This window comes from Streptomyces sp. NPDC104367, assembly GCF_055583825.1.
Genome location: NZ_JBVJND010000022.1, coordinates 115,343 through 171,847 on the forward strand (window position 1 = coordinate 115,343; position 56,505 = coordinate 171,847).

The 56,505-nt window shown below is 72.3% G+C and carries 52 protein-coding genes and 1 riboswitch (1 of these 53 running past the window's edge); of the genes, 34 read left to right on the forward strand and 18 right to left on the reverse strand.

Going from position 1 to position 56,505, the window contains the following annotated elements; translation table 11 throughout:
• The 6 genes from ACZ619_RS29665 to ACZ619_RS29690 all read left to right on the forward strand — a co-directional run.
• Positions 1-430, forward strand: partial view of a DNA gyrase/topoisomerase IV subunit B gene (locus tag ACZ619_RS29665; RefSeq protein WP_469605214.1) — the 3' end only. The gene continues 1,694 nt to the left of window position 1, outside the view; 430 of the gene's 2,124 nt are visible here — the last part of the coding sequence; its start codon lies off the left edge, out of view; the stop codon is at positions 428-430.
• A 284-nt stretch (positions 431-714) separates the two neighbouring features.
• Positions 715-1,251, forward strand: a complete 537-nt coding sequence (locus ACZ619_RS29670) for a DUF1453 domain-containing protein (protein WP_469605216.1) — start codon at positions 715-717, stop codon at positions 1,249-1,251.
• Positions 1,248-2,399 carry a sensor histidine kinase gene (locus tag ACZ619_RS29675; protein ID WP_469605218.1) on the forward strand — a complete coding sequence of 384 codons (1,152 nt, stop codon included), beginning with the start codon at positions 1,248-1,250 and terminating at the stop codon, positions 2,397-2,399. Before ACZ619_RS29670 ends, ACZ619_RS29675 begins: the two co-directional genes overlap by 4 nt.
• Positions 2,396-3,079 (forward strand): response regulator transcription factor, encoded by a 684-nt coding sequence (locus ACZ619_RS29680; protein ID WP_469605221.1) that lies wholly within the window; start codon positions 2,396-2,398, stop codon positions 3,077-3,079. The genes ACZ619_RS29675 and ACZ619_RS29680 overlap by 4 nt, the downstream gene beginning before the upstream one ends.
• A 69-nt stretch (positions 3,080-3,148) precedes the next feature.
• Positions 3,149-3,715 carry a DUF485 domain-containing protein gene (locus ACZ619_RS29685; protein WP_469605223.1) on the forward strand — a complete coding sequence of 189 codons (567 nt, stop codon included), beginning with the start codon at positions 3,149-3,151 and terminating at the stop codon, positions 3,713-3,715.
• Positions 3,712-5,298 (forward strand): solute symporter family protein, encoded by a 1,587-nt coding sequence (locus ACZ619_RS29690; protein WP_469605226.1) that lies wholly within the window; start codon positions 3,712-3,714, stop codon positions 5,296-5,298. The genes ACZ619_RS29685 and ACZ619_RS29690 overlap by 4 nt, the downstream gene beginning before the upstream one ends.
• A 13-nt stretch (positions 5,299-5,311) precedes the next feature.
• Here ACZ619_RS29690 and ACZ619_RS29695 read toward each other — a convergent pair whose 3' ends face one another.
• On the reverse strand, positions 5,312-6,004 hold the full coding sequence (locus tag ACZ619_RS29695; protein WP_469605229.1) for a response regulator: 693 nt from the start codon (positions 6,002-6,004) through the stop codon (positions 5,312-5,314).
• A gap of 158 nt (positions 6,005-6,162) precedes the next feature.
• Between ACZ619_RS29695 and ACZ619_RS29700 the strand changes: the two genes are divergently transcribed.
• From ACZ619_RS29700 to ACZ619_RS29710, 3 genes are read left to right on the forward strand one after another with little or no spacing between them, the layout of a single operon-like run.
• Positions 6,163-6,978 carry an ABC transporter ATP-binding protein gene (locus tag ACZ619_RS29700; protein WP_469605232.1) on the forward strand — a complete coding sequence of 272 codons (816 nt, stop codon included), beginning with the start codon at positions 6,163-6,165 and terminating at the stop codon, positions 6,976-6,978.
• On the forward strand, positions 6,968-7,831 hold the full coding sequence (locus tag ACZ619_RS29705) for an ABC transporter permease (RefSeq protein ID WP_469605233.1): 864 nt from the start codon (positions 6,968-6,970) through the stop codon (positions 7,829-7,831). Before ACZ619_RS29700 ends, ACZ619_RS29705 begins: the two co-directional genes overlap by 11 nt.
• A gap of 55 nt (positions 7,832-7,886) precedes the next feature.
• A complete protein-coding gene (locus ACZ619_RS29710; protein ID WP_469605235.1) occupies positions 7,887-8,945 on the forward strand; it encodes an ABC transporter substrate-binding protein in 1,059 nt (352 codons plus the stop codon).
• Positions 8,946-8,951: 6 nt separating this feature from the next.
• Here ACZ619_RS29710 and ACZ619_RS29715 read toward each other — a convergent pair whose 3' ends face one another.
• The 6 genes from ACZ619_RS29715 to ACZ619_RS29740 all read right to left on the reverse strand — a co-directional run bounded on the left by ACZ619_RS29715 (position 8,952) and on the right by ACZ619_RS29740 (position 15,220).
• The gene (locus ACZ619_RS29715; protein WP_469605237.1) at positions 8,952-9,632 is read right to left on the reverse strand and encodes a response regulator; all 681 of its coding nucleotides are present in this window, start codon (positions 9,630-9,632) and stop codon (positions 8,952-8,954) included.
• The gene (locus ACZ619_RS29720; RefSeq protein WP_469605239.1) at positions 9,629-11,368 is read right to left on the reverse strand and encodes an ATP-binding protein; all 1,740 of its coding nucleotides are present in this window, start codon (positions 11,366-11,368) and stop codon (positions 9,629-9,631) included. The genes ACZ619_RS29715 and ACZ619_RS29720 overlap by 4 nt, the downstream gene beginning before the upstream one ends.
• 81 nt (positions 11,369-11,449) lie before the next feature.
• Positions 11,450-12,394, reverse strand: coding sequence for a sucrase ferredoxin (locus tag ACZ619_RS29725; RefSeq protein WP_469605241.1), 945 nt, complete (start codon positions 12,392-12,394; stop codon positions 11,450-11,452).
• Positions 12,395-12,573: 179 nt separating this feature from the next.
• The gene (locus tag ACZ619_RS29730) at positions 12,574-13,830 is read right to left on the reverse strand and encodes a citrate/2-methylcitrate synthase (protein ID WP_469605244.1); all 1,257 of its coding nucleotides are present in this window, start codon (positions 13,828-13,830) and stop codon (positions 12,574-12,576) included.
• Between the two features lie 527 nt (positions 13,831-14,357).
• Positions 14,358-14,594, reverse strand: a complete 237-nt coding sequence (locus ACZ619_RS29735) for a hypothetical protein (RefSeq protein WP_469605246.1) — start codon at positions 14,592-14,594, stop codon at positions 14,358-14,360.
• 98 nt (positions 14,595-14,692) lie between these two features.
• A complete protein-coding gene (locus ACZ619_RS29740; RefSeq protein WP_469605249.1) occupies positions 14,693-15,220 on the reverse strand; it encodes a DUF6082 family protein in 528 nt (175 codons plus the stop codon).
• Positions 15,221-15,697: 477 nt separating this feature from the next.
• Here ACZ619_RS29740 and ACZ619_RS29745 point away from each other — a divergent pair, with 477 nt between their 5' ends.
• The gene (locus tag ACZ619_RS29745) at positions 15,698-16,777 is read left to right on the forward strand and encodes a CobW family GTP-binding protein (RefSeq protein WP_469605250.1); all 1,080 of its coding nucleotides are present in this window, start codon (positions 15,698-15,700) and stop codon (positions 16,775-16,777) included.
• Here the strand turns inward: ACZ619_RS29745 and ACZ619_RS29750 are convergent.
• Positions 16,774-19,230, reverse strand: a complete 2,457-nt coding sequence (locus ACZ619_RS29750) for a DNA gyrase/topoisomerase IV subunit A (RefSeq protein ID WP_469605253.1) — start codon at positions 19,228-19,230, stop codon at positions 16,774-16,776. The two genes, ACZ619_RS29745 and ACZ619_RS29750, sit on opposite strands and share 4 nt — an antisense overlap.
• Positions 19,231-19,496: 266 nt before the next feature.
• On the opposite strand from ACZ619_RS29750, the gene ACZ619_RS29755 reads away from it, so the two are divergent.
• From ACZ619_RS29755 to ACZ619_RS29770, 4 genes are all read left to right on the forward strand, one after another.
• Positions 19,497-20,891: a M16 family metallopeptidase gene (locus ACZ619_RS29755; RefSeq protein WP_469605256.1), complete on the forward strand. Its 1,395-nt coding sequence runs from the start codon at positions 19,497-19,499 to the stop codon at positions 20,889-20,891.
• Positions 20,888-22,276 (forward strand): M16 family metallopeptidase, encoded by a 1,389-nt coding sequence (locus tag ACZ619_RS29760; RefSeq protein ID WP_469605258.1) that lies wholly within the window; start codon positions 20,888-20,890, stop codon positions 22,274-22,276. The genes ACZ619_RS29755 and ACZ619_RS29760 overlap by 4 nt, the downstream gene beginning before the upstream one ends.
• A 202-nt stretch (positions 22,277-22,478) precedes the next feature.
• Positions 22,479-22,641: riboswitch (cyclic di-AMP (ydaO/yuaA leader) on the forward strand.
• 12 nt (positions 22,642-22,653) lie between these two features.
• Positions 22,654-23,409 carry a M23 family metallopeptidase gene (locus tag ACZ619_RS29765; RefSeq protein WP_469605261.1) on the forward strand — a complete coding sequence of 252 codons (756 nt, stop codon included), beginning with the start codon at positions 22,654-22,656 and terminating at the stop codon, positions 23,407-23,409.
• Positions 23,410-23,596: 187 nt separating this feature from the next.
• Complete coding sequence (locus ACZ619_RS29770) at positions 23,597-24,292, forward strand: GntR family transcriptional regulator (protein ID WP_469605263.1); 696 nt, start codon at positions 23,597-23,599, stop codon at positions 24,290-24,292.
• A gap of 254 nt (positions 24,293-24,546) precedes the next feature.
• Here ACZ619_RS29770 and ACZ619_RS29775 read toward each other — a convergent pair whose 3' ends face one another.
• A complete protein-coding gene (locus tag ACZ619_RS29775; RefSeq protein ID WP_469605266.1) occupies positions 24,547-24,828 on the reverse strand; it encodes an HPr family phosphocarrier protein in 282 nt (93 codons plus the stop codon).
• Positions 24,829-25,005: 177 nt separating this feature from the next.
• Here ACZ619_RS29775 and ACZ619_RS29780 point away from each other — a divergent pair, with 177 nt between their 5' ends.
• The 4 genes from ACZ619_RS29780 (at position 25,006) to ACZ619_RS29795 (ending at position 30,471) form a co-directional block, all read left to right on the forward strand.
• Positions 25,006-27,912 carry a bifunctional acetate--CoA ligase family protein/GNAT family N-acetyltransferase gene (locus ACZ619_RS29780; RefSeq protein WP_469605269.1) on the forward strand — a complete coding sequence of 969 codons (2,907 nt, stop codon included), beginning with the start codon at positions 25,006-25,008 and terminating at the stop codon, positions 27,910-27,912.
• 87 nt (positions 27,913-27,999) lie between these two features.
• A complete protein-coding gene (locus tag ACZ619_RS29785; RefSeq protein ID WP_469605271.1) occupies positions 28,000-28,587 on the forward strand; it encodes a DUF5998 family protein in 588 nt (195 codons plus the stop codon).
• Positions 28,587-29,780 carry an alkaline phosphatase family protein gene (locus ACZ619_RS29790; protein WP_469605274.1) on the forward strand — a complete coding sequence of 398 codons (1,194 nt, stop codon included), beginning with the start codon at positions 28,587-28,589 and terminating at the stop codon, positions 29,778-29,780. The genes ACZ619_RS29785 and ACZ619_RS29790 overlap by 1 nt, the downstream gene beginning before the upstream one ends.
• A 40-nt stretch (positions 29,781-29,820) precedes the next feature.
• Positions 29,821-30,471: a thymidine kinase gene (locus ACZ619_RS29795; RefSeq protein ID WP_469605276.1), complete on the forward strand. Its 651-nt coding sequence runs from the start codon at positions 29,821-29,823 to the stop codon at positions 30,469-30,471.
• Between the two features lie 4 nt (positions 30,472-30,475).
• Here the strand turns inward: ACZ619_RS29795 and ACZ619_RS29800 are convergent, their stop codons facing one another.
• Together ACZ619_RS29800 and ACZ619_RS29805 are read right to left on the reverse strand one after the other, a co-directional pair.
• Positions 30,476-33,304, reverse strand: coding sequence for a SpoIIE family protein phosphatase (locus tag ACZ619_RS29800; protein ID WP_469605279.1), 2,829 nt, complete (start codon positions 33,302-33,304; stop codon positions 30,476-30,478).
• A 63-nt stretch (positions 33,305-33,367) separates the two neighbouring features.
• Complete coding sequence (locus ACZ619_RS29805; protein WP_469605281.1) at positions 33,368-34,171, reverse strand: VOC family protein; 804 nt, start codon at positions 34,169-34,171, stop codon at positions 33,368-33,370.
• Between the two features lie 313 nt (positions 34,172-34,484).
• On the opposite strand from ACZ619_RS29805, the gene ACZ619_RS29810 reads away from it, so the two are divergent.
• Complete coding sequence (locus ACZ619_RS29810) at positions 34,485-35,327, forward strand: sulfurtransferase (protein WP_469605284.1); 843 nt, start codon at positions 34,485-34,487, stop codon at positions 35,325-35,327.
• A 101-nt stretch (positions 35,328-35,428) separates the two neighbouring features.
• Here the strand turns inward: ACZ619_RS29810 and sepH are convergent, their stop codons facing one another.
• Positions 35,429-36,463 (reverse strand): septation protein SepH, encoded by a 1,035-nt coding sequence (sepH, locus tag ACZ619_RS29815; protein WP_469605286.1) that lies wholly within the window; start codon positions 36,461-36,463, stop codon positions 35,429-35,431.
• 470 nt (positions 36,464-36,933) lie between these two features.
• On the opposite strand from sepH, the gene ACZ619_RS29820 reads away from it, so the two are divergent.
• The gene (locus ACZ619_RS29820; protein WP_469605289.1) at positions 36,934-37,737 is read left to right on the forward strand and encodes a hypothetical protein; all 804 of its coding nucleotides are present in this window, start codon (positions 36,934-36,936) and stop codon (positions 37,735-37,737) included.
• Here ACZ619_RS29820 and ACZ619_RS29825 read toward each other — a convergent pair.
• On the reverse strand, positions 37,661-38,989 hold the full coding sequence (locus tag ACZ619_RS29825; protein ID WP_469605292.1) for a D-arabinono-1,4-lactone oxidase: 1,329 nt from the start codon (positions 38,987-38,989) through the stop codon (positions 37,661-37,663). The genes ACZ619_RS29820 and ACZ619_RS29825 overlap by 77 nt on opposite strands.
• Entirely contained in the window at positions 38,949-40,187 is a 1,239-nt protein-coding gene (locus ACZ619_RS29830; RefSeq protein WP_469605295.1) for an MFS transporter, read from the reverse strand. The genes ACZ619_RS29825 and ACZ619_RS29830 overlap by 41 nt, the downstream gene beginning before the upstream one ends.
• 165 nt (positions 40,188-40,352) lie before the next feature.
• Here ACZ619_RS29830 and ACZ619_RS29835 point away from each other — a divergent pair, with 165 nt between their 5' ends.
• Together ACZ619_RS29835 and ACZ619_RS29840 are read left to right on the forward strand one after the other, a co-directional pair.
• A complete protein-coding gene (locus tag ACZ619_RS29835; protein WP_469605298.1) occupies positions 40,353-41,480 on the forward strand; it encodes a ferrochelatase in 1,128 nt (375 codons plus the stop codon).
• 8 nt (positions 41,481-41,488) lie between these two features.
• Positions 41,489-42,304 (forward strand): inositol monophosphatase family protein, encoded by an 816-nt coding sequence (locus ACZ619_RS29840; RefSeq protein ID WP_469605301.1) that lies wholly within the window; start codon positions 41,489-41,491, stop codon positions 42,302-42,304.
• A 131-nt stretch (positions 42,305-42,435) separates the two neighbouring features.
• On the opposite strand, the gene ACZ619_RS29845 is transcribed toward ACZ619_RS29840, so the two are convergent.
• The gene (locus ACZ619_RS29845) at positions 42,436-42,609 is read right to left on the reverse strand and encodes a hypothetical protein (RefSeq protein WP_165939545.1); all 174 of its coding nucleotides are present in this window, start codon (positions 42,607-42,609) and stop codon (positions 42,436-42,438) included.
• Positions 42,610-43,027: 418 nt separating this feature from the next.
• Here ACZ619_RS29845 and ACZ619_RS29850 point away from each other — a divergent pair, with 418 nt between their 5' ends.
• From ACZ619_RS29850 to ACZ619_RS29865, 4 genes are all read left to right on the forward strand, one after another.
• A complete protein-coding gene (locus tag ACZ619_RS29850) occupies positions 43,028-43,681 on the forward strand; it encodes a response regulator transcription factor (RefSeq protein WP_007387794.1) in 654 nt (217 codons plus the stop codon).
• A 5-nt stretch (positions 43,682-43,686) separates the two neighbouring features.
• Positions 43,687-44,937 (forward strand): sensor histidine kinase, encoded by a 1,251-nt coding sequence (locus tag ACZ619_RS29855; RefSeq protein WP_469605304.1) that lies wholly within the window; start codon positions 43,687-43,689, stop codon positions 44,935-44,937.
• A gap of 400 nt (positions 44,938-45,337) precedes the next feature.
• Positions 45,338-45,634 (forward strand): DUF4193 domain-containing protein, encoded by a 297-nt coding sequence (locus ACZ619_RS29860; RefSeq protein WP_005481602.1) that lies wholly within the window; start codon positions 45,338-45,340, stop codon positions 45,632-45,634.
• Between the two features lie 13 nt (positions 45,635-45,647).
• The gene (locus ACZ619_RS29865) at positions 45,648-46,565 is read left to right on the forward strand and encodes a hypothetical protein (protein ID WP_469605307.1); all 918 of its coding nucleotides are present in this window, start codon (positions 45,648-45,650) and stop codon (positions 46,563-46,565) included.
• An 8-nt stretch (positions 46,566-46,573) separates the two neighbouring features.
• Here ACZ619_RS29865 and ACZ619_RS29870 read toward each other — a convergent pair whose 3' ends face one another.
• Positions 46,574-47,035, reverse strand: a complete 462-nt coding sequence (locus ACZ619_RS29870; protein WP_469605309.1) for a DUF3093 domain-containing protein — start codon at positions 47,033-47,035, stop codon at positions 46,574-46,576.
• A gap of 58 nt (positions 47,036-47,093) precedes the next feature.
• Between ACZ619_RS29870 and ACZ619_RS29875 the strand changes: the two genes are divergently transcribed.
• The 8 genes from ACZ619_RS29875 (at position 47,094) to ACZ619_RS29910 (ending at position 55,032) form a co-directional block, all read left to right on the forward strand.
• On the forward strand, positions 47,094-47,678 hold the full coding sequence (locus tag ACZ619_RS29875) for a PaaI family thioesterase (RefSeq protein ID WP_469605311.1): 585 nt from the start codon (positions 47,094-47,096) through the stop codon (positions 47,676-47,678).
• Complete coding sequence (gene dut / locus ACZ619_RS29880; protein ID WP_469605314.1) at positions 47,675-48,226, forward strand: dUTP diphosphatase; 552 nt, start codon at positions 47,675-47,677, stop codon at positions 48,224-48,226. The genes ACZ619_RS29875 and dut overlap by 4 nt, the downstream gene beginning before the upstream one ends.
• Position 48,227: 1 nt before the next feature.
• Positions 48,228-48,989 carry a DUF3710 domain-containing protein gene (locus ACZ619_RS29885; protein ID WP_469605316.1) on the forward strand — a complete coding sequence of 254 codons (762 nt, stop codon included), beginning with the start codon at positions 48,228-48,230 and terminating at the stop codon, positions 48,987-48,989.
• Between the two features lie 162 nt (positions 48,990-49,151).
• Complete coding sequence (locus ACZ619_RS29890) at positions 49,152-50,318, forward strand: alginate lyase family protein (RefSeq protein WP_469605319.1); 1,167 nt, start codon at positions 49,152-49,154, stop codon at positions 50,316-50,318.
• A gap of 186 nt (positions 50,319-50,504) precedes the next feature.
• Positions 50,505-53,063 (forward strand): ATP-binding protein, encoded by a 2,559-nt coding sequence (locus ACZ619_RS29895; RefSeq protein WP_469605322.1) that lies wholly within the window; start codon positions 50,505-50,507, stop codon positions 53,061-53,063.
• On the forward strand, positions 53,060-53,746 hold the full coding sequence (locus ACZ619_RS29900; protein WP_360488783.1) for a response regulator: 687 nt from the start codon (positions 53,060-53,062) through the stop codon (positions 53,744-53,746). The genes ACZ619_RS29895 and ACZ619_RS29900 overlap by 4 nt, the downstream gene beginning before the upstream one ends.
• Positions 53,747-53,877: 131 nt before the next feature.
• Positions 53,878-54,276 carry an OB-fold nucleic acid binding domain-containing protein gene (locus ACZ619_RS29905; protein WP_132850601.1) on the forward strand — a complete coding sequence of 133 codons (399 nt, stop codon included), beginning with the start codon at positions 53,878-53,880 and terminating at the stop codon, positions 54,274-54,276.
• A gap of 3 nt (positions 54,277-54,279) precedes the next feature.
• Entirely contained in the window at positions 54,280-55,032 is a 753-nt protein-coding gene (locus ACZ619_RS29910; protein ID WP_469605325.1) for a DUF3159 domain-containing protein, read from the forward strand.
• 63 nt (positions 55,033-55,095) lie between these two features.
• Here ACZ619_RS29910 and ACZ619_RS29915 read toward each other — a convergent pair whose 3' ends face one another.
• Together ACZ619_RS29915 and ACZ619_RS29920 are read right to left on the reverse strand one after the other, a co-directional pair.
• Positions 55,096-55,767, reverse strand: a complete 672-nt coding sequence (locus ACZ619_RS29915) for a potassium channel family protein (RefSeq protein ID WP_469605327.1) — start codon at positions 55,765-55,767, stop codon at positions 55,096-55,098.
• Complete coding sequence (locus tag ACZ619_RS29920; RefSeq protein WP_469605330.1) at positions 55,767-56,438, reverse strand: potassium channel family protein; 672 nt, start codon at positions 56,436-56,438, stop codon at positions 55,767-55,769. The genes ACZ619_RS29915 and ACZ619_RS29920 overlap by 1 nt, the downstream gene beginning before the upstream one ends.
• Positions 56,439-56,505: the final 67 nt, after the last annotated feature.

The following is a 56,505-nucleotide window of genomic DNA, read 5'->3' on the forward strand; positions in this document are numbered from 1 at the left end:
CCACATCCGCTGCCTGCTGCTGACGCTGTTCCAGCGCTACATGCGGCCCATGGTCGAGGCGGGCCGGGTCTTCGCCGCGGTGCCGCCGCTGCACCGGATCGAGATCGTCCAGCCCAAGAAGGGCCAGGACAAGTACGTGTACACGTACTCGGACCGGGAGCTGCGCGACAAGCTCATGGAGTTCCAGAGCAAGGGCGTCCGGTACAAGGACTCCATCCAGCGCTACAAGGGCCTCGGCGAGATGGACGCGGACCAGCTGGCCGAGACCACGATGGACCCGCGCCACCGCACCCTGCGGCGGATCAACCTCTCCGACCTGGACGCGGCCGAACAGGTCTTCGACCTCCTGATGGGCAACGACGTGGCCCCCCGCAAGGAGTTCATCTCCAGCTCGGCGGCGACGCTGGACCGGTCCCGTATCGACGCGTGACGCTGCGCTGAGCTCCGGCCGGGTACTCGGGTGGGCCGAGGCCCCGGCCGGGCTCGGGCCCCGCAGCCCCTCCCGGCCGCTGCCCACCCCGGCGCTTCCGGCCCGCGGCCGCCCTGTAGTGAGCCCACAGCCCCCTTCTCCACCCTTGGGTGGAGAAGGGGGCTTCCTGGGATCCACCCGTGATCCACCCCTGCTCCGATCTGTTGACCTGTGCGTTTCCGTAGCGTCTGAGGTGTCGGGAGCTCCCGCTTCCGGCCCCGCTCCTTCCGCTCACGGAGGCACCGATGTCCGGGCTCGTCAACGCGTTGCTGATCGTGGCCGTAGTCGTCGTGGTGATCGTGCGCCAGTTCCGGGCCCGCCCGGTCGACACCGGCCGGCGCTGGTGGCTGCTGCCCGTGATCCTCGCGGTCGTCGCGCTGCGCGAACCCGGCATACTCGACGCTCATCACCGCACCGAAGCCGCCCTGCTGCTCGCCGTCGAGATCGTGGTCGGACTGGGGACGGGCGCCGGCTGGGCCTGGACCACCCGGGTCTGGACCGAGCCCGACGGAGTCGTGTGGACCAAGAGCACCAAGGCGAGCGGAATGGTCTGGCTCGGCGGCATAGCCGTACGCGTCGGCCTCTTCGCCCTGGCGGCCCTGATCGGCGTCCACCAGGACAGCTCGGCCCTGATGCTCGGCCTGGCGGTCACCCTCCTGGTCCGCTCCGGGATCCTGGTCTGGCGTGCCCAGTCGCTGCACCCCGTTCCGTCCGCCGCCGGCGGCCCCGCCCGGGCGTACGGTGACGACATGGCCCGGGCCTTCAGGAGGGAGGGCGTGTGACGGACAACGCGTGGACGCGCTGGCCCTCCCGCGAAGCACTGGGCCGGGCCGGGACCACCCCGGCCCGGCGCGGGCTCGCCTGGTTCGTGCGGCTGCTCGTCCTGGTCATGCTGCTGTGGGGCGCGTTCCACCAACGGCATGTGCACGGCTGGGGCGCGGTCGCGGCGGTCGCCGGTGTGGTCGTGACCGCCGTCGTCGCCCGGGGCTTCTTCCGGACCACCTACGCCCACCGGCTGGTGCCCTCCCTGGTGCTCGTGAGCGTCCTCCTGGTGATCGCGGTCGCCGCGCAGGCCGCGGGGTTCCAGGGGCCGGCCCTGGTGATCTGGTGCGGCTGCGGGATCTGCGCCCTGGAGAGACTGCCGCTCGGCGCCGCGGTCCCCGTGGCGGCCGTGGGTCTCGCCTCGTACTCCGCGTTCAACAACGACGTCTGGCTGACCACAGCGGCCACCGTGGTCGGTATGGCGCTGGCGGGCTATGTCCTGCGGCTCGACGCGGAGGCCCGGGGCAGTGCCCAGCGGCTGCTCGTCCAGGAGCGGGCCGCGAGGGAGGCCGAGGCCGAGTCGGCGGCGCTGGCGGAGCGGGCCAGGATCGCGCGGGAGATCCACGACGTGCTGGCCCACAGCCTCTCGGCCCAGATGGTGCATCTGGAGGCGGCGCGGCTGCTGATCGAGCGCGGAGCAGGCCGCGAGCAGATCCTCGAACGGGTCGTGGCGGCCCGGGGAATGGCGCGGGACGGACTCGCCGAGACCCGCCAGGCGCTGTCCGCCCTGCGCGGTGAACTGACCCCGCTGGAGGACTTCCTCACCGAACTGGTGGGTGCCACCGACGGGGCCGAGGTCACCGTCGCGGGTGACCGCAGAGCACTGCCGGCCGAGGCCTCGCAGACGGTTCGGCGCGTGGCCCAGGAAGCGCTGACGAACGTCCGCAAGCACGCCTACGGCGCCAGGGTCCGTGTGCGGCTGGAGTACCAGGAGCACGAAGTGACGCTGAACGTGCGGGACTCGGGTGGCCGTCCGGGCGAACTCAGCGGCGCCGGCGGCGGGTACGGTCTGCTGGGGATGCGGGAGCGGGCCGAGCTGCTGGGCGGGTCGCTGGAGGCGGGGCGTGACGACGAGGGGTTCGAGGTGATGTTGAGGGTGCCCGTATGACGGAGGCCGAGAAGAAGTCCGCGCGGGTGGTGGTCGCGGACGACCAGACGGTGGTCAGGGAGGGCATCGTGATGCTCCTCGGGCTGCTGCCCGGTGTGGAGGTCGTCGGTGCCGCGGGGGACGGCGAGGAGGCGGTGCGGCTGGTCGGTGAACTCTCCCCGGACGTGGTGCTGATGGACCTGCGGATGCCGCGCTGCGACGGGGTGGAGGCGACGCGCCGGATCCGGTCGCGGTACCCCGGGACCCAGGTCGTGGTGCTCACGACGTTCGCGGACGACGAGTCGCTGTTCCCGGCACTGAGCGCCGGTGCGCGTGGTTACCTCACCAAGGACGCGGGCGGCGACGAGATCGTCCGGGCCGTGCACAGCGTGCTCTCCGGGGACGCGGGGCTGTCCCCGAGCATCCAACGGCGGCTGCTGGAAAGGCTGTCCGAGCCCACGCCGGCGCCGGTGTCCGCGCCCACCGAGCCGCCCGACGGGCTGACCGCCCGGGAGACCGAGGTCCTGGTGCTGATCGCCGAGGGGCTGAGCAACCAGGAGATCGCCCGCAAGCTGCATGTGTCCACCGCGACCGTGAAGACGCACATCAACAACCTGTTCGCGAAGACCGGCCTCAAGGACCGTGCGCAGGCGGTGCGTTATGCGTACGGGAAGGGACTGGTACGGCCACCAGGTGATTGAGTCACCTGATGGGGTGAAGAGGACGGGGAAGAAGTGTCGGGGATCTTCCCGATCTGTCCATCCTTGAGCATGCAGTCAAGCAATGGTCGTCCCCGCGACGGCGGGGACGGTCCCGAGAGTTCGGCCGAACGGCACGAGGACCAGGGTGCGTACGGCACGGTCTCCCGGGAAGTCAGGTACGAGGACCCCTGGTACGACGCGCTGGCCTCAGGCTGGGGCGAGTTGGACGGCACCGGTGCACCGGCCGCCGTACCGGCGGTCGTACCGGCCGCGCGAACGGAGTCGGAGGAGAAGGCCGTTCGGGCCAGGGACGTGTATCTGGAGGTGCAGCGCAGTGCGGCCTTCCAGGAGGTGCGCAGCCGCTACCGGCGATTCGTGGTGCCGGGGGTGGCGGTCTTCCTCACCTGGTACGTGGGGTACGTGGTGACCGCGACGACCGCGCCCGGTCTGATGGCACGGCCCGTCGCCGGGGCGGTGAACGTGGGCATGCTGGCGGGGCTGGGGCAGTTCCTCAGCACGTTCCTGCTCACCTGGGCCTACGCCCGGCACGCGCGCCTGCGCAGGGACCGGGCCGCGCTGGAGCTGCGCTGGGACACCCAGGAGCTGACCCGCGGCCTTCGTGGCGGTGGGGCATGACGGGGAACCACGAGACGCTGGCGCTGCTGCTGTTCAGCGTGTTCGTCGCCGTGACGCTGGGGATCACGACCTGGGTGAGCCGGAAGCGGCACGGCTCGGCGGAGGAGTTCTACGCCGGGGGGCGGTTGTTCTCCCCGATGGAGAACGGGTTCGCCGTCGCGGGCGACTACATGTCGGCGGCTTCGTTCCTCGGCGTGGCCGGGCTCATCGCGCTCTTCGGGTACGACGGGCTGCTGTACGTGGTGGGGTTCCTGGTCGCGTGGCTGGTCGTGCTGTTCCTGGTGGCGGAACTGGTGCGCAACTGCGGGCGGTTCACGCTCGCCGATGTGATCGCGGCGCGGATGCGGGAGCGGCCCGTCAGGATCGCGGCGGGAACTTCCTCGATCACCGTGTCCGTTCTCTATTTGGTGGCGCAAATGGTGGGGGCCGGCAGTCTGGTCGCGCTGCTGCTGGGGCGCACCAGCCAGGCCGCGCAGGCGTGGGCGGTCATCGGGGTCGGCGCGCTGATGGTGATCTACGTGTCGTTGGGAGGGATGCGGGCCACCACCTGGATCCAGATCGTGAAGGCGGTGCTGCTGATGAGCGGCACGGTGGCGCTGACCGTGCTCGTGCTGATGCGGTTCCACGGGGACGTCGACCAGCTGCTGCTGACGGCCGCCGAGCGCAGTGGGCACGGGAAGGCGTTCCTGGCGCCGGGGCTCAAGTACGGCGGGGGCTGGAGCGCGCGGCTGGACTTCATCAGCCTGGGACTGGCACTGGTGCTGGGGACGGCCGGCCTGCCGCACATCCTGTCCCGCTTCTACACGGTGCCGACCGCGCGGGCGGCCCGGCGTTCCGTGGTCTGGTCGATCGGGCTGATCGGCGGCTTCTACCTGATGACGATCGTGCTCGGCTTCGGCGCCGCGGCCGTCGTCGGGCCGGACGCGGTGCGCGCGTCGTCGGGGAACACGGCGGTGCCGCTGCTGGCCCTGGACCTGGGCGGCGGCGAGGGCTCCACGGGTGGGACGGTCCTGTTCGCGATCGTCGCCGCCGTTGCCTTCGCGACCATTCTCGCCGTGGTCGCCGGGATCACCCTCGCCTCCTCGGCATCGGTCGCGCACGACCTGTACGCCTCGCTGCACCGGGCGCGCACCAAGCCGCGCAGCGAGGTGGCGGTGGCGCGGACGGCGGCGGTCGGCATCGGGGTGGTGGCCATCGCCCTCGGCCTGCTGGCGCGTGACCTGAACGTCGCGTTCCTGGTGGGCCTGGCCTTCGCGGTGGCGGCCTCGGCCAATCTGCCGGTGCTGCTGTACTCGCTGTTCTGGCGGAACTTCACGACGCGGGGAGCGGTGTGGGCCGTATACGGCGGGCTGGTTCCGGCGCTGGTGCTGGTCGTGCTCTCCCCGGTGGTCTCGGGGAGCCCGGGGGCGCTGTTCCCGGGGGTGGACTTCCAGTACTTCCCGTTGCAGAACCCGGGGATCGTCTCGATCCCGCTCGGCTTCCTCGCGGGCTGGCTCGGCACGGTCACCTCGGACGAGGTGCCGGACGAGGCCGGGCACGCCGAGACCGAGGTGCGGTCGCTGACCGGAGCGGGGGCCGTCTGAAAGAGCGCCGGGGCTAGGGCGCGACCCACGCGTACCGGTGCTCGGGGCGGCCCGTGTCACCGTACTTCAGGGAGAGGCGGAGGCGGCCGGCCTGTTCCAGGTGGCGTAGGTAGCGCTGGGCGGTGGACCGGCTCAGGCCGGTCTCGGCGGCCACCTCGTGGGCGGAGAGCGGGTGGTCCGCGCGGTGCAGGACCCCGCAGATGAGGTCCGTCGTGGGTTCGGAGTGGCCGCTGGGCAGGCCGGGCGCGGACGGGGCCGGTGAGGTACGCAGGGCGCCGAAGATCCGGTCGACCTGCTCCTGTCCCGTCAGGCCCCGGCCGCCGACCCGGTCGACGGTACGACGCAGCGCCGCGTAGGAGTCCAGGCGGGTGCGCAGCGCGGCGAAGGTGAACGGCTTGACCAGGTAGTGCAGGGCGCCCAGCCGCATCGCCCGCTGGACGGTGGTCACATCGCTGGCCGCCGTGATCATGATGACGTCGGTGCCGTGGCCGTGCTCCCGCATACGGTGGACGAGTTCCAGGCCGGTCAGGTCCGGCAGATAGTGGTCCAGCAGGACCAGGTCGATGGAGCCGCGTTCCACGGCGGCCAGGGCCTGGGCAGCGCTGTGCGCGCGGGCGGCCACCCGGAACCCGGGAACCTTCCCCACGTACTTGGCGTTTATCTCGGCGACGCGGAAGTCGTCGTCCACCACCAGGACGTCAATCATCAGGCCTCTCCTTCAAGGCCGGCGAGCGTTAAGCCCGTGTTTCGTCTGCGCAGTTGTAGCGCGCGCAAAACGAGCACAACAGGTGCTTGCGAGCAAAAGAACGGCTTGCGCCCAGAAGACTGCTGCTGTGTCCCGGGCCACACCTACCGTCCCGGCCCATGAGCGCAGACACCAGCCCCGCCATCGAGCTGCGGGGCGCGAGCAAGATCTTCAAGACCCCGTCGGGGGGTCTGCACACGGCCGTCCGCGACCTCGACCTCACCGTGGGGCGCGGCGAGTTCGTGGCCGTCGTAGGGCCGACGGGCTGCGGCAAGTCCACCACGCTGACCCTGGTCAGCGGGTTGGAGGAGCCCAGCGAGGGCGAGGTGCTGGTGGCCGGCCGGCCGGTGGCCGGCGTCGGTGACAAGGTCGGTTTCGTCTTCCAGCAGGACGCCACCTTCCCCTGGCGGACAGTGCTGTCCAACGTGATGGCGGGCCCCCGTTTCCGGGGCGTGCCCAAGGCGGAGGCCCGGGACAGGGCCCGCGCCTGGCTGGCCCGGGTCGGGCTCGCCGCCTTCGAGGACCGCTATCCGCACCAGCTCTCCGGCGGTCAGCGCAAGCGCGTGGCGCTCGCCGCGACCTTCGTCAACGACCCCGAGATCCTGCTCATGGACGAGCCGTTCTCCGCGCTCGACGTGCAGACCAGGGCGCTGATGTCGGACGAGTTGCTGGAGCTGTGGGAGGGCACGGGCGCCTCCGTCGTCTTCGTCACCCACGACCTGGAGGAGTCCATCGCGCTGGCCGACAAGGTCGTCGTCATGACCGCCGGGCCCGCGACCGTGAAGCAGGTCTTCGACATCGACCTGCCCCGCCCCCGCAAGGTCGAGTCGGTGCGTCTGGAGCCGCGGTTCATCGAGATCTACCGCGAGATCTGGGAGTCCCTCGGCGAAGAGGTCCGCATCACCCGCGAGAGGGGCGCCGCCCATGTCGCCTGACGTCCTCAGCACGCCCGTCGCCGAGACGGCCAAGGCCCCGGACCGCGCGCAGTCGCGGGCCCAGGCCGCCCGCAGACGCAAGGCGGTCGTGTTCGCCGTGCGCGTCCTGCTCCTGGTGGCCGTGCTCGGCCTGTGGGAGGTCCTGTCCCGGGCCGGTGCCATCGACCCGTTCAACTTCTCGATGCCCTCGAAGATCTGGGACCAGATCTGGACCTGGGTGACCCACGGCACCGCCCTCGGCTCGCTGGGCGAGCAGATCTGGTACACGCTCTACGAGGCGCTGCTCGGCTGGGTCATCGGTGTCATCGCCGGTGTGGTCTTCGGTATCGCCCTCGGGCGGATCGCCTTCCTTGCCGACGTACTCGGCCCCTACATCAAGGTGCTCAACTCGATCCCCAGGATCGTGCTCGCCCCGATCTTCGTGATCTGGTTCGGGCTGGGCGCCTCCTCCAAGGTCGCCTCCGCCGTGGTCCTGGTGTTCTTCCCGGTGTTCTTCAACGCGTTCCAGGGCGCGCGGGAGGTCGACCGCAACCTCGTCGCCAACGCCCGGATCCTGGGCGCCGGCGACCGCAGGGTGACCCTCCAGGTCGTGATCCCGTCCGCGACCTCGTGGATCTTCACCAGCCTGCACGTCAGCTTCGGCTTCGCCCTCATCGGCGCCATCGTCGGCGAGTACATCGGCGCCACCAAGGGCATCGGCCTGCTCGTCGCACAGTCGCAGGGCACCTTCAACGCGGCCGGTGTGTACGCCGCGATGGTCATCCTCGCCGTCGTCGCGCTCGCCGCCGAAGGGCTGCTCACCTTCGCCGAGCGCCGCATCTTCCGCTGGAAGCCGTCGGACTCCGACAGCTGAACCCGGACCCTCCGCCTCCCCGCCCGCACCGCCTTCTCACAAGGACGTGAACGTCATGCGCAAGTCCGCCAGATACGGCACCCTGGCCGCCGCAGGCCTGCTCGCCCTCTCCTCCCTCACCGCCTGCGCCAACGACGCGTCGAGCACGGCCGCCACCGGCTCCGGCGCCAAGAGCGACGGCAAGGGCACCAAGGTCAAGATCATGGTCGGTGGCCTGGACAAGGTCATCTACCTGCCGGCGATGCTCACCCAGCGGCTCGGTTACTTCGACGCCGAGGGCCTGAACGTGGAACTGCTGACCGAACCGGCCGGTGTGCAGGCCGAGACGGCGCTGGTCGCCGGGCAGGTGCAGGGGACGGTCGGCTTCTACGACCACACGCTGGACCTCCAGACCAAGGGCAAGGCGGTGGAATCCGTCGTGCAGTTCTCGCGGGCGCCCGGCGAGGTGGAGATCGTGTCCACCAAGGCGGCCGGTGACATCGGCTCGCCCAAGGACTTCAAGGGCAAGAAGCTCGGCATCACCAGCCTCGGGTCGTCGACCGACTTCCTCACCAAGTACCTCGCCGTCAAGAACGGGGTGAAGGTCAACGAGTTCTCGCCGGTCGCCGTCGGCGCGGGCGCGACGTTCATCTCGGCGCTCCAGCAGGGCTCCATCGACGGCGGCATGACGACCGATCCGACCGTCGCGACCATCCTGGACAAGAAGGCCGGCAAGATCCTGCTGGACATGCGGACACCGGAGGGCTCCCAGGAGGCGCTCGGCGGCCCGTACCCGTCGTCGAGCCTCTACATGCAGACGGACTGGGTCAACAGCCACAAGGACACCGTCCAGAAGCTGGCCAACGCGTTCGTCAGGACGCTCAAGTGGATGACCACGCACAGCGCCGCCGAGATCGCCGCCAAGATGCCGGCCGACTACGCCCAGGGCGACAAGGCCCTCTACACGCAGGCCATCAAGAGCACGCTGCCCATGTTCACCGACGACGGTGTGATGCCCGAGAACGGTCCGGAGACCGTGGAGAAGGTGCTCAAGGCCTTCAACACGAACATCCAGAACGCCGACGTCGACCTGGACAAGACGTACACGACGGAGTTCGTCGAGGCCGCCGAGTAGGACGTCTCAGCCGCGGGGCGCCCACACGTAACGGTGTTCGGGGCGGCCCGCGTCGCCGTACCTGAGGGTCAGCCGGGCCCTGCCGGTGCGCTCCAGGAGCTTCAGATAGCGCTGGGCGGTCTGCCGGCTCACGCCGGTCCGCCCGGCGAGCTCCTGGGCCGACAGCGGACCCCCGGCGTTCATCAGCGCCTGCCGCACCAGGTCGGCGGTGGTGGGGGAGTGCCCCTTGGGCAGCCCGGGCTCGGACGGCGCGGACAGGGCGCCGAAGATGCGGTCCACCTGGGCCTGTTCGGCCTCGCCGCCGCCGTCCAGGGTGCGCCGCAGCCGCGCGTACGCCTCCAGCTTGGCCCGCAGCCCCGCGAACGCGAACGGCTTCACCAGGTACTGCAGCACGCCCTGGCGCATCGCCGCCTGCACGGTCGACACGTCCCGGGCCGCCGTCACCATGATCACGTCGGTCTGGTGGCCGCGCCGGCGCATCTCCCGGACCACCGCGAGACCCGTGGCGTCGGGCAGGTGGTGGTCCATGAGGACCAGGTCCAGCCGGGGGAGCGACTCCAGCCGGCGCAGCGCCTCGGCCGCGTCGTGGGCCTCGCCTGCCACGCGGAAGCCGGGCACCTTCTCGACGTAGGCGGCGTTGACCCGGGCCACCCGGATGTCGTCGTCCACGACCAGGACCTCGATCACCGCGACTCCTCCTCACCCGACACGAACCCCGACACGAACCCCGACCCCGGCCCTTGTACCGACCTCGCGACCGGCACCGACCCCGGCACCGACCCCGGTGTCGGCTGGGCCGCCGGGTCCAGTCCGGCTTCGGTCAGTGCCTCGGGGAGTGCGACCGTGAACTGCGCGCCCCCGCCGTCCGCCTCGGCCACGGTCGCGCTGCCGCCCTGCCGTTCCGCCAGCCTGCGCACCAGGGAGAGCCCGATGCCCCGCTTGCCGTGCGCGGGCGGCTTCTTCGTGGACCACCCGTCGGTGAAGACCAGCTCGCGCTGGTCCGCCGGAATCCCGGGCCCGGTGTCGCGCACCCCGAGCACGACCGCGCGCCCCTCGGCACGCAACTCGACCTCCACGCGCGCGTGCGGGGTGCCGGCGACCGCGTCCAGCGCGTTGTCCACCAGGTTGCCCACGACCGTGACCAGGCCCCGGGGGTCGATCAGCCGGTCCGGGAGCCGGGTGCGGTCCGAGATCCACAGGGCGACCCCGCGCTCGGCCGCGACGGTCGCCTTGCCGACCAGCAGGGCGGCCAGCAGCGGGTCCTGGATCTTCTCCGTGACCTGCTCGGCGGTGACCCGGTGGTCGCCGACCACCTCGCCGACGAACTCCACGGCGTCGTCGTACATCTCCAGTTCCAGCAGCCCGAGCAGGGTGTGCATGCGGTTGGCGTGCTCGTGGTCCTGGGCGCGCAGGGCGTCGATCAGGCCGCGCGTGGAGTCGAGTTCGCGGCCGAGCTGCTCCAGCTCGGTGCGGTCGCGCAGGGTCGCCACGGCGCCGCCGTCGTCGGTCGGCATGCGGTTGGCGACCAGGACCCGCTGGCCGCGCACGGTGAGCAGATCGGTGCCGGTCACCCGCCCGGCCAGCACGTCGGTCGTACGGCCTTCGCCGAGCGCCTCGTCCGGGGGCAGGCCGACGGCCTCGTCGCCGATGCCCAGCAGCCGCCTCGCCTCGTCGTTGAGCAGGCGGATACGGCCGCCGCGGTCCAGGGCGACGACGCCCTCGCGGATGCCGTGCAGCATCGCCTCGCGCTCCGAGAGCAGCGCCGAGATGTCGGAGAAGGCCAGGTCACGGGTCTGCCGCTGGACCCGCCTGGAGATCAGCCAGGCGGCCAGCGCGCCGACCGCGAGCGCGCCGCCGGCGTACGCGAACAGCCCCGGGATCACGCTCAGCAGCCGGGCCCGGACACTGTCGTAGGCGATGCCGACCGAGACCGCCCCGATGATGTCGTGCGCCGAGTCGTACAGCGGCACCTTGCCGCGCGCGGAGCGTCCGAGGGTGCCGTCGTCGATCTGCATGACCTCCTTGCCGGCCAGCGCCTCCCTGGGGTCGGTCGAGACATGGCGGCCGATCTCCGAGGGCGTGGTGTGGGACCAGCGGAATCCCCGCCGGTCCATCACCACGATGTACTCGGCGTGGGTGGCCCTGCGGATCCGCTCGGCCTCCTTCTGCACCGGTCCGTGCACGCTGGGCTCGGTGGTCAGCACGCCCTCGGCGATCTGCGGGTCCTGCGCGGTGGTCTGCGCGATCGCCAGCGCCCGGCGCATGGCCTCCTGGTCCAGCTGCTTGCTCAGCGGCGCGAGGAAGAGCCCGGTCGCGAGCACCGCCACCCCCGCGGCGATCGCCAGCTGCATCAGCAGGACCTGCGAGAACACCTTCCGGGGCAGCCGGGGGCGCAGACGACGTACGGGGGGCGTGCGGCTCATGGCCACGACGGTACGTGCGCGGGCGCGCCGCCCTTAAGGGGGTGTGGCGCGGATCTCCCGACGGCTCCCGCGGGTACGGGATCAGCCGGCGAGCGCCGTCGCCGTCCGCAGCTCCCGCAGCGACACCACGTCCATCCGGGCCGGCGAACCCAGCACCGACACCCCGCAGCTCTCCGGGCGGGCCGGCAGGGAGGCGCCCTGGGTCACGCACACGCGCCAGTGGCGGCCGTCGGTGTGGGCGACGGTGACCTCCCAGTGCGGGGCCGCGCCCTCGGTCCGTACGACGCTCAGGACGCCCGCCGCGTACTCGCGGGCCGCCTCGCGCACCGCCAGTTCGGCCGCCTGGCCGGGCCGTTCCCAGGCGGAGCACCCGCGGCAGCCCTCCAGCACCACGCGGCCCTCCTGGATGCCGTGCAGGACCTCCTTGACGGCGTGCGCCTCGGCGCGGCCGTACGCGTAGCCGTACGGCAGCACGAGCAGGGTCGGTGAGAAGCGGTGGCCGCCGAGGTGGGTGACCTCCCAGGTGCCGTGCACACCGGACGCGGCCAGCTCGGCGGCGAGCGGGCGGCCGAGCAGGGCGCAGCAGCGGTCCCGCTTGCCGTTGGTGCAGACGAGCGCGAGCGGGCCGTCTGAGTGCGGCCGGCCGCCGAGCGCCGTGCCGAACGAGCGGTGGTCGCCCGCGCCGAGCGCGGCGAAGTCGAGGCCGAGCAGCTGCCGAGGGTCGCGGGTGGTGGCGCCGTGCAGCCAGGCCCGGCCGGGGACCGTGTGGGCCGCGTACACCTGGCGTACGGCGGGGGTGCCCGGGTCGGCGTGCCGGCCGGGGCGCCGGATGAGCGCGACGCGGACGCCGGTGCCCTGGGCGGCGGTTTCCAGGGCACGGCCGAGGACGGGGTCCAGATGGCTCGAAGTGAGCGCCTTGGCACCCCACGGGCCGGACTGTTCCAGCAGCAGCCACGTCGTCGCGGTGGCGGCGGTGCCGGAAACGGGCTCGTCGAGCATCCGGGAGACGGTTGCACACCTACTCACGCAGGTGAGCCTAACCTGACTTCGGCCGCGGTGAATTCCGGACTGGTCCGTTCGGGGTCGGGTCGGGGCCGGTTCGCGGTTCGTGTCGGGGCTCGGAGAAGGCTCTGAGGGGGCTCTGAGGGGGCTCGGACGAGGTCCGGAGAAGGCTCGGAGGGGGCTCGGGCGGGGCTTCGGCGCGGCTACTCCGGCAGCGGTCGCGGCGGCTTCGGGCCGATGTAGTGGCCGCTGGGGCGCATGCGCAGCGGCCGTTCGCCGTACTCCTCCAGGGCGTGCGCGATCCAGCCCGCCGTCCGGGCGACGGCGAAGACCGTCTCGCCCGCGGTGGCGGGCATCCCGCAGGAGGCGGTGAACACGGCCAGCGCCAGGTCGACGTTGGCGTGCAGCGGGGCGTGCCGGGCGGTCGTGGCGACCACGTCGCGGGCCGCCAGCAGCACGGGCTCGGCGCCCCGGACCTCCTCCAGGAGGGCGAACAGGACACGCGCGCGTGGGTCCTCGCCCCGGTAGATCCGGTGGCCGAGCCCGGGAATGCGGCGGCCCGCGCGGAGTTCGTCCGCGACGACCGGGACGGCGGTGCCCCGGTCGACGACGTCGAGCAGCATCTTGTGGGCGAGGCCGCCGGCGGCGCCGTGCAGGGGGCCCTCCAGGACGCCGAGTCCGGCCGACACCGCCGCGTAGGCGTGGGCGCGGGCCGAGGCGGCGACCCGGACGGCGAGCGTGGAGGCGGCCAGGTCGTGGTCGGCGAGCAGGGCGAGCGCCGTGTCGAGCACCCGCAGGGCCGCGTCGTCCGGGTCGCGGTCGGTCAGCCGGTGCCACAGCCGCAGGGCGAGCGGCCCGTCGTCCGGCCGCCCCCGCCGCCGGAGCGGCAGGGCGGCGACGAGGGTGGGGATCAGTGCGCGCGCCGTGCCGAGGACGGCCTCCTCGGAGAGGTCGAAACGCAGCGGGTCCTCGGCGGCCGCGGCGATCGTCGCGACCCGCAGGCGGTCGGTGGGGGAGGTGTGCTCCGGCAGGGCGTCGACGACCCGGCGGGCGACGGCGACTGCGGCCTCCGGCGCGGTGAAGGTCACGCCGCGGTTCAGCCGACCGGTCCAGAGCCACTCGGCCACCTCCTCGTAGGAGTGCCGCGCGGCCAGCTCGGTGGCGTCGACACCGCGGAAGAAGTACCGGTCCCCGTCGATCAACGTGATCCGGGTGCGCACCGACAGCTCACCGCCCGAGCCCGGACTCCCGGCCGCCTCCCGCCTGTTGCGCCGGGCGAGCGCCGCCACCTCCGCGGCGTCGAACGTGCTGGCCCGGCCTCCGGGCTCCCGCCTGCTGCCGAGCTGGCCCCGGCTCACGTAGGCGTACACGGTCTCGGGCTTCACGCCGAGCAACTCGGCGGTCTCCTTGGTGCTCAGCCGCCGCTCGGGGCCGCCGGGAGCGGCGTCGTGATCGCGCATGCGCGTCACGGTAACCGGGACCCCGCCCCTGCGTGAACGCCGGCCGGTCCACCATCGGCCGCACCGGTTTCGAATCCTTGAGCACTGCGCACCCGGCAGTGCGCGGGGACTTCACACGGAGACGGACGGCGCGTGGTTGCCCGCCGTGTTCCCGGGTGTTCCCGGGTGTTTCCGGGGCGAATTCGTGGGTCTCGGCCCAGGAGTGTCCTACGTGGTCCGAATTAACGTTTCGCGGGTGATCGGGCATAGGCGCGGAATACCGTCCCGGCGGTCTTCCCGAGAAGACTTCGGGCCGGTCGAATGGCGGTCGCCGCGCAATTGTCCTCGCAGCTCCCGGGACACCCGGTGGCTCCGTCCGGAAACGCTGGTGCGGCGAGGCCCGGAACCGGTCTGGTGCCGGGCCTGGCAAGGCGTACCGTCAAGCGAGGACCGGGTCTGTGCTGCTTGACGGAAGGCCCCGTGGCTGCGCGGAGGGTGTGCGGTGGGGCCGTCGGGGAGCGAACCGGGCTGGTCCGGCTCCCGGGGAATCAGGCGTCGGGAATGTCGGCCCTGGCGCGGAGCAAGGTCTCACGGCTGATGACGACAATGCGTTCGTAGTCGGCCCGTGCCGCGTCGGCCGGTAGTTCGCCGTCCAGTGCGTCGGTCGCCTCTGTCCCGATGACGGCGAAGTTCCCGTCACTGAGTTCGAAAATGTCGGGGCAGGTCTCGCCTGTCACGCTGCCGCGTTCACGGGGAGATGCACCGATGCGGCGCACGATTTTCAAAGGTGATCCCGGTCCTCTGAGCAGTAGGAAATGGGGCGAGGGTCAGGTTAGCCTGCCGCCTCTCCCGATATCCGGGAACCCGGGTTCGACTCGGCCCGCTACTCCGGCTCGGGGGGTTCGCCCACGACCCACCACTGCTCGGTGTCCGCCTCGTCCAGATCCCGGACGATCCTGTCCATCATCCGGCCCACGCGCGCCTCCTCGGACTCCGGGTCCAGGCTCTCGCGGTGGTGCCGGGTGGCCTTCCAGTAGTCCCGGAACAGAGCACTCTGACAGAGCACCCGAAGGTGGCCGTGCAGCTCCCGCCAGTTGACGTTCCCCACGTGGTAGGTCCGCAGCGCGTTGATGTAGAGCGCGTTCGCGAAGAGGTACTGGCGCCGTATCCGAGGACGGTCCTTCGGCGGTACGGCGGCCAGGTCGACCGTGCTCATCACCGCGGCGAGTTCCGGATCGTCGATGGCCCTGCTGAGCAGCTCGAAGTGCATACGCTGCTGCTCCACCCGCAGCCGCAGCGCCTGTTGCCGGCGCTGTTGCGCCAGGACCAGCGCGAGTCCTCCCGCGGCGCAGGCGAACCCTGCCGCGGCCGCGGCGCCCAGCGCACGCGTCCCCCGGCTCTGTGTGGCCATGTCAACCCCCGATTCAGGCGGCCGTCCGCCGGTCGTCGGTGTGCGGATCGACTGGTGGGGACCGGCGAGCGGTGGGCGGCGCTTGCCGTCTCCCAGGGTGCCGAGCCGTGCGTTCGGCGGGGAGGCGGAGAAGAGGCGCACGGGGGGAAGGCAGGGTCGCACGACCCCGGCGCATCGCCGGACGTCTGCCCCGCGCGGACGTCGGCAATCGCCCGGCTCCCGGGCTTTCGGCCCACTCGTATCCTGGGGGCCGCACACCCGCACCCGTCCGCACACCCGTCCCCGATCGCGTCCCTACAGCCGTCCCCGAGTGCGTCCGCGCGCCCGTCCCCGTCCGAGTCGGCGCACTCGTCCGAGTCGGCGCATCCGTCCCCGTCCGAGTCCGCACACCCGTCCGAGTCGGCACACCCGTCCCCGCCCCCGTCCCCGTCCCCGTCCGCGCGCCGGTGCGCGTGTCCGTGTCAGAGAGGCCGTCCGTTGGAGCACCACCGCAGTCCGCAGCAGATCCCGGTCGTCGTGCTCGCCGGATTCCTGGGCTCCGGGAAGACCACGCTCCTCAACCACCTGCTGCACCGCGGCGGGGGCAGCCGGATCGGGGCGATCGTCAACGACTTCGGGGCCATCGAGATCGACGCGATGGCGGTGGCCGGCGCCCTCGGCGACTCGACCGTCTCGCTCGGCAACGGCTGCCTGTGCTGCGCCGTCGACGCCGGCGAACTGGACGAGTACCTGGAGCGGCTCGCCAACCCGGCCACCGGGATCGACGTCATCGTCATCGAGGCCAGCGGACTCGCCGAACCCCAGGAACTCGTCCGGATGCTGCTCGCCAGCGAGCACCCCGGCATCGTCTACGGCGGCCTCGTCGAGGTCGTCGACGCAGCCGAGTTCGACGGCACGCGCGCCCGGCACCCCGAGATCGACCGCCACCTCGCCCTCGCCGACCTGGTCGTCGTCAACAAGCTCGACCGGGCCGGGGACGGCGGTGCGCGCGTCCTGGACCTCGTGCGGTCGCTCACCGACCGCGGCGCGGCCGTCGTCCCCGCCACCTACGGCCGTGTCGACCCCGAGTTCCTCTTCGACTGCCGGCCCAGCGAGGAGCGCCTCGGCCAGCTGTCCTTCGACGACCTCCACGACCACGGCGCGGACGGCGCGAACGGCGCGCACGAGGGACATCTGCACGCCGGCTACGACAGCGTCTCCTTCGTCTCCGCGCCGCCCCTCGACCCGCGCCGCCTGATGACCTTCCTCGACAGCCGCCCCGAGGGGCTCTACCGGATCAAGGGACACGTCGACTTCGGGCCCTACGACACCGGCAACCGGTACGCCGTGCACGCCGTCGGGCGGTTCCTGCGCTTCTACCCGGAGCCCTGGAGCGAGGCCGACGAGCGGCTCAGCCGGCTCGTCCTGATCGGCTCCGGCATCGACGCCCCCGCCCTCCGCAAGGAGCTGGAGGCCTGCACGAACGACGCCCCACACACCGACGAACACGGCATGTGGGGCGTCCTGCGCTACGTACAGGGCCTCGCGGAGGGCCCCGACGAGGAGTACGAGGCCTAGACCGGGCCCGCCACCACCCACACCGTCTTCTGGAGCGAGACACCGGAGCCGTCGCGGCGCGGGTCGATCTCCGGGAGTTCGGCCGGGGTGCCGTTCTTCTGGGCCGCCTTGGCCGGGACCGGGCCCGCCCAGGCGAAGGACAGGCAGTCCTCGCCCTTGAGGAGGCGCTGGCAGCGGACGCCGCCGGTGGCGCGGCCCTTGCGCGGGTACTGGTCGAAGGGGGTCAGTTTGGCCGTCGTCTGCACCGAGTCGTCGAGCGTGCCGCGTGAGCCGGCCACCGTGAAGACCACCGCGTCGGCCGCCGGGTCCACCGCCGTGAAGGAGATGACCTTTGCGCCGTCGACGAGCTTGATGCCCGCCATACCGCCCGCCGGGCGGCCCTGCGGACGCACCTGGGAGGCCTGGTAGCGCAGCAGTTGCGCGTCGTCGGTGATGAAGACCAGGTCCTCCTCGCCGGTGCGCAGCTCCACCGCGCCGACGATCCGGTCGCCCTCCTTGAGCGTGATGACCTCCAACTCGTCCTTGTTGGACGGGTAGTCGGGCACCACACGCTTGACCACGCCCTGTTCCGTGCCGAGCGCCAGGCCCGGCGACGACTCGTCCAGCGTGATCAGGCAGACCGCCGTCTCGTCGTCCGCCAGGGAGAGGAACTCGGACAGCGGCGCGCCGCCCGCCAGGTTCGGGGCGGTCGCCGTCTCCGGGAGCTGCGGCAGGTCGACCACGTTGACGCGCAGCAGCCGGCCCGCCGAGGTGACCGCGCCGACCTCGCCGCGCGCGGTCGCCGGGACCGCCGAGACGATCACGTCGTGCTTGGCACGCCGGCCGTCGGCGTCCTCCGGGAACGGCTCGCCGTTCATGGTGCGGGCCAGCAGGCCGGTCGAGGACAGCAGCACCCGGCACGGGTCGTCGGCCACCTGGAGCGGCACCGCGGTCGCCGCGGCCCCCGAGGACGCCAGCAGGACCGTACGCCGCTCGGTGCCGAACTTCTTCGCGACCGCGGCCAGTTCGGCCGAGACCAGCTTGCGCAGTTCCGCGTCCGACTCCAGGATCCGGGTCAGCTCGGCGATCTCCGAGGTGAGCTTCTCCCGCTCCGCCTCCAGCTCGATACGGTCGAACCGGGTGAGGCGGCGCAGCGGGGTGTCCAGGATGTACTGGGTCTGGATCTCCGACAGCGAGAAGCGCTCCATCAGGCGCTGCTTGGCCTCGGCGCTGTTGTCGCTGGAGCGGATCAGCCGGATGACCTCGTCGATGTCGACCAGGGCGGTCAGCAGACCCTCGACCAGGTGCAGCCGGTCCCGGCGCTTGGTGCGGCGGAACTCGCTGCGCCGGCGGACCACCTCGAAGCGGTGGTCGAGGTAGACCTCCAGCAGCTCCTTGAGGCCCAGGGTGAGCGGCTGGCCGTCCACCAGCGCCACGTTGTTGATGCCGAAGGACTCCTCCATCGGCGTCAGCTTGTAGAGCTGCTCCAGGACCGCCTCCGGCACGAAGCCGTTCTTGATCTCGACGACCAGACGCAGCCCGTGCTCGCGGTCGGTGAGGTCCTTGACGTCGGCGATGCCCTGGAGCTTCTTGGCGTTGACCAGGTCCTTGATCTTGCCGATGACCTTCTCGGGGCCGACCGTGAAGGGCAGTTCGGTGATGACCAGGCCCTTGCGGCGGGCCGTCACCGTCTCCACCGCCACCGTGGCCCGGATCTTGAAGGTGCCGCGGCCCGTCTCGTACGCGTCCCGGACGCCGTCCAGGCCGACGATCCGGCCGCCGGTCGGCAGGTCGGGGCCCGGGACGTACTTCATCAGCGTGTCCAGGTCCGCGTTCGGATAGCGGATCAGGTGGCGGGCGGCCGCGACGACCTCGCCGAGGTTGTGCGGCGGCATGTTCGTCGCCATGCCGACCGCGATGCCCGAGGAGCCGTTCACCAGCAGGTTGGGGAAGGCGGCGGGCAGCGCCACCGGCTCCTGCTCCTGGCCGTCGTAGTTGGGCGCGAAGTCGACCGTGTCCTCGTCGATCGACTCGGTCATCAGGCTGGTCGCCTCGGCCATCCGGCACTCGGTGTACCGCATGGCGGCCGGCGGGTCGTCGTTGCCCAGCGAACCGAAGTTGCCGTGGCCGTCGACCAGCGGGACGCGCATCGAGAACGGCTGCGCCATGCGCACCAGCGCGTCGTAGATCGACGCGTCGCCGTGCGGGTGCAGCTTGCCCATCACCTCGCCGACCACACGCGCGCACTTCACGTAGCCGCGCTCGGGGCGCAGCCCCATCTCGTTCATCTGGTAGACGATGCGGCGGTGCACCGGCTTGAGGCCGTCGCGGGCGTCCGGCAGGGCGCGTGAGTAGATCACCGAGTACGCGTACTCGAGGTAGGAGCCGCGCATCTCGTCCACGACGTCGATATCGAGGATTCTCTCCTCGAACGAGTCGTCGGGCGGCGGGGTCTTCGTGCTGCGGCGGGCCATCGCTGCCGGCTCCTTGCTCAAGCGTGAAGGGATCTGACGCGGACCATTGTGGACCGCGACACTGACAACCCGGGCCAGGACCCGGTCTCCGCGGCCCGCCCCGGTGCCGATGAGGCGTTCGGGAACGGGTGGGACGCAGGCTACGCGATCCGCTCTGGGCGTATGTCGTGCGGGAACTTCGCCGGGTCCCCGCACGCTTGCATACAGTGGCAGGACCGGCAGAAAAACCGCGGTTCGAGACCGCTTCCGCGAGCGAAGGGACGTACATGCCCATGGGTCACACGACCACGGCCGAGACAGGCTCCGGAGGCCTGACAGCGACCGAGCACCGCTTGGCCAACGGTCTGCGCGTGGTGCTCTCCGAGGACCACCTGACCCCGGTCGCGGCGGTCTGCCTCTGGTACGACGTCGGTTCCCGGCACGAAGTCAAGGGCCGCACCGGCCTGGCTCACCTTTTCGAGCACCTGATGTTCCAGGGCTCCGCCCAGGTCAAGGGCAACGGCCACTTCGAGCTGGTGCAGGGCGCCGGCGGTTCGCTCAACGGCACCACCAGCTTCGAGCGCACCAACTACTTCGAGACCATGCCCGCCCACCAGCTGGAGCTCGCCCTCTGGCTGGAGGCCGACCGGATGGGCTCCCTGCTCGCCGCCCTGGACGACGAGTCGATGGAGAACCAGCGCGACGTCGTCAAGAACGAGCGCCGCCAGCGCTACGACAACGTGCCCTACGGCACCGCGTTCGAGAAGCTGACCGCCCTCGCCTATCCGGAGGGCCACCCCTACCACCACACGCCGATCGGCTCGATGGCCGACCTGGACGCGGCCACCCTGGAGGACGCCCGCGCGTTCTTCCGGACGTACTACGCGCCCAACAACGCCGTCCTGTCGGTCGTCGGCGACATCGACCCGCAGCAGGCGCTGGCCTGGGTCGAGAAGTACTTCGGCTCCATCCCGGCGCACGACGGCAAGCCCGCCCCGCGCGACGGCTCGCTGCCCGAGACCATGGGAGGGCAGCTGCGCGAGGTCGTCGTGGAGGAGGTCCCCGCGCGGGCGCTGATGGCCGCCTACCGGCTCCCGGAGGACGGCACGCGCGCGTCCGACGCGGCCGACCTCGCCCTCACCGTCCTCGGCGGCGGCGAGTCCTCCCGGCTCTACAACCGCCTGGTGCGGCGCGACCGTACGGCCGTCGCGGCCGGCTTCGGCCTGCTGCGCCTGGCCGGCGCGCCCTCCCTGGGCTGGCTGGACGTGAAGACCTCCGGTGATGTCGAGGTGCCGGTCATCGAGACCGCCATCGACGAGGAGCTCGCCCGGTTCGCCGAGGAGGGCCCCACGCCCGAGGAGATGGAGCGCGCCCAGGCCCAGTTGGAGCGCGAGTGGCTGGACCGGCTCGGCACCGTCGCGGGCCGCGCCGACGAACTGTGCCGCTTCGCCGTCCTGTTCGGCGACCCGCAGCTCGCCCTGACCGCCGTCCAGCGCGTCCTGACGGTCACCCCCGAGGAGGTCCAGGAGATCGCCAAGGCGCGGCTGCGCCCCGACAACCGCGCGGTGCTCGTCTACGAACCCAAGTCCCCGGAGACGGCCCCGGACGCCGACGTGCCCGAGGACCCCGAGGCCGAGGCCACGGTCGAAGCCGGCGACAACGACGAGGAGACGGCCAAGTGACCGAGCTCGCCAGCATGGACTTCCACCCGCAGCCCCAGCCGGGCGACGCCAGGCCCTGGGCCTTCCCCGCGCCCGAGCGCGGCACCCTGGACAACGGCCTGACCGTGCTCCGCTGCCACCGCCCCGGCCAGCAGGTCGTCGCCGTCGAGGTGCTGGTGGACGCGCCCCTGGACGCCGAACCGGCCGGCCTGGACGGCGTCGCCACCATCATGGCGCGCGCGTTCTCGGAGGGCACCGACAAGCACTCCGCCGAGGAGTTCGCCGCCGAACTGGAGCGCGCCGGCGCCACCCTCGACGCCCACGCCGACCACCCCTGCGTCCGCGTCAGCCTGGAGGTCCCGGCCTCCCGTCTGGCCAAGGGCCTCGGACTGCTCTCCGACGCGCTGCGGGCGCCCGCGTTCGCCGACAGCGAGGTCGAGCGGCTGGTCCGCAACCGCCTCGACGAGATCCCGCACGAGCAGGCCAACCCCAGCCGCCGGGCCGCCAAGCAGCTCTACAAGGAGCTGTTCCCGGCCACCGCGCGGATGTCCCGCCCCCGCCAGGGCACCGAGGAGACGGTCGAGAAGATCGACGCGGCCGCCGTCCGCGCGTTCTACGACCGGCACGTCCGCCCCGCGACCGCCACCGCGGTCGTCGTCGGCGACCTCACCGGCATCGACCTCGACGAACTGCTCGGCGAGACCCTGGGCGCCTGGCGCGGCACCACCGCCGAGCCCCGGCCGGTCCCGCCGGTCACCGCCGACGACACCGGCCGGGTCGTCGTCGTGGACCGTCCCGGAGCCGTCCAGACGCAGCTGCTCATCGGCCGCGTCGGCCCCGACCGGCACGACCGCGTCTGGCCCGCCCAGGTGCTCGGCACCTACTGCCTGGGCGGCACCCTCACCTCCCGCCTGGACCGCGTCCTGCGCGAGGAGAAGGGCTACACCTACGGCGTCCGCTCCTTCGGGCAGGTGCTGCGCTCCGCCCCCGACGGCAGCGGCGCCTCCCTGCTGGCCATCAGCGGCTCCGTGGACACCCCGAACACCGGTCCCGCGCTCCAGGACCTGTGGACGGTGCTGCGCACCCTCGCCGCCGAGGGCCTCACCGACGCCGAGCGCGACATCGCCGTGCAGAACCTGGTCGGTGTGGCGCCGCTCAAGTACGAGACGGCGGCCGCCGTCGCGGGCACCCTGGCCGACCAGGTCGAGCAGCACCTGCCCGACGACTTCCAGGCGACCCTCTACCGGCAGCTCGCCGCCACCGGCACCGTGGAGGCCACCGCGGCCGTGGTCAACGCCTTCTCGGTGGACCGGCTGGTGACCGTCCTCGTCGGGGACGCGGCGCAGATCAAGGAGCCCGTCGAGGCGCTCGGGATCGGCGAAGTCACGGTCGTCGCCGCCGAGTAACCGGGCGGGCGGCACACGCGCGTGGAGCGGCCCTGGTGACCGGGATGTCACCAGGGCCGCCGAATGTCCGAATTGGGGCGGAGGTTGCCTGTCTGCCCTGTGGGATGCGCTACAAAAACCCGGATCCGTTTGGGTATGGAAAGCGCGCCCTCGTAGGTTCTTCCGGGCTGTCCGTCATGCAGTGCGCCGCAACCGCGGCACCGGACAGTCATCGCCGAGTCCCCGTACGGCGCGAGCCAGGGGAGCCGGGGACCCACACGTCCCTGGGGTGAATCGGGCGCCCGCGCGAGCCGCGAGGGGGTCCGTAGGAGACCTTCCTGCTCCGAACCCGTCAGCTAACCCGGTAGGCGAGAGGGAAGGAAAGGACCAGCCTCTACATGGCGTTCATGTGCGCCTCCGGGAAGCACCGTCGTCCCGGCCGGGTGAAGCGCACCGGCGCGCAGGCCGCCGGCATCGCGGCCCTCACCACCACCGGTGTCATCGGCACCGTCTCCGCGGCCCCGGCCCTCGCCGCCGAGAACTCCGTCGAGCAGACCGGCCTCACCCCGGTCATCACGGTCAGCGACTCGGTGGTCGAGCAGATCGACGCCCAGGCCGTCACGCAGAAGGCCGAGGCCGAGCGCGAGGCGGCCCTGGAGGCCGCCCGCAAGGAGGCCGCGGCCAGGGCGAAGGAGGCGCACGAGGCCAAGGCGCGCGCCGCCCGGGCGGCCGAGCGCGAGCGCCTCAACGCCTTCGTCGCACCGATCTCGGGCTCCTACGTCTCCACCGGCTACAAGACCGGCGGCTCCCTGTGGTCCTCCGGCACCCACACCGGCATCGACTTCCACGCCGCCACCGGCACGGCCGTGCACGCCGTCGGCACCGGCACGGTCGTCTCCACCGGCTGGGGCGGGGCGTACGGCAACCAGATCGTCATCAAGATGGCCGACGGCATGTACACCCAGTACGGCCACCTGTCGTCCATCGGCGTCTCGGTGGGCCAGCAGGTCACCCCGGGCCAGCAGATCGGCCTCTCCGGCGCCACCGGCAACGTGACGGGCCCACACCTCCACTTCGAGGCCCGTACGACCGCGGAGTACGGCTCCGACGTCGACCCGGTCGCCTACCTCCGCAAGCACGGTGTGAACGTCTGACGACATACGGCCAGATCTTCACAAGCCCCGGCTCCCGAGCCGGGGCTTTCGCCGTTTTCGTGCCCCCGCTGTCCAAAATATATCCCTGGATTCCGGCCCCCCGTCGGAAATTCCGGCTCATTGCAATAGAGTCACGGAACGGACGCCACTCGGCGGCTTTTCTCGGGGATTAAGGCGGAGGTCGGTCATGCGTATTCCGGCGCACTCGGTATGCACGGCGATCCGGGACGACATCGTCGCGGGTGTCTACGAGCGAGGCGGCCGGCTCACCGAGGAACTGCTGGCCCGCCGCTACGGCGTCTCGCGCGTCCCCGTCCGCGAGGCCCTGCGCACCCTGGAGGCCGAGGGCTTCGTGGTGACGCGCCGGCACGCGGGCGCGTGCGTCGCCGAGCCGACCGAGCAGGAGGCGGCCGACCTGCTGGAGATGCGGATGCTCCTGGAGCCGCTGGGCGCCGCACGGGCCGCCCAGCGGCGCACCGAGGCCCACCTCAAGGTGCTGCGCGGGCTGGTCAGGCTGGGCCAGGAGCGGTCCCGCAGGGGCAACAGCGAGGATCTGCGCTCGCTGGGCGGCTGGTTCCACGAGACGCTCGCCCAGGCCTCCGGCAGCCACGCCCTGACCTCGACCCTCACCCAGCTGCGGCACAAGATCGCCTGGATGTACGCGGCCGACGCGCCCGCCAACCCCGTGGAGTCCTGGGCCGAGCACGGCGCCATCGTGGACGCGGTGGCGCGCGGCGACGGCGAGCGCGCACGGGCGATCACCGCGCTGCACACCGAGCGCGTGACGGCCGCCCACCGGCTGCGGTTCTCGGGCGGGGCCGACCGGGCGAACGGTGTGAGGACTTCGCAACCTCCCGTAAACATGTCGGGCCTGCGGCATTAACACGAGCGCCGTATACAAAGAGATGTTATTCAGCGGAGCCGTATTTCCGCTGCCCTTATTCGCGCGCGCCGGGAATTTCCGGTGGCGCGCTATTGGTGTGCCTGGTGCAAATGGTGCGGGGCGTGCGGAACGCCTCGCCGCGCACGCCGGAGCCGAGGCGGGGCAAATTTCCGGGGCGGAAAACGGCGAGGCCGCGCCGCCCCGTTCGGGTGCGGCGCGGCCTCGGCCCTGACGTGCGGGCGGCGCTGTGTCGCTCAGACGGTCTCGGGGAGCTCCTCGAGACCCTCGGCGACCAGCTTGGCCAGGCGGTCGAGGGCGGCGTCGGAGCCCTCGGCGTCGGAGGCGAGGACGATCTCCTCGCCGCCCTGGGCGCCCAGGCCCAGGACAGCCAGCATGGAGGCCGCGTTGACAGGGTTGCCCCCGGCCTTGGCGATCGTCACCGGGACGCCTGCGGCCGTGGCGGCTCGGACGAAGATGGAAGCGGGGCGGGCGTGGAGGCCCTCGGCCCAGCCGACGTTGACGCGGCGCTCAGCCATGTGATGCTGCCCTTCGGTTTTCAGGGTTGTCTAGACCAGTTTCCCATAACGTGAAGCATCCCCGGAGCGGACACGGATGCCCTCCGGGTGTGTCGTCGGACCGCGGCCTCGGCCCGACTTCCGTCCTCCACAGACTGCCTCGCGCCGTTGTCGGACGCGAGCCGTACTCTGGGGCCCATGCAGACCCCGGCGGACCGGCAGGACCGGCACGAGTACCCCGCCCACTGGGAGGCGGACGTGGTACTGCGCGACGGTGGCACCGCGCGCGTCCGGCCCATCACCGTCGATGACGCCGACCGCCTGGTCAGCTTCTACGAGCAGGTCTCGGACGAGTCGAAGTACTACCGCTTCTTCGCGCCCTACCCCAGGCTCTCCGCCAAGGACGTCCACCGCTTCACGCACCACGACTTTGTGGACAGGGTGGGACTCGCGGCCACCATCGGCGGCGAGTTCATCGCCACCGTACGCTATGACCGCATTGGCGCCGACGGCATGCCCGCGTCGGCCCCCGCCGACGAGGCCGAGGTCGCCTTCCTCGTCCAGGACGCCCACCAGGGCCGCGGTGTCGCCTCCGCTCTCCTGGAGCACATCGCCGCCGTCGCGCGCGAGCGCGGCATCCGCCGGTTCGCCGCCGAGGTGCTGCCCGCCAACTCCAAGATGATCAAGGTGTTCACGGACGCCGGCTACACCCAGCAGCGCAGCTTCGAGGACGGCGTGGTCCGGCTGGAGTTCGACCTGGAGCCCACCGACCGCTCCCTCGCGGTCCAGCGCGCCCGCGAACAGCGCGCGGAGGCCCGCTCGGTACGACGGCTGCTCGCCCCCGGCGCGGTCGCGGTGGTTGGCGTCGGCCGCGCGCCCGGCGGCGTCGGCCGCAGCGTCCTCGGCAACCTCCGGGACGCCGGCTTCACCGGCCGCCTGCACGCCGTGAACCGGGCCTTCCCGCAGGACCTCAAGGAGGTCGACGGGGTGCCCGCGCACCGCTCCGTGCGGGACATCGACGGACCGGTCGACCTCGCCGTGGTCGCCGTCCCCGCCGAGCACGTCCCCTCCGTCGTCACGGACTGCGGCGAGCACGGCGTCCAGGGGCTCGTCGTCCTGTCCGCCGGATACGCCGAGAGCGGCCCGGACGGCCGCGAGCGCCAGCGCGAACTGGTCCGGCACGCGCGCACGTACGGCATGCGGATCATCGGCCCCAACGCCTTCGGCGTCATCAACACCGCCGCCGACGTCCGGCTGAACGCCTCCCTCGCGCCCGAGATGCCGCGCCCCGGCCGCATCGGCCTGTTCGCCCAGTCCGGCGCCATCGGGATCGCCCTGCTGTCCCGGCTGCACCGGCGGGGCGGCGGCGTCACCGGGACCACGGGCGTGTCCACGTTCGTCTCGTCGGGCAACCGCGCGGACGTCTCCGGCAACGACGTCCTCCAGTACTGGTACGACGACCCCGAGACCGACGTCGTCCTCATGTACCTGGAGTCCATCGGCAACCCGCGCAAGTTCACGCGCCTCGCGCGGCGGACGGCGGCGGCCAAGCCCCTGGTCGTCGTGCAGGGCGCCGGGTCCGCGCCGCAGGGGCACGCGGTACGGGCGACGCGGCTGCCGCACGCCACGGTGTCCGCGCTGCTGCGGCAGGCCGGGGTGATCCGCGTCGACACCATCACCGAGCTGGTCGACGCGGGGCTGCTGCTCGCGCGCCAGCCGCTGCCGGCCGGGCCGCGCGTGACGATCCTCGGCAACTCGGAGTCGCTGGGGCTGCTGACGTACGACCGGTGCCTGGCCGAGGGGCTGCGGCCCGCGCCGCCGCTGGACCTGACGACGGGGGCGACCGCGCAGGAGTTCCACGGCGCGCTGGCCGCCGCGCTCGCGGACGACTCCTGCGACGCGGTGATCGTGACGGCCATACCGGCGATCGGGGAGGGCCCGGTCGGGGACGCGGAACTGGCGGAGGCGCTGCGGTCGGCCGCGGAGCGGGTCCCGGGCAAGCCGGTCCTCGTGGTGCACGTGGAGCTCGGCGGGCTCGCGGAGGCGCTGTCTGCCGCGGGCCGTACCGCACCGCAGGCGGGCGCGACGGCACCCGCCACCGGAGGCGGCGCCCAGCTCCCCCCGCTCCCCGCCTCGCCCGAACGGGGTGACCCCCCTCGCCCCGCCCCGGCGGCGGGACCCGCCCAGGCACCGCCCGCCGCCGGCACCGGAACCGCGAAGCCCTCCCCTGTCCACCCCTGCTCCCGCCTCATCCCCGCCTACCCCGCCGCCGAGCGCGCCGTCCGCGCCCTCGCCGAGGCGGTGAGGTACGGGCAGTGGCGGCGGGAGGCGGCCGAGCCCGGGAAGGTGCCGGAGTACGAGGACATCGACGAGAAGGGGGCCGCGGAGCTGATCGGCTCCCTGCTGGAGCGGGGTGAGGGGCTCACCCTCGGCGTCGAGGAGACCTGCGCGCTGCTCGGCAGGTACGGCATCGACGTGCACCGCGCGCTGCCCGCCCGCACCCCCGACGCCGCCGTGGAAGCCGCCCGCGACCTCGGCTACCCCGTCGCCCTCAAGGCCACCGCACCTCATCTGCGGCACCGCGCCGACCTGGGCGGCGTCCGCCTCGACCTGGCCGACGAGGAGCAACTGCGCCGCGCGTACGCCGAGTTGTCGGAGCTGTTCGGGCCGCCCCAGGAACTGCGCCCGGTGGTGCAGCGGATGGCGCCCCGGGGCGTCGACACCGTCGTACGGGCCGTGATCGACCCGGCGGCCGGGGCCGTGCTGTCGTTCGGGCTCGCCGGGGCCGCCTCGCAGCTGCTCGGCGACATGGCGCACCGGCTGGTTCCGGTCACCGACCGGGACGCGACCTCGCTGCTGCGGTCGATCCGGACCGCGCCCCTGCTGTTCGGCTGGCGCGGGGCCGCCCCCGTGGACACGCCCGCTCTGGAGGAGCTGCTGCTGCGGGTCTCCCGGCTGGTCGACGACCACCCCGAGGTGGTCGCGGTCACGCTGGAACCGGTCGTGGTCGCCCCGCGCGGCGTGAGCGTCCTCGGTGCCACCGTCCGCCTCGCGCCCCCGCCGGCCCGTGACGACCTGGGCCCGCGGACCCTGCCCGCCTACTGAGACGAACGTCCGCCGCGGCCGACGGCGTTCGAGGTGGGTGCCCGCTCCTGGCCCGGGCCCCCTTGACCACGGATTAAGATGGACGCCATGGCCAAGACCAGTACGACGACCCAGGGGCTGCGCGTCGCGATCGAGCGCAGCGGCTACTACCCGGCCCTCGTGGCCGAGGCGGTGGAGGCCGCTGTGGGCGGGGAGCCGATCCGGTCGTACCTGGTCCACCAGGAGACCACGTTCGACCAGAACGAGGTGCGGCGGCACGTGACCGTGCTCGTCCTCACCGGCAACCGCTTCATCGTCAGCCACACCGACGAGCAGGCCGCCGACAGCACCTCCCCGACGCCGTACGCCACCACCTCGACCGAGTCGGTCAAGCTCGGCCGGATCTCGTCGGTCGTGGTCAGCCGGGTCGTCGCCAACCCCGAGCAGTACACCCCGGGCACCCTGCCCCGCGAGATCGTGCTGACCATCGGCTGGGGCGCCGTCTCCCGCATCGACCTGGAGCCCGCCGCCTGCGGCGACCCCAACTGCGAGGCCGACCACGGCTACACGGGCAGCTCCACCGCCGACGACCTCAGCCTGCGCGTCAGCGAGGCCGGGGACGGCCCGGAGACGGTGCGCCAGGCGCTCGTCTTCGCCCAGGCCATCTCCGAGGCGACCGCGGACGTCACGCGCTGATGGCGTACGCCGCCTGGGACCACCCCGAACCCCTCGCCCTCGGCTCCGCGCCGCTGCCCGAGTACGGCAGCGGCTCCCTCGCCGACCTGCTGCCCACCCTGGCCGCGGGCATGGCCGTACCCGGCATGACCGCGTCGATCACGGAACTGACCGCCGCCGACCGTAACTGCGTCTTCCTGATCGACGGGCTGGGCTGGGAGCAGATCAAGGCCCACCCGGCCGAGGCGCCCTTCCTGACCTCGCTGCTCGGCAGCTCGCGCGGCGGCACGGGACGGCCGATCACCGCCGGCTACCCGGCGACCACCGCGACCTCGCTCGCCTCCGTCGGCACCGGCCTGCCGCCCGGCGCGCACGGCCTGCCCGGCTACACGGTCCGCAACCCGGCCACCCGCCAGCTGATGAACCAGCTGCGCTGGCAGCCCTGGTCCGACCCGGCCGCCTGGCAGCCGTACCCCACCGTCTTCCAGCTCGCCCAGGCCGCGGGCGTGCACTGCGCCCAGGTGTCCTCCCCGGCCTTCCAGAACACCCCGCTCACCAAGGTCGCGCTCAGCGGCGGAACGTTTCACGGGCGGCTGACCGGCGAGGAGCGCATGGACCTCGCGGCGCAGCAACTGGCCGCCGCGGACCGCTCCCTGGTCTACACGTACTACGCCGAGCTCGACGGCGCCGGGCACCGCTACGGCGTCGACTCCGACACCTGGCGCGGCCAGCTGATGCACGTCGACCGGCTCGTCCAGCGGCTCGCCGAGCAGCTCCCGGCACGCAGCGCGCTCTACGTCACCGCCGACCACGGCATGGTCGACATCCCGTTCGACGAGCAGCACCGGATCGACTTCGACGAGGACTGGGAGCTGCGGGCCGGCGTCGCGCTGCTGGGCGGCGAGGGCCGGGCCCGGCACGTGTACGCGGTGCCGGGCGCCGAGGGCGACGTCCTGACCTGCTGGCGCGAGGTGCTCGGCGAACAGTTCTGGGTGGCCTCGCGGGACGAGGCGATCGAGACCGGCTGGTTCGGCCCGCCGGACCGGTTCGACGAGCGGGTGTACGAGCGCATCGGCGACGTGGTCGCCGCCGCCCACGACGACGTCCTGCTCATCGCCTCCGAGCGGGAGCCCAAGGAGTCGGCGATGGTCGGCAACCACGGCTCGATGACCCCCGCCGAACAGCTGGTGCCGCTGCTCGAAGTACGCTCCTGAAACCCTGTCCCACGCTTCGCCGAAAGGTGCTCAACTCCTCATGCCCGAGCTGGTGTTCTTCTCCGGAACGATGGACTGCGGGAAGTCGACCCTGGCTCTGCAGATCGAGCACAACCGGTCGGCCCGCGGTCTCGTCGGCATGATCTTCAGCCGCGACGACCGCGCCGGCCACGGCAAGCTGTCCTCCCGGCTCGGCCTGGTCACCGACGCCGTGGAGGTCGAGGACGAGCAGGACCTGTACGCCTACCTGGTCGACCACCTCTCCCAGGGCGGTCGCGCCGACTACGTCATCGCCGACGAGGCGCAGTTCCTCGCGCCGGAGCAGATCGACCAGCTCGCGCGCGTGGTGGACGACCTGGGCCTGGACGTCTACGCCTTCGGCATCACCACCGACTTCCGCTCCAAGCTGTTCCCCGGCTCCCAGCGGCTGGTGGAGCTGGCCGACCGGGTCGAGGTGCTCCAGGTGGAGGCCCTGTGCTGGTGCGGAGCCCGCGCCACCCACAACGCCCGCACCGTCGGCGGCGAGATGGTCGTCGAGGGCGCCCAGGTGGTCGTCGGAGACGTCAACGAGGCGGCCGGGAAGGTCGGTTACGAGGTGCTGTGCCGGCGCCACCACCGGCGCCGGATGACCGCCGCCTCGGCCCGCGCGGCGGCCCTCTCCCCGGACGTCCTGCCGGTGGCCTCCGGCTGACCCCTCAGAACGCCCCGGGCGACAGGGACAGCTCAGCCCAGATGCACTTCCCGTCCCGGGTGTGACGGGTGCCCCACCGCTGGGCGACCGAGGCGACCAGCTGGAGACCGCGTCCGCCCTCGTCCGTCTCCGAGGTGCGCCGGATCCGGGGAGTCGTCAGGCTCCCGTCGGAGACCTCGCAGATCAGGCTGTCGCTGTACAGCAGCCGCAGCCGCACCGGCCCCTTGGCATGCCGGACCACGTTCCCGATCAGCTCGCTGACCACGAGCTCGGCCGCCATGGCCAGCTCGTCCAGGCCCCAGCGGGACAGCTGCTCCCGGACGTGCTCCCGGGCCTGCCCGGCCGCCCGCGGGTCCTCGGGCAGCGGCCAGGACGCCATCCGCTCGGGGGCCAGCATGTGCAGACGGGCGACGAGCAGGGCCGCGTCGTCGGGCGCGCTGGGCTGCTCACGGGGCAGCAGCCGGGCCGTGATCCGGTCGCAGAGCCGCTCCAGGTCGTCGAGGTCGGTGCTCCGCAGCAGGTCCGCCAGTTCGGCCATGCCCGCGTCGAGTTCGCGGTCCGGGGACTCCAGCAGCCCGTCGCTGTACAGCACCAGCACACTCCCGTCCCCGAGCCGCAGGTCGACGGTCTGGAAGGGCGGTCCGGCCGCGCCGAGCGGCGGGTCGGGGGAGAGCTCGGGGAAGTACACCGAACCGTCCGGCTCGACCACGGCGGGCGGCGGATGACCGGTCACCGCGAGGGTGCACACCCCCGTGGTGGCGTCGTGGAGCGCGTACAGACAGGTGGCGAACGAGTCCTCGCCCAGCTCGCTGACCACCTGGTTGAGCCGGCTCATCACCTCGTCGGGCGCCAGCTCCAGGTCGGCCAGGGTGTGGACGGCGGTGCGCAGCCGGCCCATGGTGGCCGCCTCCGACAGACCGTGGCCCATCACGTCACCGACGACCAGCACCACGCGGCCGCCGGACAGCGGGATCACGTCGTACCAGTCGCCGCCCACCTCGGCGCCCTCCGCGGCGGGCAGATAGCGCGCGGCCGTGGTGCACTCCGGCAGCTCGGGCAGGTGCCGGGGGAGCAGGCCGCGCTGCAGTTCCTGGCAGCGGGTGTACTCCGCGTCGTAGAGCCGGGCGCGTTCGAGCGCGTGGGCGACCAGGGCGCTGATCGCGGTCAGCAGCGTCCGCTCCTCGGGGGCCAGGTCGCGCGGCCGGTCGAAGGAGATCGTGCAGACGGCGAAGGTGCGCCCGGAGGCGGTCAGCGGCAGGAACGCCCAGGCCTGCTTCCCGGCCAGGCCCGGCCGCCCGGCGTGCTCGGGGTAGCGCTCGGCGTACTCCCGCGTCGACGGGATGAACAGCGGCGCGCCGGTCAGGACCGCCTCCGCGATCGGACCGTCCGCCCCGATCTCCCGGTCGTCGATCGCGTCGAGCATCGCCCGCGGGTAGCCCATGGACCCGACGACGTGCGACTTGCCGGCCTCTATGGCGATCACGCCCAGTCCGGACGCGTCGAACAGCGGGAGCACCCCCTCGGCGATCGCGTTCACGACGTCCTGCGACGTCATCGCCTTGGCGAGCGCCGTGGTCAGGCCGGCGATCTGGGCCGCCCGCTCGGCGGCGGCACGCGCGGCGGCCTCCTGCTCCGCCTCGCGCTGCCGCCGCTCGGTGACGTCCGTCAGATAGAGGGTGAGCCCGGACGGCCCCGGGACCAGCCGCAGGAAGTGCGAGCGGCCGGGCGCCATCCGCACATCGAGCCCGGTGGGCTCCGCGGCGGCGGCCGCCGCCCGGAACCGGTCCTCCAGGTCCGGCACCTTCCGCACCGCGGGCAGCCCCCACAGGACGCGCCCGATCAGTTCCTCCTCGGGCAGCCCGAAGGTGCGCTCGGCCTCGCGGTTGACGAAGACGATCCGCCAGTCGTCGTCCACCAGCACGAAACCGTCGCTCATCAGGCGCAGCGCACGGCCCAGCGCGTCCCGGGCGCTGCGGGTCGCGCCGCTGTCCCACACCATGCCCACCACGCGCACCGGCTCGCCGCCCTCGTCGCACAGCACCGAGCCACGGGCCTGGTTCCAGCTGTAGCCGCCGTCCGGCTGGCGCATCCGGTACTCGGCCTCGTAGCCGGTGCGGTCGCGGATCGCCCGCTCCATGGCGGCCAGGGCGGACGCCAGGTCGTCGGGGTGGGTCAGCTTGATCCAGCTCTCCACCCGGGACTCGTAGTCGTCCGGGAGCGCGCCGAAGACGGCGACGGCCGCGTCCGCCCAGTCCAGTTCACCGGTCCGCAGATCCCACTCCCAGGTACCGACCGACACCCGCTTCAGCGCCTGCCGGAGCCGCTCCGCGCCCAGCTCCTCCCGCGGCGGCCGGGCCCGCGGCCGGGCCTCCCGGACGAACTCCCCGATCCAGTCGGCCACGGCACGCAGATACGCCCACTGCCGCGCCGTCGGTTCCCCGTCGGCGTCCGTGAGCAGGGTGAGCGCGCCGACGGCGCGGTCCCCGCTGAAGAACGGCACGGAGGCCAGGCCGGTACCGGGCCAGGCCGCGGCGGCCGGTCCGGGCGACTCTCCGGAGCCCGCCGGCACCCAGGCCGGACGGCCCTCGCGCACCGCCCGCGCCGGCCCGGTCCCGCCCTCCTCGGAGACCAGCTCCCAGGCCAGGGTCAGGGCCGGCGGCAGCCCCGCCGACGACACCAGCCGCAGCGTCGACGTCGGGCCGCGCAGATGGATGGCGCCCCCCAGAGCCCGCAGCTCCGCCGCCGCGTGGTGCAGGCCCAGTCGAAAGACGTCGCTCTCGCCGATCCCGCGCTCAGTGCTCGCCAGCAGGGCGAGACGCGCATGCGCGCCCATGGCGCCGAGCGTACCCCGCGAGGCGCCCCGGCGCCCTTGCTGCCGGGGCCGTACGGGGGCGGCTCAGCGCGGACCCTGGATCACCGAGAAGAGCGCGCCCTCCGGGTCCGCCACCGTCGCGACCCGGCCGTGCGCGCTGTCCCGGGCCGGCCTCACCACCCGCCCGCCGAGCGCGGTGGCCTCGCGCAGGGCGGCGTCCGCGTCGGCCACCTCGAAGTACGTCAGCCAGTGCGGCCCCCGGTCCCGGGGCAGCGAGAGCCCGACACCGTGGATGCCGGCCACCGGGCGGCCCCCGACGTGCAGCGTCACGTAGTCGAAGCCGGGGGAGACCACCGGCTCCTCCTCGTACCCGAACACCGTCTCGTAGAACTTGGCGACGCCCGCGGTCTCGAAGGTGAGCAGCTCGTTCCAGACGGGCGAGCCGGGGACACCGGTGACGGCCGTGCCCAGGTGGGCCGAGCCCTGCCAGATGCCGAACACCGCGCCCGCGGGGTCGGAGCCGATGGCCAGCCGCCCGGCCTCGGCCGCGTCCAGCGGGCCGACCCCCACCGTGCCGCCGCACAGCCGGGCCGTCTCGGCCGCCAGGTCCACGTCGTCCGAGGCGAAGTACGGCGTCCAGGCGACCGGCAGCGGCCGGTCCGGCGGCAGCTGCCCGATGCCGGCCACCTCGCGCCCGTCGAGCAGGGCCCGGACATAGGGGCCGAGCTGCTGCGGGCCGGGCTGGAACTCCCAGCCGAACAGGGTTCCGTAGAACTCCTCGGTCGCGGTCAGGCCGTGCACCATCAGACTCACCCAGCAGGGGGTGCCGGGCGCGCGCCGAGCGTGCGTGCCGCCGTTCGCGCCCGCCGATCCCCGTACCTCGGTCATCGTCACTCTCTCCTCGGCCCCTCAGGTGGCCGTGTCGCTTGCGCCGTCCGGACCGGTCGCGCCGCAGCCGCGGGCACGCCCTGTGCCGGTGCCCGCACCCTCCGTGGCGCCCGGTGCCCACGGCTGTGGGGCGGCAGCGCCGCGAGGATGCCTGCTCTGCCGCTTTCCCGCCCGTTTCCGGTCGCTTGCCGCCGGGTGTCCATCAGCTGTACAGCATGTGCCCGATCCCGTACGCCCGGTGATCGAGGCTGTCCGGCCGAGCAGAGTAGTCGTACCTGGACGATGCGGCCACCCCTGGCGTAAGGATGGGGCCATGGAAGCCATCATCGCCGCAACCGAACTCGCCGACGACCTGGCCGGTCCCAACCCGCCGGTCCTGCTGGACGTCCGCTGGCAACTGACCCCGCCCGGCGCGCCGGGCTTCGACGGCCGCGCCGCCCACGCGGCCGGGCACGTCCCCGGCGCCGTCTTCGTGGACCTGGACGAGGAACTGGCCTCGGCGCCCGGCGGGCACGGCCGCCATCCGCTGCCCGACCTCGCCGTCTTCGGTGCGGCGATGCGCCGCGCGGGCGTCTCGGCGGCCCGGCCGGTCGTCGTGTACGACGGCGGGCAGGGCTGGGCGGCCGCCCGCGCCTGGTGGCTGCTGCGCTGGACGGGTCACCCGGACGTGCGGGTCCTCGACGGCGGGTTGCCGTCCTGGGAGGGCGTTCTTTCGACCGACGCGATCGACCCGGACCGCGGCGACTTCGAACCGGTGCCGGGGGCCGCGCCGCTGCTCGACGCGGACGGGGCGGCCGGACTGGCCCGCTCGGGGGTGCTGTTCGACGCCCGCGCGGGGGAGCGGTACCGGGGTGAGGTGGAGCCGATCGACCGGGTCGGCGGGCACATCCCCGGGGCCGTGTCGGCGCCGACCACGGAGAACGTCGGCCCGGACGGCCGCTTCCTGCCGGCCGCCGAACTCCGCGACCGCTTCAAGGGTCTGGGCGCCGCGGAGGGTGCCCAGGTCGGCGTGTACTGCGGCTCCGGTGTCTCCGGCGCCCACGAGGTGCTGGCGCTGGCCGTCGCGGGCATCCCGGCGGCGCTGTACGTCGGTTCGTGGTCGGAGTGGTCCTCCGACCCGTCCCGCCCGGTGGCGGTCGGTCCCGACCCGCAGTAACACCGGCCGGGAGAAGTCAGCCGAAAGAGGGGCACGCGTGCGTGCCCCTCTTTTCGTACCGGCTCGACCGGTACCGGCCCGCGACCGGTACCGGCCCGCGCCTACTCCTGCTTCTTGCGCCGTGTGCCGAAGACGATCTCGTCCCAGCTGGGCACGGCGGCCCGGCGGCCGGGGCGGACGCCGTCGGCCTCGGCCTGGCGGTCGGTCGAGCCGATCAGCCGGTCGCGGTGGCCGCCGACGGAGCGGGGCATGAGGACGTCCGCGTAGGCGGAGCCGGCCGAGGCCGCCGGGGCGGGGGGTTCCTCCGCCACCGGTTCGGTGACGGGTTCCTCCGGCTGGGGCTCCACCGGGCGCTCCGGGACCACCATGTCGCCCCGGAAACTCGGCACCGCCTCCAGCAGGCTGGTCAGCGAGTCGCGCTCGGCGACGCCCTCCTCCACCGGTTCGGACGCCTGCGCGGGCAGGGCCAGCCGCTCCCGGTCCGGGGTGCGGTCCAGCGGCCGGTCGCGCGGCAGCCGTGCGATCCGCGGCACGAACGGAAAGCTGGGCTCGGGCACGGCCAGGTCGTCGGACTCGCCGATCAGCGAGCGGGCCTCCTCGTCGACGGCCTGGACGAGCCGCCGGGGCGGGTCGTAGGTCCAGCTCGCCGAGTGCGGTTCGCCCGCGACCAGGTAGACGAGCAGCACCTCCCAGGTGCCGTCGTCGCGGCGCCAGGAGTCCCACTGCACGGTGTCCTTCTCGGCGCCGCGCAGCACCAGCCGCTCCTGCACGGCCTCGCCGAGCGGCGGACCGGAGTTCTCGCCGGGCCTGCGGACCGGGGTCTTCCGGGCCCGCTCGGCCATGAAGGCGCGCTCGGCCAGTACCGGACCCTCGAAGCGCCGCACCCGGTCGACGGGGATCCCGGCGAGTTGCGCGACCTCTTCCGCGGTCGCACCCGCTCGTATCCGCGCCTGGATGTCTCGGGGCCGCAGATGGCTCTCGACCTCGATCTCGATCTGACCGAGCCGGGGCCGGTCGCCGCGCACGGCGGCCCGGAGCCGTTCGTCGATCGGAAGGGTGTACTCCGTTGAGTCGGCAGCCTTGAGCACCAGCCGTGTGCCGTCATTTGAGACGGCCACGACACGCAGTTCGGGCATGGGGACCTCCCGGGTGGTGCCTGCCGACGTCACGTGCGTCGCTGCTTCCACTAGTCGAGTGTGGCCTGCCCGGGTGCAGCCTGCCACAACCTTGCCGAGTTGCCCGGCGTGTCGGGCACGGGCCCGGGAACGCCGTTATGGCACGGTTACCTATTCACAACGCTAAGTGACGAACTCTGTCACCCTGTGCAACCAGTCCCCTCCCGGCGGTCCTGCAAGGCCCCGGACGCCCTGGCGGGAGACCGGACCCAGGGCTCGCAACGGTACTCCATTTGGGCCACGTGCGTGGATTGGCGCGCGCCCAAGTTCTGGCAACAACCGTTCTTCGGCCCCCTGTTGCCCATCTCGGGCGATCTTGAACGTGGCGTACTTCACGCAATGCGCAGAAACGGAACTAATGGTTTCGCTCGTACGTCCCCTTCTTGTGCAGTCGTTCGAACAAGTACGGGAAGGGCAGGCAAGGTTCGGGAATGCGTGAAAGGCCCGGTTCCGATGACCAGACCAGCGCGGTGGAGGAGGTGAGGAGTGGTCCGAGGCGGATCGACCTCAGCGTGCCCCAGGTCGCGGGCAGCGCGGTGGCGGCGGTGGTGGCCGCCAAACTCGCCTCCTACTTCGGGGTGTACGGCACGATCCTCGGCGCCGGACTCGTCAGTGTGGTCGCCACCTGCGGCGGCACGCTGTTCCAGCACTTCTTCCGGCGCACCGGCGAGCAGTTCCGGGACGCCACGACCGCCGTCCGCCCCCGGGAGCAAGCGCCCCCGGCGGCCGGCGGGTTCACAGCGGGCACCCTCCACCGCTCCCGGGCGCGGGCCCGGCGCCGTCCGCTGCTCGCGGCCGTCCTGGTGTTCGCGGTGACCATGGCCGGCATCACGACCTACGAACTGGTCTCCGGCGACAGCTTCAGCGGCGGCTCCGGTACGACGGTCAGCGGCGCGGTCACCGGCGGCACCGGGTCCTCGAAGTCGTCCGGCACCACGGACCCGTCCGGTTCCCCGGCCCCGAAGTCCGACGACGGCACGACGACTTCACCCGATCCGGCGTCCCCGGAGCCGTCCTCGGCGTCGTCCTCCGCACCCTCGTCGTCCTCGTCGTCCTCGTCGGACGGGCCGAGCACCTCCGCGGGTGACGGCGCCGGCGCCGCGACCCCGTCCGCGAGCGGTGAGCCGGACGCGACCTCCGCGCCGGACGCCTCCACGGCTACGGACCCAGCACCCTCCGCAAGTAGTCGTTCTGGAACAGCCGGTCCGGATCAAGCCGATCCCGCAACGCCGTGAACTCGCCGAAGCGCGGGTAGACCCCGGAGAGGTACTCCGCGTCCCTGGTGTGCACCTTGCCCCAGTGCGGGCGGCCCTCGTGCGCGGTGAAGATGCGCTCGGCAGCGGTGAAGTACGCCTGGTAGGGCGTGCCCCGGAACATGTGCACGGCGATGTAGGCGCTGTCCCGGGCGGAGGCGGTGGACAGCGCGATGTCGTCGGCCGGGGCGGTGCGGACCTCGACCGGGAAGTTGACCCTGAGACCGGAACGGTCGACCATCTCCCGCAGTTCCCGCAGCGTGTCCACCAGTGCCTCGCGCGGGACGGCGTACTCCATCTCCACGAAGCGCACCCGGCGCGGCGAAGTGAAGACCTTGTACGGGATGTCCGTGTAGGTCCGCGCGGACAGCGCCGTGCTGGATATCCGGGCGATCGCCGGTACGACGGCGGGCGCCGCGCGGCCGGCCAACTGGGCCGCGTGGAAGACGCCGTTGGAGAGGAACTCGTCCTCGAACCAGCCGGCCAGCCGGCTCACCGGCTCCGGCGGGCCCGCGCTGCGGTTGTTGCGCTTGGTGTTGGTGTTGCCGGTGTGCGGGAACCAGTAGAACTCGAAGTGCTCGTTCTCGGCGCGGAGCTGGTCGAACTCGGAGAGCACCCGGTCCAGCGGCATCGGCTCCTCCCGCGCGGTGAGCAGGAAGATCGGTTCCACGGCGAAGGTGATCGCGGTGACGATGCCGAGGGCGCCGAGACCGACCCGCGCGGCCGCGAAGACCGCGCGCTCCTCCTCGGACCCCTCCGGTGAGCAGGTCAGCACCGAGCCGTCGGCGGTGACCAGTTCCAGCGCCCTGATCTGGGCGGCGAGCGAGCCGGACTCGCGGCCGGTGCCGTGCGTGCCGGTGCTGGTGGCCCCGGAGACCGTCTGCTCCATGATGTCGCCCATGTTGGTCAGCGACAGGCCCTCGCGGGCCAGGGCGATGTTGAGCCGCTTGAGCGGGGTGCCGGCCTCGACCGTGACCGTCATGGCCTTGCGGTCGATGTCGCGGATGCCGGTCAGCAGCTGGGGGCGGATCGAGACGCCGTCCGTCGCGGCGATGGCGGTGAAGGAGTGGCCGCTGCCGACCGGCTTCACCTTCAGGCCGTCCTCCGCCGCCTGCCGTACGGCCGCGGCCAGCTCGTCCACGGAGGCGGGCGTGACCTCCCGCGCGGGGCGGACGGTGACATTCCCTCCCCAGTTACGCCACGTGCCGTTCTTCCCGCTCGCTGTGCTGCTCAACGGTGCCTCCCCGACGCGCGACCGGCCTGTTCAGCCGGCGGTACCCGAGGAAACCGACCGCGACCGCGACGGCTCCGGAGACGACCGGAACCCCGTACCCGGCGCGGGCACCGGCAGCGTCGATCACCCAGCCGGCGACCGAGGAGCCGAGCGCCACCCCGACCGCGAGGCCGGTGCTCACCCAGGTCATGCCCTCGGTGAGCTTCGCGCGAGGTACGTGCTCTTCGATGAGGGACATGGTCGTGATCATCGTCGGCGCGATGGACAGACCCGCAACGAACAGCGCCACGGCCAGAAGCGGCAGGTTTCCGACCAGTAGGAGGGGGATCATACTCACGGCCATCGCGCATATGCCCAGCAGCCACCTGCGTTCGGGCTTCCCCGCGAACCGCATCAGCCCGAAGACCGCGCCGGCCAGGCAGGAGCCCGCCGCGTACAGGGCCAGGACGATGCTGGCGGCGCCCTTGTGGCCGCGTTCGTCGGCGAAGGCGACGGTCACCACGTCGACCGCCCCGAAGATCGCTCCGGTGGCCACGAACGTCGCCACCAGCACCTGGAGGCCGGGGGCGCGCAGCGCCGAGCCGCTGCCGTGGTGCTCGCGCGGGTGCGGCTTTGGCTCGGTGGCCCGCTGCGCGGTCAGCCACAGGACGCCGACGGCGAGGAAGCAGGCGGCCAGCAGCGGCCCCGCCTCGGGGAACCAGGCCGTGGACAGGCCGATCGAGATGATCGGCCCGAAGATGAAGCACACCTCGTCGACGACGGACTCGAACGAGTAGGCGGTGTGGAGCTGCGGGGTGCCCCGGTAGAGGGCGGCCCAGCGGGCCCGGATCATCGCGCCCAGGCTCGGCACCGCGCCGATCCCGGCGGCGCACACGAACAGCACCCAGTCCAGCCACTCGTAGCGCGCGGCGAACAGCAGCCCGGCCGCGGCCACCAGGGCGAGCAGGGTCGCGGGGCGCAGCACGCGGGCCTGGCCGTACCGGTCGACCAGCCGGGACACCTGCGGGCCGATCGCGGCGGCGGACAGCGCGATGGTCGCCGACAGGGCGCCGGCCAGCCCGTACCGTCCGCTGATCTGGGAGATCATCGTGACCACGCCGATGCCCATCATGGACAGCGGCATCCGGCCGACGAAGCCCGCGGCGGAGAAGCCCTTGCTGCCGGGTGCGGCGAACAGGGCGCGATAGGGGGTGGGCACGGGTGTCTCCGGCGGCTCGTACTCGGTAAGGCGTGATTGCGGCTGATACAGCTTACGAGTAAGGGAACCCTCATGCACCCGCTCGGCCCTGGGGAAAATCCGCCCGAATCCGACTCTTCACCCTCCTGTTTCCGGCCGGTCAGTGCCGGGTGACAGGATCGGCTCATGCCAGACGTGCTCGATGCCACCCCCTACGACGCCCTGCTCCTGCTCTCCTTCGGCGGCCCGGAAGGCCCGGACGACGTGGTCCCGTTCCTGGAGAACGTGACCCGCGGGCGCGGTATCCCGAAGGAACGTCTGAAGGAGGTCGGGCAGCACTACTTCCTGTTCGGCGGGGTCAGCCCGATCAACGACCAGAACCGCGCCCTGCTGGACGCCCTGCGCAAGGACTTCGCGGGCCACGGCCTGGACCTGCCGGTCTACTGGGGCAACCGGAACTGGGCGCCGTACCTGACGGACACCCTGCGCGAGATGGTCGCCGACGGCCGCCGCCGCATCCTGGTCCTCGCCACCAGCGCCTACGCCTCCTACTCGGGCTGCCGCCAGTACCGCGAGAACCTCGCCGACGCGCTGGCCGCGCTGGAGGCCGAGGGCCTCGAACTGCCGAGGGTCGACAAGCTGCGGCACTACTTCAACCACCCCGGCTTCGTCGGCCCCATGGCCGACGGGGTGCTGGAGTCCCTCGCCGGCCTCCCCGAGGACGTCCGCGCGGGCGCCCACATCGCCTTCACCACCCACTCCATCCCGACCGCGAGCGCCGACACCTCCGGCCCGGTGGAGACGCACGGCGAGGGCGGCGCGTACGTCGAGGAGCACCTGGACGTGGCCCAGCTGATCGCCGACGCGGTCCGCGAGCGCACCGGCGTCGACCACCCCTGGCGGCTCGTCTACCAGTCCCGCTCCGGGGCCCCGCACATCCCGTGGCTGGAGCCCGACATCTGCGACCACCTGGAGGAGCTGCACGGCGCCGGGGTCCCGGCCGTCGTCATGGCCCCCATCGGCTTCGTCTCCGACCACATGGAGGTCATCTACGACCTCGACACGGAGGCCACGGCCAAGGCCGCGGAACTGGGGCTGCCGGTCCGGCGGTCCGCGACCGTGGGCGCCGACCCGCGGTTCGCCGCCGCCGTGCGCGAACTGGTCCTGGAGCGGGCGGCCACGGAGAGCGGGCGGCGCGTCACGCCCTGCGCCCTGGGCGCGCTCGGCGCGAGCCACGACGTCTGCCCGGTCGGCTGCTGCCCGGCCCGGGCCCCGCGCCCGGCCGCCGCGGGCACCGACAGCCCCTACGCGTGAGGAACCCCGTGACCGACCCCCTGCACAAGGACCTGCTGGAGCTCGCCCGGGAGGCGGCCGCCCGCGCGGGCGAGCTGCTGCGCGACGGCCGCCCGGCCGACCTCGCCGTCGCCCGGACCAAGTCCAGCCCGATCGACGTGGTGACCGAGATGGACATCGCGGCGGAGAAGCTGATCACCGACCTGATCTCCGGGCAGCGGCCGGACGACGGCTTCCTCGGCGAGGAGGGCGCGTCCACCGAGGGCACCAGCGGGATCCGCTGGGTGATCGACCCGCTCGACGGCACGGTCAACTACCTCTACGGGCTGCCGACCTGGGCCGTCTCCATCGCGGCCGAGCAGGACGGCGAGACCGTGGTCGGCGTGGTGGCCGCGCCGGTGCGGGGCGAGACGTACCACGCGGTACGGGGCGCCGGGGCCTTCGCCACCGGGGCGTGGGAGGGCGAGCGCGCGCTGCGCTGCCGCCCCGCGGCTCCCCTGGAGCAGGCGCTGGTCTCCACGGGCTTCAACTACGTCACGCAGGTCCGCACCCACCAGGCCGAGGTCGCCGCCCGGCTGATCCCGCTGCTGCGCGACATCCGGCGCAGCGGGTCGGCGGCGATCGACCTGTGCGACCTGGCCTGCGGCCGGCTGGACGGCTACTTCGAGCGCGGGCTGAACGCCTGGGACTGGGCAGCGGGCGACCTCATCGCCCGCGAGGCGGGCGCCCTGACCGGCAGCCGCCCCGGAGAACGCCCCTCCCGCGACCTCACGGTCGCCGGCACCCCCGGCGTCTTCGAGCCCCTCCAGCGCCTCCTGGAGGACTTCGGAGCCTGGCACGACTGACACCGGCCGGGACCGACCGGGATCCGGTCGCCCCCGACAGGAGTCGAACGCCGTCGCGGGGGAAGGGATCAGGTACGGGCAGGGCCCCGGCGCTGGATTCGCCGGGGCCCTGTCCGCGTGCTGCGGGCTGATCAGACGCTGGTCGCGCCGACCTCCACACCGTGTTCGGCGGCGAGGCGGCGCAGGTCGTCGAGCTCGGCCTGTTCCACTTCGACGAGGAAGTCGTCGCCCTCGTCACGAGCCCGGGTGATGTCGGACTCGGTCGCCTTTATGCGCTGCAGAAGTCCCGTCGTGAATGCGTCCATGCTGCGCCCCCTCGTCCAGGGTCGTGGGTCGGTGGCACGGGGGTGTGCCGTAGGAAGGGGCGATCACGTCTCTCGCGGGTGCCCAGCGCTGCCCTGCCAGGCGGCGGCGCTGCCGGACACCCCCATTGTCCGCTCTGCTGTAGCGGCGACGTACGTACCGCATGGTGCTGCGGCACATGCAGAGCGTGATCGCGGGGTGTACATGCCGTCCTCCCCCCGCTCCCTTCCGTGGAAACCTCAACCGCAGGAGAAAATCTCGCATTCCCGCCCGGCGGCCTTCGATCCGGCCGTCCGCGCCCCCGTCTTACTGCCGACTTATGGCCGAAAAGGGCAGGATGGAGGTCACACACCCCATGAAGACCCCTGCCCGCGTGCGCCGATGGGCGCTACGCGGGTGGACAGAGGAAGGACAAGCGACGTGCGCGTACTCGTCGTCGAGGACGAGCAACTGCTCGCCGATGCGGTGGCCACCGGACTGCGCCGGGAGGCCATGGCCGTCGACGTCGTGTACGACGGTGCGGCCGCCCTGGAGCGCATCGGCGTCAACGACTACGACGTGGTCGTCCTCGACCGCGACCTCCCCCTCGTGCACGGCGACGACGTCTGCCGCAGGATCGTCGAGCTCGGCATGCCCACGCGCGTGCTGATGCTCACCGCCTCCGGCGACGTCAGCGACCGCGTCGAGGGCCTGGAGATCGGCGCCGACGACTACCTCCCCAAGCCCTTCGCGTTCAGTGAGCTCATCGCGCGCGTGCGCGCCCTCGGCCGGCGCACCAGCGTGCCGCTGCCGCCCGTCCTGGAGCGCGCCGGCATCAAGCTCGACCCGAACCGCCGCGAGGTCTTCCGCGACGGCAAGGAGGTCCAGCTCGCGCCGAAGGAGTTCGCCGTCCTGGAGGTCCTGATGCGCAGCGAGGGCGCGGTGGTCTCCGCCGAGCAGCTGCTGGAGAAGGCGTGGGACGAGAACACCGACCCCTTCACCAACGTCGTGCGGGTGACCGTGATGACCCTGCGCCGCAAACTGGGCGAGCCGCCCGTGATCGTCACCGTCCCCGGCTCGGGTTACCGGATCTGATGAACGTGGCCACCACTCCCGCGCCGCCGCAGGCACCTCCCAAGCCCACCTGGGACCCCCGCAGGCCGCAGCCCGCCTTCCCGTGGCTGCGGCCGACCATCCGCATACGGCTCACCCTGCTGTACGGCGGCATGTTCCTGATCGCCGGCATCCTGCTGCTGTCGATCATCTACCTGCTCGCGGCCCAGGCCATCAGCACCGGGAACCAGCCGTTCTTCAAGATCATCGACGGCACCCAGATCAAGATCTCCAGTGACAACTGCCCGGCGATCACCGGCTCCACCAACCTGCAGATCTCGGACTTCAACGCCGCGATCGCCCAGTGCGTGGACCACCAGCGCCAGGCGGCCCTGGACAACCTGCTCAGCCGTTCGCTGCTGGCCCTGCTGGGCCTGGCCGTGATCGCCTTCGCGTTCGGCTACGCGATGGCCGGCCGGGTGCTGTCCCCGCTCGGCCGGATCACCCGCACCGCCCGAGCGGTGGCCGGCTCGGACCTGTCCCGCCGGATCGAGCTGGACGGCCCGGACGACGAGCTCAAGGAGCTCGCCGACACCTTCGACGACATGCTGGAGCGCCTCCAGCGGGCCTTCACCGCCCAGCAGCGCTTCGTCGGCAACGCCTCCCACGAGCTGCGCACGCCCCTGGCGATCAACCGCACGCTCCTGGAGGTGCACCTCTCCGACCCGGGCGCCCCGGTGGAGCTCCAGCAGCTCGGCAAGACGCTGCTGGCCACCAACGAGCGCAGCGAGCAGCTCGTGGAGGGCCTGCTGCTGCTCGCCCGCAGCGACAACCAGATCGTCGAGCGCAAGCCGGTCGACCTGGCCGAGGTCGCCTCCCAGGCCGTCGACCAGGTGCACGCCGAGGCCGAGGCCAAGGGCGTGACGATCAGGGGGCAGCGCAAACCCGCGGTGGTCCAGGGCAACGGCGTGCTGCTGGAGCGGATCGCCCTGAACCTGGTCCAGAACGCGGTGCGGTACAACGTGCCCGAGGACGGCTGGGTGGAGGTCGCCACCGAGGTCCGGCACGGCCAGGCGGTGCTGTCCGTCACGAACACCGGGCCGGTGGTTCCGGCGTACGAGATCGACAACCTCTTCGAGCCCTTCCGGCGGCTCCGCACCGAGCGCACGGGCAGCGACAAGGGCGTCGGCCTGGGCCTGTCCATCGTCCGGTCCGTGGCCCGGGCGCACGGCGGCCACATCGCGGCGCAGCCCCGTGAGGGGGGCGGACTCGTGATGCGTGTCACCCTGCCGATCTGACCGTTTTCCAGATCGTGACACACGCGGGCGATGTTCGCTATACGCGGAATTTTCGGGCGGCGTGGCACCCACACCTGTGTGTGATCGATCACATGCGCGGATTTCCGGCCATCTACTCTCCGTGATCATGGCTGGGGGAATAAAGCCGGGAAAATCCCTGTTTTCAGGGGACTTGATCACGGGAAGTACAGGGTGAGGCGCCTTTGAGGTGACTCGACAAGACCGTGTACGGTCCCCATCGCCATCCAACCTGATCACTCCTGAGGGGTCCGGTTGGGTGTCGATTGAGTAACAGACCTTGATGTGAGGCAAAATCTCCGCCTCAGGTCGGGCACAAGTCCGGCCTCTCACGCGTTACGTGCGCTGGAGACACCGCAGACACCCAGAGGGGGAGAGCGACATGGCAACCGATTACGACACTCCACGCAAGACCGACGACGACGTCGACTCGGACAGTCTTGAAGAGCTGAAGGCCCGGCGGAACGACAAGTCCACCTCGGCGGTCGACGTCGACGAGTTCGAGGCCGCAGAAGGCCTGGAGCTGCCCGGCGCCGACCTCTCGAACGAGGAACTGGCCGTCCGGGTGCTGCCGAAGCAGCAGGACGAGTTCACCTGCATGAGCTGCTTCCTGGTGCATCACCGCAGCCAGCTGGCCCGGGAGAAGAACGGTCAGCCGATCTGCCGCGACTGCGACTGAGGGCGGGTCGGGCATGACTGGCTCGACCCCACCTCGGAAGCGCCGCTTCCCCCTGCCGGGAGCGGACTCGGGGCCGTCCGACGGCCCACGCGCGCGGGACGTCGAGCGGGGCTCATCCGATCCGGGAGCCTCGCTCGAACCGGCGGCCGGCCGGGGTGACCTCCCGGCGTCGGCGGAGCAGCCCGCGCCCGTCGCCAGGCGACGGGCCGCGGCGATCCGTGGCAAGGCCGTGGATCTGGCCCGGGAAGGGGCCCGCAAGGGCGGCAGCCGGGCGAAGGCGGGGCTGTCCTACCTCGCGGACCGGATCATCGAGATCGCCCCGCGTATCCCCGTACGCGACCTCGCGACCCTGCGTCGGCAGTTCCCGGGCCTCGGGCCCGAGCAGCTCGCCGACAAACTGGTGGCGGGCGCGGCGGGCGCCACCTCGGCGGTCGGGGCCGGAGTGGGCGCGGCCGCGATGCTGCCGGTGCCGCCGGCGATGCCGACCGAGCTGGCCGCGGAGATCACCGGCGTCGCGGCGATCGAGCTCAAGCTGATCGCCGAACTCCACGAGGTCTACGGCGTACGGCCGCCGGGGAACGTGAAGGCCCGCAGCACGGCGTATCTGTCCTCCTGGTCGGGGGAGCGCGGGATCGACGTGATGAAGCCGTCGACGATCAACAACGCCCTCGGCGGGCAGATGAAGCGCGAGCTGCGCCAGCAGATCATGAAACGGGTGGTGCGCGACCTGCCCAACCTGATGCCGTTCATGGTCGGTGCGGCCGTCGGGGCGGTCATGAACCGCCGGGACACCAAGAAGCTCGCCGCGCGCATCCGCGCGGACCTCAGAAAGATCCAGGTGCCCTGGGACGAGCTGTCCGGGCTGCCGCCGCTGGAGAAACCGGCGGAGCCGCTGCCGATCGCCGAGCTCCCCGAGGACTTCGGCGGCTGACCGGCCGCCTAGCTCGCGCTCTTCGCCGCCTCGATGGCCGCCGCCAGGGCCTCCGGCTCCCGGGTCGACAGGTACAGGTACGGCGTCGGGTCCTCCGGGTCGGTCACCTCCACGCGCAGGGCCGTGGGGATGTAGGCGCGCAGCAGCAGGAAGGCGCGCACATCGGCCTTGTAGGTGCGCCAGGCGCGCGCCTCCTCGGGGTCCAGCACCTCCGACGCGCCCAGCGCCGACACCGGGATCTTCGCCTCGCCCGCGATCAGCGAGTCGCCGACGATCCGGATCCGCTGGGAGCCGTAGGAGCTGGCCACCACCGCGGCCGCCGCCGTGCCGCCGACCAGGCCGCCGAGCGCCGGCAGGGTGCCGAAGGGCAGCAGGATCAGCGCGAACGAGACACCGACCAGGAAGCTGATGAACCACCACGACCGGGGGGCGGTGAGGCGTTCTTCGTACGGGGTGGCGGAGAGCTGCATGGAGCCAAGCTTGGCACGGTGTCCGGATTCACCGGACGCGCGGGTAAGGTCTGCGGCTGTGAGTGGTAGTTCCGCAGCTCTTCAGCCTCCCGCCAGTGCCCGGAAACCGGTGCGGCACCCCGACGCCCCCGCGCCCGGCGAGCTCATCGGCGCACACTACGAACAGTGTTTCGGATGTGGTCACGAGCAGTCGCACGGCCTGCACCTGGAGGCACGGGCCGGCGAGGGGGTCTCCCTCACCGCCGAGTTCACCGTGCGCCCCGCCCACCAGGGCGCCCCGGGCCTCGCACACGGGGGCGTCCTCGCCACCGCCCTGGACGAGACGCTCGGCTCGCTGAACTGGCTGCTGCGGAAGATCGCCGTCACCGGACGGCTGGAGGCCGACTTCGTCCGGCCCGTGCCCGTGGGCACCACGCTGCACCTGGAGGCCGAGGTCGTCGCCGTGGCCGGCCGGAAGATCTACTCCACCGCCACCGGGCGCCTCGACGCCCCCGGAGGGCAGGTAGCCGTCCGCGCGGACGCCCTGTTCATCGAGGTCCCGGTCGAGCATTTCGTCGACAACGGCCGTCAGGAGGAGATCCGGGCCGCCATGAGCGACCCGGACCAGGTCCGGCGCGCCCGCGCCTTCGAGGTGAACCCGTGAGCCCCGCCCCCCTGCACGTGCTGCTCCGCCGCGTCGACCCCGACGTACCGCTTCCGGCGTACGAGCGGCCCGGGGACGCGGGGGCCGATCTGCGGACCACCGAGGCGTGCGAGCTGGCGCCGGGGGAGCGGGCCGTGCTGCCCACGGGGGTGTCGATCGCGCTCCCGGAGGGGTACGCCGCCTTCGTGCACCCGCGGTCGGGGCTCGCGGCCCGGTGCGGTCTGGCTCTCGTGAATGCCCCGGGGACGATTGATGCCGGGTACCGTGGGGAGATCAAGGTGATCGTGGTGAATCTCGACCCGCGCGAGGCCGTGCGGTTCGAGCGCTTCGACCGGATCGCCCAACTGGTCGTCCAGCAGGTCGAGAGGGTCCGCTTCCAGGAGGTGGCGGAACTTCCCGAATCGGCGCGGGCCGAGGGGGGCTTCGGGTCCACCGGCGGTCATGCGGCGGTGGGCGGCGCGAGCGGCACAAACGGTCAGGCCGCCGAGGGCGGTCCGACGGGTGGGAATCGATACGCTTCGGTCGTATCCGACCGGGAAGGACAGTGACGTGTTCGGACGTCGCAAGAAGAAGGGTGCCGCCGAGGACGCGGCCGGCGAGGCCGAGCAGGTCGTCGACAGCGTCGACACCGAGGCGGACGAGGAAGAGGGCGAGCGCGAGCGCGTGCGCCTGGAACCGGAGCCCCGGCCCGACGGCCCGTGGGACGACACCGAGGTGCGCGAGCCGGGCGAGGGGCGGGTGGACCTCGGCGGTCTGTTCGTGCCCGGCGTCGACGGGATGGAGCTCAGGGTCGAGGTCGCGGGCGACGCGATCGTCGCGGCGACCGTCGTGCTGCGCGACAGCGCCGTCCAGCTGCAGGCCTTCGCCGCGCCCAAGCGCGAGGGCATCTGGGGCGAGGTCCGCGAGGAGATCGCGACCGGCATCACCCAGCAGGGCGGCATCGTCGACGAGGTCGAGGGTCCGCTGGGCTGGGAGCTGCGGGCCCAGGTGCCGGTGCAGCTGCCGGACGGCACCAGCGGCTTCCAGGTCGTGCGGTTCGTCGGCGTGGACGGCCCCCGCTGGTTCCTGCGCGGTGTGATCTCCGGGCAGGGCGCGGTGCAGCCGCAGGCCGCCGGGCTCCTGGAGCAGATCTTCCGGGACACCGTCGTGGTCCGTGGCGAGGGCCCGATGGCGCCCCGCGACCCGATCGTCCTGAAGCTGCCGAACGACGCCCAGATGGTCCCCGAGGGCGTCCAGCAGGAGGAGTCCTCGCGCTTCTCCGGCGGCATGGGCCAGCTCCAGCGCGGACCGGAGATCACCGAGGTCCGCTAGGCGACACGACGCACGGCATGGGCCGTACCCCGCACCGGGGTACGGCCCTTTCGCATGCGTGACCTCTTGACGCCGTATTGGTCTGTACCTACCGTCTCGGCTCAACGCGTCTGTTCATAAAGGCGCTTGACGTTCACATACGAGAACGGAAGGCCCCCGCACATGCGCAGAACCGCACTCCTCGCGGCCGTCGTCGCCCTCGTGGCCGCACTCCTGTCCTGGCCCGCCCAGGCCGCCCCCGCCGCCTTCACGCACCCCGGAGTCACCGTCTCCAGGTCGCAGCTGGACTTCGCCCGCGCCCAGGTGCTGGCCGGCGCCCAGCCCTGGAAGGCGGCCTACGACCAGATGATGGCCGGCAAGTACGCCGACCTGAACCGCACCCCCGCGCCCCGGGCCACGGTCGAGTGCGGGTCGTACTCCAACCCGAACCACGGCTGCACCGACGAACGCGAGGACGCGCTCGCCGCGTACACCGACGCACTCGCCTGGTACATCACCAGGGACGCGCGCTACGCCCAGAAGGCCATCCAGATCATGGACGCCTGGTCGGCCACCATCACGAGCCACACCAACAGCAACGCGCCCCTGCAGACCGGCTGGGCCGGCTCCTCCTGGCCCAGGGCCGCCGAGATCATCCGGTACACGTACACCGGCACCTGGACCGAAGAGGCCCGCTTCGCCACGATGCTGCGCGACGTCTACCTCCCCACCGTCATCAAGGGCTCCAACTCCAACGGCAACTGGGAGCTGAGCATGATGGAGGCCGCCGTCGGCATCTCCGTCTTCCTGGAGGACCGGACGTCGTACGACACGGCCATGGCGAAGTTCCGCACCCGCACGGCCGCCTACGTCTACCTGGCCTCCGACGGGTCGGTGCCGAAGACCGTGCCCGGCCAGAACCTCGACACCACCGCCAAGATCGTCGCCTACTGGCAGGGCCAGTCCACCTTCGTCACCGGCCTCACCCAGGAGACCTGCCGGGACCTCACCCACACCGGGTACGGCATCTCCGCGATCTCCCACATCGCCGAGACCAGCCGGATCCAGGGCGAGGACCTGTACGGCACGGACGTCGGCGAGCGACTGCGGCAGGCGCTCGGCTTCCAGTCCAAGTACCAGCTCGGCACCGCGGTCCCCAGCTGGCTCTGCGGCGGCTCCCTGACCCTCGGGCTGGGACCGGTCACCGAGGTCGGCTACAACGCCCTCCACAACCGCCTGGGCATCGCCATGACCAACACCCAGGCCCTCACCCTGGACAACCGCCCCGCGGGCACCAACAACCTCTTCGTCGCCTGGGAGACCCTCACCCACGGCGACAACCCCAACTGACCCGGACCCCCCCGGACCCCGGGCGCCCGCCCCCGGCCGGCACCCGGGGTCCGGGGCCGTCGCCGGGCCGTGCCATCAGGGTTGCGTCAAGGATGTCCGCCGACCCGCTCCGGGCCCCGTTCGACGGGATTGCCGGCCGTAAGGTCGACGCTGCGTAGGCGGCAGTTACGGGAAGACAATAGGACCATGGCACGCGGCAAGCTTCGGATCTACCTCGGCGCGGCACCCGGCGTGGGCAAGACCTACGCGATGCTCTCCGAGGCCCACCGGCGTGTGGAACGCGGCACCGACTGCGTCGTCGCCTTCGTGGAGCACCACGGCCGGCCGCGCACCGAGGTGATGCTGCACGGCCTGGAACACGTCCCGCGCCGGGACCTGGAGTACCGGGGCGCCCAGTTCACGGAGATGGACGTGGACGCCGTACTGCGCCGCGCCCCCGCCGTCGCCCTGGTGGACGAACTCGCCCACACCAACGTCCCCGGCTCCCGCAACGCCAAGCGGTGGCAGGACGTGGAGGAACTGCTGGCCGCCGGGATCGACGTCGTCTCGACCGTCAACATCCAGCACCTGGAGTCCCTCGGCGACGTCGTCGAGTCCATCACGGGGGTGCGCCAGCGCGAGACGGTGCCCGACGAGGTGGTCCGGCGCGCGGACCAGATCGAACTGGTCGACATGTCGCCCCAGGCGCTGCGCCGGCGCATGGCGCACGGCAACATCTACCAGCCGGACAAGGTCGACGCGGCCCTGTCCAACTACTTCCGCCCCGGCAACCTCACCGCCCTGCGCGAACTCGCCCTGCTCTGGGTCGCCGACCGGGTCGACGAGTACCTGAAGCAGTACCGCAGCGAGCACCAGGTCTCGGCGATCTGGGGCTCACGGGAGCGGATCGTGGTCGGCCTCACCGGCGGCCCCGAGGGACGGACACTGATCCGGCGCGCCGCACGGCTCGCCGAGAAGGGCGCCGGCGGCGAGGTGCTCGCCGTCTACATCTCCCGCAGCGACGGCCTGACCTCGGCCTCCCCCAAGGAACTCGCCGTCCAGCGCACCCTGGTCGAGGACCTCGGCGGCACCTTCCACCACGTCGTCGGCGAGGACATACCGGCCGCGCTCCTCGACTTCGCGCGCGGCGTCAACGCCACCCAGATCGTGCTCGGCTCCTCGCGCCGCAAGGCCTGGCAGTACGTCCTCGGACCCGGCGTCGGCGCCACCGTCGCCCGCGAGTCGGGACCCGACCTCGACGTCCACATCGTCACCCACGGCGAGGCCGGCAAGGGGCGCGGGCTGCCGGTCGCCCGGGGCGCGCGGCTCGGCCGCGGCCGGATCATCGCCGGCTGGCTGGTCGGCCTCGTCGGCCCCGCCGTCATGGCGGTGCTGCTGAACACCGTCGACCTCGGCCTCGCCAACGACATGCTGCTCTTCCTGACCTTCACGGTCGCGGCCGCACTGCTCGGCGGGCTCTTCCCGGCACTCGCCTCGGCCGCCTTCGGGTCACTGCTGCTGAACTACTTCTACACACCGCCCCTGCACCGGCTGACCGTCGCCGACCCCACGAACATCGTCGCCATCGTGATCTTCTTCGGGGTCGCGCTGTCCGTCGCCTCGGTCGTGGACCTCGCCGCCCGCCGCACCCACCAGGCGGCCCGGCTGCGCGCCGAGTCCGAGATCCTCTCCTTCCTGGCCGGCAGCGTGCTGCGCGGCGAGACCGGCCTGGAGGAACTGCTGGAGAGGGTCCGGGAGACCTTCGGCATGGAGTCCGCCGCCCTGCTGGAGCGGGCCGGCGACGTCGAGCCGTGGACCTGCGCCGGCCGGGCCGGCTTCGGCCCGGCCCTGGAACGGCCCGAGGACGCCGACGTGGACATGCCCGTCGGCGACCACATGGCGCTCGCGCTGACCGGCCGGGTGCTGCCCGCCGAGGACCGCCGGGTGCTCGCCGCCTTCGCCGCCCAGGCGGCCGTCGTCCTGGACCGTACACGCCTCCAGGAGGAGGCCGAGCGGGCCCGCGCGCTCGCCGAGGGCAACCGCATCCGTACGGCCCTGCTGGCCGCCGTCAGCCACGACCTGCGCACCCCGCTCGCCGGGATCAAGGCGGCGGTGTCCTCGCTGCGCTCGGACGACGTGGCATGGTCCGAGGAGGACCGGGCGGCGCTGCTGGAGGGCATCGAGGAGGGCGCCGACCGCCTCGACCACCTCGTCGGCAACCTGCTCGACATGTCCCGCCTCCAGACCGGCACCGTCACCCCGATCGTGCGCGAGACCGACCTCGACGAGGTGGTCCCGATGGCGCTCGTCGGCGTCCCCGAGGGCAGCGTCGACCTGGACGTCCCCGAGACCCTGACGATGGTCGAGGCCGACGCCGGGCTGCTGGAGCGGTCGGTGGCCAACCTGGTCGAGAACGCGGTCAAGTACAGCCCGTCCGACCGGCCCGTGCTCGTCTCCGCCAGCGCCATCGCGGACCGCGTGGAGCTGCGGATCGTGGACCGCGGACCCGGCGTGCCCGACGACGCCAAGGAACGCATATTCGAACCCTTCCAGCGCTACGGTGACGCTCCGCGCGGCGCCGGGGTCGGACTCGGGCTCGCGGTCGCCCGGGGCTTCGCGGAGGCCATGGGCGGCACCCTCGACGCCGAGGACACGCCGGGCGGCGGGCTCACCATGGTCCTCAGCCTCCGCGCGGCAGGATCGGTCACCGAAGCGGCGCAGGCCGTGGCGGAAACCTTGGCAGAACCGGAAAGGCAGGCCTCATGACCCGTGTGCTCGTGGTCGACGACGAGCCGCAGATCGTGCGCGCCCTCGTGATCAACCTCAAGGCGCGCAAGTACGAGGTCGACGCGGCCCCCGACGGCCGGACCGCCCTCGAACTGGCCGCCTCCCGCCACCCCGACGTGGTCGTCCTCGACCTCGGCCTGCCCGACATGGACGGCGTCGAGGTGATCAGGGGCCTGCGCGGCTGGACCCGGGTGCCGATCCTGGTGCTCTCCGCCCGCCACTCCTCCGACGAGAAGGTCGAGGCGCTCGACGCGGGCGCCGACGACTACGTCACCAAGCCCTTCGGCATGGACGAGCTGCTGGCCCGGCTCAGAGCCGCCGTACGCCGTGCCGAGCCGGTCGCCGGGGGCGGTGAGGACGACGTCCTGGTGGAGACCGAGGGGTTCACCGTCGACCTGGCCGCGAAGAAGGTCAACCGGGCCGGCCGGGACGTCCGGCTGACCCCGACCGAGTGGCACCTGCTGGAGGTACTGGTCCGCAACACCGGCCGGCTGGTCAGCCAGAAGCAGCTGCTCCAGGAGGTCTGGGGGCCGTCGTACGGCACGGAGACCAACTACCTGCGGGTGTACATGGCCCAGCTGCGCCGCAAGCTGGAGGCCGACCCGTCCCACCCGAAGCACTTCATCACGGAGCCGGGGATGGGGTACCGGTTCGAGAAGTGAGCCGCGGGTCCGGCCGGGGGGCCGGGGGTCGTCCCCCGGGGGATGCAGCATCACGGAGCCGGGGATGGGGTACCGGTTCGGGAAGTGAGCTGGACTACGGCGGTGTCGGTGTACCCCGGTACGCTTCAGACATGAGTGCTGTTCCCCGTTCCGAGAAGCCGGCCGGCCGGTTCCGGCGCATGCTCGACCGGCTCTCCTCCTCCCAGGAGGACCTGGAGTCGGAGGAGCTGCGCGAGGACGCCGACACCGCCGGCTGCATCCGGATCGGCGACTGCCAGGACCGGCAGATCGTCACGGTTACTGGTACCTTGCGCACGGTCACCCTGCGGCCGCGTGCCGGAGTGCCGGCCCTGGAGGCAGAACTCTTCGACGGCTCCGCCGCGCTGGACGTGGTGTGGCTCGGCAGGCGCTCCATCGTGGGCATAGAACCGGGGCGCAGGCTGATCGCATCGGGCCGGATCTCGATGAGCCGGGGCCGCCGCGTGCTGTTCAACCCGAAGTACGAACTGAGACCCCTCGGTAGGGAGTAGCCGGTGACGTCGCTCGACAAGCCGACCGAAGACACGCAGGCGCAAGACGCGCGGGCGGTGACCGAGGCCGCGCTGTTCGAGGCCTTCGGCGGCGTGCGCGGCATGGTCGAGACCGTCCTGCCGGGCCTGCTGTTCGTCACGATCTTCACCATCAACAAGGACCTGCACTGGTCGGCCATCGCCGCCCTCGCGGTCTCCGTGGTGCTGGTCGTGGTCCGCCTCGTGATGAAGGACACCGTGAAGCACGCCTTCAGCGGTGTCTTCGGCGTCGCCTTCGGTGTCGTCTTCGCGATGATGACCGGCAACGCCAAGGACTTCTACCTCCCCGGCATGCTCTACACACTGGGCCTGGCGCTGGCGTACATCGTCACGACCCTGTGCGGGGTCCCGCTGATCGGCCTGATCCTCGGCCCGGTCTTCAAGGAGAACCTCTCCTGGCGCACCCGCAACCCCGGTCGCAAGAAGGCCTACGCCAAGGCCAGTTGGGCCTGGGGCCTGATCCTGCTCGCCAAGTGCGCGATCCTCTTCCCGCTCTACTGGTGGGCCAACACCGCCCAACTCGGCTGGGTCCTGGTCGCGTTGAAGATCCCGCCGTTCCTGCTCGCCGTCTGGCTCACCTGGGTCTTCCTGGCCAAGGCGCCCGCGCCCATCGACGTGTTCGCGGAGATGGAGGCGGAGGAGAAGGCCGGGGAGGAGCGCAAGGCGGCCCTGGCCGCGGAGCAGGGCGAGGCCGCCGGCGGCCGCCACCGCAAGTAGCCGCCGACACGACGGAAGGGGCGCTCTCCGGGCGGAGAGCGCCCCTTCGGCACACGCGGTACGTCAGCCGTCCTCGCGCCGGACCGACAGCAGGTCCTCCAGCTGCTCCTCGCGGGCCTGGGCCGCCACGAAGAGAAGCTCGTCGCCCGCCTCCAGGGAGTCCTCCTTGGACGGGGTGAGCACGCGGGTGCCGCGGATGATCGTGACCAGCGAGGTGTCCTCGGGCCACTCCACGTCACCGACCTGGGTGCCGGCCAGCGCCGACTCCTCGGGCAGGGTCAGCTCGACCAGGTTGGCGTCGCCGTGGCTGAAGCGCAGCAGACGGACCAGGTCGCCGACCGACACGGCCTCCTCGACGAGGGCCGACATCAGACGCGGCGTCGAGACGGCGACGTCCACGCCCCAGGCCTCGTTGAACAGCCACTCGTTCTTGGGGTTGTTGACCCGGGCGACGACGCGCGGAACGCCGTACTCCGTCTTCGCGAGGAGCGAGACGACCAGGTTCACCTTGTCGTCGCCCGTCGCGGCGATCACGACGTTGCAGCGCTGCAGCGCCGCCTCGTCCAGCGAGGTGATCTCACAGGCGTCGGCCAGCAGCCACTCCGCCTGGGGGACCCGCTCGACCGAGATGGCGGTCGGGGCCTTGTCGATCAACAGGATCTCGTGGCCGTTCTCCAGCAGCTCGCCCGCGATCGAGCGGCCGACGGCACCGGCCCCGGCAATGGCGACCCTCATCAGTGACCGCCCTCCTCTTCAGGACCCCCGGCGAACGCGGCCTCGACCTTGTCGACCTCGTCCGTCCGCATCATCACGTGCACCAGGTCGCCCTCCTGCAGCACCGTCTGCGAGGTGGGCAGCATGGCCTCGCCGAGGCGGGTCAGGAACGCCACCCGCACGCCCGTCTCCTCCTGCAGCTTGCTGATCTTGTGGCCGACCCACTGGGGGGAGGCGTGCACCTCGGCGAGCTGGACCCCGCCGGTGGGGTCGCGCCACAGCGGCTCGGCACCCGAGGGCAGCAGACGGCGCAGCATCTGGTCGGCGGTCCAGCGGACCGTGGCGACCGTCGGGATGCCCAGGCGCTGGTAGACCTCGGCACGCTTGGGGTCGTAGATCCGGGCCGCGACGTTCTCCACACCGAACATCTCGCGGGCCACCCGGGCCGAGATGATGTTCGAGTTGTCCCCGCTGGAGACGGCGGCGAAGGCGCCGGCCTCCTCGATGCCCGCCTCGCGCAGGGTGTCCTGGTCGAAGCCGACCCCGGTGACCCGGCGGCCGCCGAATCCCGGTCCCAGCCTGCGGAAGGCGGTGGGGTCCTGGTCGATCACGGCGACCGTGTGCCCCTGTTGCTCCAGGGTCTGGGCGAGAGCGGAACCCACTCTTCCGCAGCCCATGATGACGATGTGCACGACCGTCCTTCCGGTGTCCAAAAGTTACTGCTCAGCCCCATCAGGGTCTCAGACCGGGGCCCAAGCT

Coding starts and splice junctions, on each gene's coding strand:
- ACZ619_RS29670 (WP_469605216.1), top strand. CDS start 715: ATGTCCGGGCTCGTCAACGCGTTGCTGATCGTGGCCGTAGTCGTCGTG.
- ACZ619_RS29680 (WP_469605221.1), top strand. CDS start 2,396: ATGACGGAGGCCGAGAAGAAGTCCGCGCGGGTGGTGGTCGCGGACGAC.
- ACZ619_RS29685 (WP_469605223.1), top strand. CDS start 3,149: ATGCAGTCAAGCAATGGTCGTCCCCGCGACGGCGGGGACGGTCCCGAG.
- ACZ619_RS29690 (WP_469605226.1), top strand. CDS start 3,712: ATGACGGGGAACCACGAGACGCTGGCGCTGCTGCTGTTCAGCGTGTTC.
- ACZ619_RS29695 (WP_469605229.1), bottom strand. CDS start 6,004: ATGATTGACGTCCTGGTGGTGGACGACGACTTCCGCGTCGCCGAGATA.
- ACZ619_RS29700 (WP_469605232.1), top strand. CDS start 6,163: ATGAGCGCAGACACCAGCCCCGCCATCGAGCTGCGGGGCGCGAGCAAG.
- ACZ619_RS29705 (WP_469605233.1), top strand. CDS start 6,968: ATGTCGCCTGACGTCCTCAGCACGCCCGTCGCCGAGACGGCCAAGGCC.
- ACZ619_RS29710 (WP_469605235.1), top strand. CDS start 7,887: ATGCGCAAGTCCGCCAGATACGGCACCCTGGCCGCCGCAGGCCTGCTC.
- ACZ619_RS29720 (WP_469605239.1), bottom strand. CDS start 11,368: ATGAGCCGCACGCCCCCCGTACGTCGTCTGCGCCCCCGGCTGCCCCGG.
- ACZ619_RS29730 (WP_469605244.1), bottom strand. CDS start 13,830: ATGCGCGATCACGACGCCGCTCCCGGCGGCCCCGAGCGGCGGCTGAGC.
- ACZ619_RS29740 (WP_469605249.1), bottom strand. CDS start 15,220: ATGGCCACACAGAGCCGGGGGACGCGTGCGCTGGGCGCCGCGGCCGCG.
- ACZ619_RS29750 (WP_469605253.1), bottom strand. CDS start 19,230: ATGGCCCGCCGCAGCACGAAGACCCCGCCGCCCGACGACTCGTTCGAG.
- ACZ619_RS29755 (WP_469605256.1), top strand. CDS start 19,497: ATGCCCATGGGTCACACGACCACGGCCGAGACAGGCTCCGGAGGCCTG.
- ACZ619_RS29765 (WP_469605261.1), top strand. CDS start 22,654: ATGGCGTTCATGTGCGCCTCCGGGAAGCACCGTCGTCCCGGCCGGGTG.
- ACZ619_RS29770 (WP_469605263.1), top strand. CDS start 23,597: ATGCGTATTCCGGCGCACTCGGTATGCACGGCGATCCGGGACGACATC.
- ACZ619_RS29775 (WP_469605266.1), bottom strand. CDS start 24,828: ATGGCTGAGCGCCGCGTCAACGTCGGCTGGGCCGAGGGCCTCCACGCC.
- ACZ619_RS29780 (WP_469605269.1), top strand. CDS start 25,006: ATGCAGACCCCGGCGGACCGGCAGGACCGGCACGAGTACCCCGCCCAC.
- ACZ619_RS29785 (WP_469605271.1), top strand. CDS start 28,000: ATGGCCAAGACCAGTACGACGACCCAGGGGCTGCGCGTCGCGATCGAG.
- ACZ619_RS29790 (WP_469605274.1), top strand. CDS start 28,587: ATGGCGTACGCCGCCTGGGACCACCCCGAACCCCTCGCCCTCGGCTCC.
- ACZ619_RS29795 (WP_469605276.1), top strand. CDS start 29,821: ATGCCCGAGCTGGTGTTCTTCTCCGGAACGATGGACTGCGGGAAGTCG.
- ACZ619_RS29800 (WP_469605279.1), bottom strand. CDS start 33,304: ATGGGCGCGCATGCGCGTCTCGCCCTGCTGGCGAGCACTGAGCGCGGG.
- ACZ619_RS29805 (WP_469605281.1), bottom strand. CDS start 34,171: ATGACCGAGGTACGGGGATCGGCGGGCGCGAACGGCGGCACGCACGCT.
- ACZ619_RS29810 (WP_469605284.1), top strand. CDS start 34,485: ATGGAAGCCATCATCGCCGCAACCGAACTCGCCGACGACCTGGCCGGT.
- sepH (WP_469605286.1), bottom strand. CDS start 36,463: ATGCCCGAACTGCGTGTCGTGGCCGTCTCAAATGACGGCACACGGCTG.
- ACZ619_RS29820 (WP_469605289.1), top strand. CDS start 36,934: ATGCGTGAAAGGCCCGGTTCCGATGACCAGACCAGCGCGGTGGAGGAG.
- ACZ619_RS29835 (WP_469605298.1), top strand. CDS start 40,353: ATGCCAGACGTGCTCGATGCCACCCCCTACGACGCCCTGCTCCTGCTC.
- ACZ619_RS29845 (WP_165939545.1), bottom strand. CDS start 42,609: ATGGACGCATTCACGACGGGACTTCTGCAGCGCATAAAGGCGACCGAG.
- ACZ619_RS29860 (WP_005481602.1), top strand. CDS start 45,338: ATGGCAACCGATTACGACACTCCACGCAAGACCGACGACGACGTCGAC.
- ACZ619_RS29865 (WP_469605307.1), top strand. CDS start 45,648: ATGACTGGCTCGACCCCACCTCGGAAGCGCCGCTTCCCCCTGCCGGGA.
- ACZ619_RS29870 (WP_469605309.1), bottom strand. CDS start 47,035: ATGCAGCTCTCCGCCACCCCGTACGAAGAACGCCTCACCGCCCCCCGG.
- ACZ619_RS29890 (WP_469605319.1), top strand. CDS start 49,152: ATGCGCAGAACCGCACTCCTCGCGGCCGTCGTCGCCCTCGTGGCCGCA.
- ACZ619_RS29895 (WP_469605322.1), top strand. CDS start 50,505: ATGGCACGCGGCAAGCTTCGGATCTACCTCGGCGCGGCACCCGGCGTG.
- ACZ619_RS29900 (WP_360488783.1), top strand. CDS start 53,060: ATGACCCGTGTGCTCGTGGTCGACGACGAGCCGCAGATCGTGCGCGCC.
- ACZ619_RS29905 (WP_132850601.1), top strand. CDS start 53,878: ATGAGTGCTGTTCCCCGTTCCGAGAAGCCGGCCGGCCGGTTCCGGCGC.
- ACZ619_RS29915 (WP_469605327.1), bottom strand. CDS start 55,767: ATGAGGGTCGCCATTGCCGGGGCCGGTGCCGTCGGCCGCTCGATCGCG.